We start from the raw sequence: 54442 nt of genomic DNA, 5'->3' as shown, positions 1-54442 counted from the left end.
GTAATGGTCCCAGCGCTGGGCAAAAGCAAGCCGTTCAAATGCTGGATCAAGGTAGACTTGCCAGAGCCTGTCTGCCCGATAATCCCGACAAACGAACCGGACGGAATCGTAAACGAGATGTCGTGCAAGGCTACCCGCTCAAACGGTGTTCCTTTTCCGTAGATATGGCTTACCTGGTCAAAAGTAATCTGCATACGTGCTCCACCAGCTCCTCTTGGTGCAGTACAAACGGTAGATCAATCCCTTTGGCAGCCAACATGTGTCGGAGGCGGACGGCAAAGGGAACATCCAGCCCTACCGTTTTCAAACGTTCTACCTGGTTGAACACGTCACCAGGCGGCCCCTCCATCAGAACTTCTCCGGCATTCATCACAACGACCTTGTCCGAATAGACCGCTTCTTCGGGAAAATGGGTAATGTTGATGATGGTAATTCCTTCGTCACGATTCAGCCGTCTGACCAGTTGCAGCACTTCCTGTCTGCCCTGGGGATCAAGCATCGCTGTCGCTTCATCCAGGATGATGACAGATGGCCGCATCGCCATAATGCCCGCGATTGCCACGCGTTGCTTTTGTCCCCCTGACAGCCGGTGCGGCTGCGCCAGCAAATACGACTCCATCCCGACCGAAGCCAGCGCCTCATCAATACGCTGGCGCATCTGTGCAGGATCGACGCCCATGTTCTCAAGCCCAAAGGCCACATCATCTTCCACCGTCGCCCCGACAATCTGATTGTCAGGGTTTTGAAAGACCATGCCCACATGGCGGCGTATTTCCCAAACCAGTTCCCCTTGGGACGTATCCATTCCAGCGACGAGCACCTTGCCGCCCTCTGGCAAAAGCAAGGCATTCATCAGCTTTGCCATCGTAGACTTGCCCGAACCGTTATGACCCAATACAGACACAAAGGAACCCTTTTGAATGGTCAGATCGACGTCCTTCAATACCGGGACACGACTGCCAAGCTCATCATCATAGGTATAGGATACATCTTGCAGTGCCAGCAGGTTCTCTTCATTCATGAGGCATTCACATCCTCTCCAGCCTTTGCAGACTAGCAGGATTTCTCCTTAGAGAAAGAAAAAAAGGGTTGAATCAGAGTCCAGCCTATGACCAGATCTGCCCCCACCCTTTTCACGGTCGATTACCGGTATCGAGGTTGTGTCTCGTTTCCCATGTAAAATGACCAGTTTCTATCCATTATTAAACGAATTCGATGTACGCCATCGGAGCAGCGTCGCCGCGGCGAGGGCCGGCTTTCAGGATACGAGTGTATCCACCGTTGCGCTCTTTGAAGCGAGGCGCGATTTCATCGAACAGTTTTTGTACAGCATCGCGACCTTCTGCATTCGCAACTTCTTTGCGAACGAAAGCAGCAACTTGACGACGAGCATGCAGATCGCCACGTTTCGCGAGCGTAACCATTTTCTCAGCGATTGGGCGCAGTTCTTTCGCCTTCATCTCTGTAGTTTCGATGCGCTCGTTGATGATTAGGTCCGTTACCAAGTCGCGGAACAACGCTTTACGAGCTGCACTACGACGACCCAATTTACGGTATGCCATGTCTTTACCTCCCTTTTCAAGCTGGCAACACTACGTAGAGACTTCTACTGTCGGGAAGCCAGATCTGTATTCCCCCAAACGAGGGCTGACTTGAGAGAACAAAAGTCTGCTGTCAGGGTTTGCTTCTCTAGTCGTCGCTACGCAGGGACAGGCCGAGTTCAGCCAGCTTTTCCTGCACTTCTTCCAGAGATTTGCGACCCAGGTTGCGGACTTTCATCATGTCCTCTTCGGTCTTCTGCGTCAGCTCTTGCACGGTGTTGATACCGGCACGCTTCAAGCAGTTGTAGGAACGAACAGAAAGATCTAGCTCTTCGATTGTCATCTCCAACACTTTTTCTTTCTTGTCTTCCTCTTTTTCAACCATGATCTCAGCATCTTTGGCCTCATCGGTCAGACCGACGAACAGGTTCAAGTGCTCCGTCATGATTTTTGCGCCGAGACTAACGGCTTCTTCCGGACTGATGCTGCCGTTTGTCCAAACCTCAAGTGTCAACTTATCGTAGTTGGTCATTTGCCCTACACGGGTATTTTCCACCTGATAGTTAACGCGCTTGATCGGCGTATAGATCGAATCAATCGGAATCACGCCAATTGGCAGATCCTCAGACTTGTTTCCATCTGATTGAACATAACCACGACCACGTCCAGCTGTCATGCGGATATGCAGACGACCGCCATTGGCCAACGTTGCAATATGAAGATCAGGGTTTAAGACCTCCACATCACTGTCAGCACGGATATCTCCCGCTTTGACAACGCCTTCGCCTTCTGCATCGATCTCGATTACTTTTTCTTCATCGGAATGGATCTTCAGCGCCAAGCCTTTGATGTTCAGGATGATCTCGGTTACATCTTCAACGACGCCTTCAACCGTAGAGAACTCGTGAAGAACCCCGTCGATTTGAACAGTACGAACTGCCGAACCTGGCAAGGACGAAAGAAGAATCCTTCTCAGCGAGTTGCCAAGGGTAGTCCCGTATCCGCGTTCCAGAGGTTCTACAACAAATTTTCCATACGAGTTGTCGTCGCTAACTTCCACAACCTCGATTTTTGGTTTTTCTATTTCTATCATTAAACAAACCCTCCTTCAAAACGTCGAAATCCTTGGGTGGGCCGCATACGTGCCCACTCAGGAATTTCCCCGGCGGTTTACCGTTTGCGTGCATGACAAGCTATAAATCAGAATTTACCATTCTAGTATGGACATGTTCTGAACAATATAAACCAGTTACACGCGGCGACGTTTTGGTGGACGGCAACCGTTGTGCGGAATTGGCGTCACGTCTTTAATCATGTTCACTTCGAGACCAGCTGCTTGCAGGGAACGGATCGCTGCTTCACGACCAGCACCTGGACCTTTTACCGATACTTCGAGGGAACGCATGCCATGTTCCATAGCAACACGTGCAGCCGCTTCAGCAGCCATTTGCGCAGCAAATGGAGTGCTTTTACGGGAGCCTTTGAAGCCGAGGGAACCAGCGCTGGACCAAGAGATCGCGTTACCGTGTGGATCTGTGATGGTTACAATCGTGTTGTTGAAAGTGGAGCGGATATGCGCTACGCCGACTTCAACATTCTTGCGATCACGACGACGGGTACGAGTTGTTGTAGCCTGTTTTCTTTTCGCCATGTCAGTTTACCCTCCTTTACTTCTTCTTGTTAGCTACTGTACGACGTGGGCCTTTACGTGTACGAGCATTTGTTTTAGTACGTTGACCGCGAACTGGCAGTCCACGACGGTGACGGATTCCACGGAAGCATCCGATTTCCATCAGACGTTTGATGTTCAAGGAAATCTCACGACGGAGATCGCCTTCCACCTTCACGTTCTTGTCGATGTAATCACGCAGTTTGCTTACTTCGTCTTCTGTCAGATCGCGAACACGAGTGTTCACATCTACGCCAGTAGCGGCCAGAATTTTTTGAGACGTGGGGCGGCCAATACCAAAAATGTAGGTAAGAGCAACTTCAACGCGTTTTTCGCGCGGCAAGTCTACGCCTGCAATACGTGCCATGTGTCAAAAGCACCTCCTTGTTTACCCTTGTTTTTGCTTATGCTTAGGATTTTCACAAATAACCATTACGTTACCTCTACGACGGATAACCTTGCATTTCTCGCAGATCGGTTTAACCGAAGGTCTCACTTTCATGGTTCTTGCCTCCCTTTTCTAGGGGTTTTGCTTGCTATTTGTAGCGATACGTAATACGTCCGCGGGTCAAGTCGTACGGTGACAGTTCAACAGTTACTTTATCCCCCGGCAGGATGCGGATAAAGTGCATGCGGATTTTTCCGGAGACGTGAGCGAGGACTTTGTGTCCATTCTCCAATTCTACTCGAAACATAGCGTTCGGCAAAGGCTCAATTACTGTACCTTCTACCTCAATGACATCATCTTTTGCCATGGTAAGCTCTCCTTTCTTCTGCTCTTCAGTCGGACCATGAGTTTTGCGAAATGATCACACAACGAACTTATCGTCGACACGTTGGACGACAATCCCGAAACACTCGGTACTCTCGCATTATGTTCGTGTTAAAATCTCATAGCCATCTTCCGTAATCGCGATGGTGTGTTCAAAATGAGCACATGTTTTCCGATCCAATGTTACTACCGTCCAATTGTCCTCCAATGTGCGGACATAACGTTCGCCGGCATTTACCATTGGCTCAATTGCCAACACCATGCCTGGTTTTAACCGTGGACCCCGATCAGGCGGGCCGTAGTTAGGAACCTGCGGATCTTCGTGCAAGTTTTGCCCAATCCCATGCCCCACATACTCGCGGACGAGTGTGAAGCCGGCAGCTTCTGCGTGAACCTGAATGGCATGAGAGATATCGGACAATCGTCCCCCAGGAACAGCTTTTTCAAGCCCCTTGAACAACGCCTCTTCCGTTACCCGCAACAGCTTTTCATTCTCCGCGGAAATTTTGCCGACCGGATACGTCCAAGCGGAGTCTCCATGGTACCCCTGGAACTGGGCACCGATGTCGATACTGATGATGTCTCCTTCTTGCAACGTCCGTTTTCCTGGGATCCCGTGTACGAGTTCTTCATTGACTGAAGCACAGATACTACCTGGAAAGCCACCGTAGCCTTTAAATGATGGAACTGCTCCCATGCTGCGAATAAATGTCTCGGCAATTTCGTCAAGCTGCTTTGTCGTGACACCAGGCTTGATCGCCTTGGCCAGCTCTTGATGGGTGAGTGCGACGATACGACCAGCTTCGCGCATAACCTCAAGTTCTGCTTTCGACTTCAGGATAATCATTCGGCAATTACCCTCTTAGCAACGACTTAATTTCCGCAAACACTACCTGGATATCTTGTTCCCCATCGATATCTCGCAGGAGCCCCTGTGCGGAGTAGTAGTCGATGAGTGGTTGAGTCTGGGCGATGTTGACATCAAGACGCTGTGTTACCACTTCGATCTTGTCGTCATCACGCTGATACAGCTTACCACCATCTTTGTCACACACGCCAGCCTCTTTTGGAGGATTGAACATCGTGTGATAGCTAGCTCCACATACAGGGCAGATCCAGCGACCGGTCAGACGTTCAATCAATTGCTCGCGACGAACGTTGATGTTAATCACATGATCGATTTCGCGTCCCAGCTCTTTCACAGTAGCTGTCAACGCTTCCGCCTGCGGGACTGTGCGCGGAAAACCATCCAACAGGAATCCTTTCGCGCAGTCGTCCATCGAGAGGCGCTCCCGCACAATTCCGATGACTACTTCATCGGGAACAAGCAAACCTTTATCCATAAAGGATTTGGCTTGCAGTCCGAGCGGCGTTTCGTTTTTAACCGCTGCTCGGAACATGTCGCCAGTCGAAATGTGCGGGATGTCAAACTCTTTTACGATACGTTCTGCCTGTGTTCCTTTACCGGCACCAGGCAGCCCCATCAGGATTATGTTCACGTCCATTCCCTCCGTCCCATAAAGAAAAGCTGCAGAAGCTTTTCTCTAAACATCTAAGTCATTACTTGATAAACCCTTGGTAATGGCGTTTAATCATCTGGCTTTCGATCTGCTTCATTGTGTCAAGAGCTACCCCGATCACAATCAAGAGCGAAGTGCCGCCGATGTAAATCTGCTGCGGCAGGTTAGCCAGCTTGCTGAAGAAGAATGGCAAAATGGCAATTGCCATCAGGAACAATGCGCCAGCCAAAGTTAGACGGTTTAGTGTACGAGTAATGTATACCTCAGTGTTTTTACCGGGTCGGATACCAGGAATGTAACCGCCATTTTTTCTCATGTTTTCTGCCATTTGTACAGGGTTAATCTGAACAAATGTGTAGAAATAGGTGAAACCGAGAATCAGGATAGCGTACAACGTCATTCCCAACGGTTCAGTCACTTGGAAGTTTTGATAAATCCAGTTGGCAAACCCTGTTCCGGATGAATCCACCCAGAACTGTGCGATTGTCGACGGGAACAGTACCAGCGAGACAGCAAAAATTACGGGAATAACACCGGCAGAGTTGATTTTCAACGGAATGTGGGTGGATTGACCACCGTACATTTTACGTCCAACCACTCGCTTCGCGTATTGCACCGGAATTTTGCGGATACCTTGCTGCATAAAGATAACCCCGACGATAATAGCGAGGATTACCAGCAGAATGATCGCAACTTTGACGATGCTGAAGAAAACATTCTGGGAAGGATCACCGAACTGTGTGGTGTAGATCGTCGTAACTCCGGTTGGAATGTTGGCGACGATCCCGGCAACGATCAGGATCGAAATCCCGTTGCCGATTCCCTTCTCCGTAATCTGTTCCCCCATCCACATCATGAACGCGGTCCCAGCTGTCAGTGTCAGCGCGATGAGTGCATAGCTGCCAATCGAAGTGTCGTTGAGCAAGCCAGGTGCCATATTATTAAAGCCGATTGTCATCCCAACTGACTGAATCAAGCCAAGGATGATTGTCGCGTAACGGGTAACGGTAGCGATCTTGCGACGGCCAACCTCCCCTTCGCGTGCCCATTGCGTCAGCTTAGGCACAACATCCATCGACATCAGCTGCATGATAATCGATGCCGTAATATATGGCATGATACCCATGGCAAAAATCGAGAAGTTTTGCAGTGCTCCACCAGAGAAGGTGTTCAACAAACCCAACAAGTGGTTTGTGTTCTGCTGAAACAGCTCGACGTTGACATTCGGAACCGGTACAAAGCTACCGATCCGGAAGACGACCAACATCATGAGAGTAAACAGGATCTTCCGACGCAAGTCGCCAATTTTAAAAATGTTAGTTAAGGACGCTAACATTAGATCACCTCGGTTGTTCCACCGACTTGAGCGATCTTCTCAGCTGCAGCTCCGGAGAACTTGTGAGCTTTTACAGTCAGCTTCACAGTCAGTTCGCCGTTAGCAAGAACCTTAACACCGTCGCGCAGTGCGCTGATAACACCAGTTTCTTTCAACAGTTCAGGTGTTACAACAGTACCCTCTTCGAAACGGTTCAGCGCATCCAGGCTAACAATCGCAAATTCCTTGCGGTTGATGTTAGTGAAACCGCGCTTAGGCAGACGACGGTACAATGGGTTTTGACCACCCTCAAAACCAGGGCGAACTCCGCCGCCGGAACGAGCGTTTTGACCTTTGTGACCTTTACCAGCAGTTTTGCCAGTACCGCTACCGATACCGCGACCAATGCGCTTACGAGTGTGACGGGATCCTTCTGCAGGTTTCAGTTCATGCAATTTCATACGTTGCACCTCCTAACTAATTGAGATGTTTGATTATGCTTCTACTTCTTTCACTTCAACCAAGTGCTTCACTTTGAAAATCATTCCACGGATCGCAGCGTTGTCTTCCTTCACTACAGTGGAGTTGATTTTGCGAAGACCCAGAGCTTTTACAGTATCTTTTTGGTCTACAGTGCGACCGATCAGGCTACGTTTGAGGGTGATTTGCAATTTTGCCATGTTCATTCCCTCCTTATTAACCCAACAACTCGTCAACAGTCTTACCGCGCAGTTTCGCGACTTCTTCCGCTGTTTTCAGACGGCCGAGGCCTTCCAGCGTAGCGTTGACCATGTTGATAGGATTGTTGGAACCAAGAGACTTACTCAAGACATCGCCTACACCAGCCAGTTCGAGTACGGCACGAACAGGACCGCCGGCGATAACACCAGTACCAGGTGCAGCAGGTTTGATGAGAACTTTACCCGCGCCGAATTGGCACATAACTTCGTGTGGAACAGTCGTTCCTCTCAACGGTACACGGATCAATTTTTTCTTAGCGTCGTCAATCGCTTTGCGAATGGCGTCTGGAACTTCTTGAGCTTTACCCATACCAGCACCTACGTGGCCGTTACGGTCACCCACAACAACCAGGGCGCTGAAGCTCATGCGACGTCCACCTTTAACCGTTTTCGCTACGCGGTTAACAGCGACTACTTTTTCTTCGAGCTCTAATTTGCTAGGGTCGATACGCATTCCTTACCCTCCTTGTTGTTAGAATTGCAGACCAGCTTCACGAGCTGCTTCTGCCAGTGCTTTAATACGTCCATGGTAGATGTAACCACCGCGGTCAAAAACCACTTCAGTCGTACCTTTTTCTTGTGCACGCTTAGCGATCAATGTACCTACAGCAGCAGCAGCTTCCACGTTAGCGCCATTTTTCAGGCCCAGCTCTTTATCCAGAGAAGATGCAGATGCCAGTGTTACACCATTTGCATCATCAATCAGTTGAGCGTAGATGTGCTTGGAAGAACGGAACACGTTCAGGCGCGGACGGATTGCAGAACCAATCACGCGTTTGCGAATACGCAGGTGACGTTTTTTCCGAGCTTTGTTTTTATCAGGTTTCGTAAACATTAAGCGGCCTCCTTTCTCATGAAGCTAGAAGCTTATTTACCTTTTTTACCTTCTTTACGACGAACCACTTCATCGCTGTACTTGATACCTTTACCTTTGTATGGCTCAGGTTTGCGCAGCGAACGAATTTCAGCAGCAACTTGACCTACGCGCTCTTTGTTGATGCCTTTTACCACCAGAGTGGTTTGGTTTGGTACATCGATTTCGATACCCGCTTCTGGAGTAACTTCCACTGGGTGGGAGAAACCGAGAGAAAGAGTAACGCCGTTCCCGTTTTTCGTAGCACGATAACCTACACCGACGAGCTCCAGAGTACGAGTGAAGCCTTCGGATACGCCTTTTACCATGTTGGCAATCAGCGCACGAGTTGTACCATGCAGAGAGCGATGCAGTTTGTTGTCGCTTGGACGCTCTACAACAACTTCGTTTTCAGAAATGTTGATTTTGATATCTTCATGGAAGTTACGAACGAGTTGACCCTTAGGGCCCTTTACCGTCAGCTCAGTTCCGTTCAGAGTGAGGGTAACGCCTGCAGGTACCACGATCGGTTTTCTACCGACACGAGACATGTGGTGCACCTCCTGTGCTTTTTTACAATCTGTTAATTACCAAACGTATGCAAGAACTTCTCCGCCAACATGAGCTTGACGAGCTTGCTTGTCAGTCATCACACCGTTGGATGTGGAGATGATCGCGCAACCGAGGCCACCCAGAACCTTAGGTACTTCATTGCTTTTCGCATAGACACGAAGTCCTGGTTTGGAGATACGTTTCAGACCTGTGATAACGCGCTCGTTGTTCGCACCGTATTTCAGGAATACGCGGATGATTCCTTGTTTGTTGTCTTCAACAAACTCAGCATCACGGATGAAGCCTTCTTCTTTCAGAATGCGCGCGATTTCCTTCTTGATGGTGGACGCTGGGATCTCCACTTTCTCGTGGCGAACCATGTTAGCGTTACGAATACGTGTCAACATATCTGCGATTGGATCAGTCATAACCATGAGAGAAAACCTCCTTCCCGTTTCAAATTACCAGCTTGCTTTTTTCACGCCTGGAATTTGACCTTTATAAGCAAGTTCACGGAAGCAAATACGGCAGAGTTTGAATTTGCGCAATACGGAGTGCGGACGTCCGCAACGCTCGCAACGAGTATACGCGCGCACTGCAAACTTCGGTTTGCGCTGTTGCTTGATAATCATTGATTTCTTTGCCACATTCTTCCCTCCTTACGAGTGGGTTTATTTACGGAATGGCATACCCATTTGAGTCAGCAGCTCACGAGCTTCCTCATCCGTTTTCGCGGAAGTAACGATTACAACGTCCATACCGCGAACTTTGTCAATTTTATCGTACTCGATCTCAGGGAAGATCAGTTGTTCCTTCAGACCAAGTGTGTAGTTGCCGCGACCGTCAAACGCTTTGGAAGAAACGCCACGGAAGTCACGGACACGTGGAAGAGATACGTTCATCAATTTGTCGAGGAAGTGGTACATACGCTCGCCGCGCAGGGTAACCTTCGCACCGATCGGCATACCTTCACGCAGTTTGAAACCAGCGATGGATTTCTTTGCGCGAGTTACTACAGGTTTTTGACCAGAGATGGTTTGCAGGTCTTCAACCGCAGCATCCAAGGTTTTAGCGTTGCCTACCGCTTCGCCAACACCCATATTGATGATGATCTTTTCAACTTTCGGCACTTGCATGATGGAAGTGTAGTTGAACTTGCTCATCAGGCTAGGCACGATTTCTTTTGTATACTTTTCTTTCAATCTTGTTGCCATCTAGGATATCCTCCTTTCCAACCAGACTACTTGTCGATTACTTCGCCAGACTTTTTCGCGTAACGAACTTTCTTACCGTTATCCAAAACTTTGTAACCGATGCGAGTAGGTTTTCCGGACTTCGGATCGATCAAAGATACGTTGGAAACGTGAATCGCTGCTTCTTGAGTCACAATGCCACCTTGCGGGTTAGCTTGGGACGGGCGGCTGTGCTTCTTCACGAGGTTGATACCTTCAACCAGAACGCGTTCTTTCTTTGGATAAGCAGCGAGAACGCGACCTTTTTTGCCTTTATCTTTGCCCGCAATTACGATAACAGTGTCGCCTTTTTTAACGTGCATCGCTTGGTGCACCTCCTATCGAACAAACTGCCTGAGTTTTTCCGTTCAATTAGATAACCTCTGGAGCCAGAGAGATGATCTTCATGAAATCTTTGTCGCGGAGCTCACGAGCTACTGGTCCAAAGATACGAGTACCACGAGGGGACTTGTCTTCCTTGATGACTACAGCTGCATTTTCATCAAAACGGATGTAGGAACCATCTTGACGACGAACGCCGCTAACAGAGCGAACTACAACTGCTTTAACTACTTGACCTTTCTTGACAACGCCGCCGGGTGTAGCGGATTTTACGGAGCACACGATAACGTCACCGATGTTCGCCGTTTTACGACCGGAACCACCCAGAACCTTGATGCACATGAGTTCTTTTGCACCGGAGTTGTCAGCAACAGCCAATCTCGTCTGAGTTTGGATCATTTACTGTTCCTCCTTTCGGATTTGATATCCGAAAATCTGACTTATACGATTACTGCCTCTTCGACGATACGTACCAAACGGAAACGTTTATCTTTGGACAATGGACGAGTTTCCATCAATTCTACGATGTCGCCCACTTTTGCCGTATTGTTCTCGTCGTGAGCCTTGAACTTTTTGGAGTATTTCACGCGTTTGCCGTACAGAGGATGTTTCTTGTAGGTTTCAACAAGTACAACAATGGTTTTATCCATTTTGTCGGAAACAACGCGACCTACAACGGATCGACGCATATTGCGTTCTGCGGTCATCGTTCAAACCTCCTTCCTTTAATTAGCCGATTCCCAATTCTCTCTGGCGCAGGATGGTTTTCGCACGAGCAATATCCTTACGCACTTGTTTGATGCGAGATGTGGTTTCGAGTTGACCTGTTGCCAACTGGAAACGAAGGTTGAACAGCTCTTCTTTCAAAGAAGCAACGTTTTGTTCGATCTCGGCAGTGGTCAAATTGCGGAACTCATTAGCCTTCATGTGCGTCACCACCCACTTCTTCACGCTTCACGAATTTGCACTTGATCGGCAGCTTGTGCATAGCAAGACGCATAGCTTCGCGAGCGACTTCTTCAGGTACGCCAGCAAGTTCAAACATGATCTTGCCTGGCTTTACAACCGCTACCCATTTCTCTGGAGAACCTTTACCGGAACCCATCCGTACTTCGAGCGGTTTTTGTGTAATTGGCTTGTCAGGGAAGATTTTGATCCATACTTTACCGCCACGTTTGATGTAACGAGTCATCGCAATACGAGCAGCCTCGATTTGACGGTTCGTTACCCAAGATGGCTCCAATGCTTGCAATCCGTATTCACCGAACGCAACAGTAGTACCGCCTTTTGCGTTACCAGTCATTTTCCCGCGGTGTTGTTTACGGTGTTTCACGCGTTTTGGCGTCAACATGATTACTTGCCTCCTTCCTCAGTAGCGACGTTCTTTCTCGCTGGAAGGACTTCTCCACGGTAGATCCACACTTTTACACCGATGCGACCATAAGTGGTATGAGCTTCAGCAGTACCGTAGTCGATGTCGGCACGCAGAGTGTGAAGCGGAACAGTACCTTCGCTGTAACCTTCAGAACGTGCGATGTCCGCGCCGCCAAGACGACCGCTTACCAAGGTTTTGATACCTTTGGCGCCAGCACGCAGCGTACGAGTGATCGATTGCTTTTGCGCACGACGGAAAGAAATGCGGTTTTCCAATTGACGAGCGATGTTTTCAGCTACCAGAGTAGCATCCAGATCCGGACGTTTAATTTCGTTGATATTGATATGAACGCGTTTGCCAGTCAGATCAGTCAAGGATTTGCGCAGAACTTCTACCTCTGCCCCACCTTTACCAATTACCATACCAGGCTTAGCGGTGTGAATCGTTACGTTCACGCGATTAGCTGCGCGTTCGATTTCGATAGTGGATACAGCAGCATCTTTCAGACGCCCTTTTACAAACTTGCGGATTTTCAAGTCTTCGTGCAACAGTGTTGCGAAGTCCTTGTCAGCGTACCATTTGGACTCCCAGTCACGAATGACACCGATCCGAAGACCTACCGGGCTTACCTTTTGACCCACACGTAACCCTCCTTATTTCTCGTTTAGTACCACTGTGATGTGGCTAGTGCGTTTATGGATGCGGCTTGCGCGACCCATAGCGCGCGGACGGAAACGCTTCAACGTAGGACCTTGGTCCACGAAGATTTTGCTAACTACCAGGTTGTTAGGATCCATTTCGTAGTTGTGCTCAGCGTTTGCAATAGCCGACTTCAGAAGTTTTTCAACAACTGGAGAAGCTGCTTTTGGCGTGTGCTTCAGGATCGCCAATGCTTCACCTACTTGCTTGCCTCTAATCAAGTCAACCACCAGGCGAACTTTACGAGACGCAATGCGAATATTGCGAGCAACTGCTCTTGCTTCCATCTTTGTACCTCCTCTCTGTCAAGAGAAAATTAGCGCTTCTTGGACTTCTTGTCGTTGTCGACGTGACCCTTGAAGGTACGAGTTGGTGCGAACTCACCCAGTTTGTGACCAACCATGTCTTCAGTTACGTATACTGGAACATGTTTGCGACCATCGTATACAGCAAACGTGTGTCCTACGAACTCAGGGAAGATGGTGGAACGACGAGACCAAGTTTTGATCACGCGTTTCTCATTCTTTTGATTTTGCTCGTCAACTTTTTTCATCAAGTGGTCATCCACGAAAGGACCCTTTTTCAAGCTACGTCCCATTAGTGAACCTCCCTTCGCCAAAGGCGTTCGGTTATAGTATCAGCCTACCTTACTTCTTGCGGCGGCGGATGATGTATTGGTCGGACTTGTTCTTCTTCTTGCGAGTCTTGAGACCCAGGGCTGGTTTACCCCAAGGAGTAACAGGTGCTTTACGACCGATTGGAGCGCGACCTTCACCACCACCGTGTGGGTGATCGTTCGGGTTCATTACGCTACCGCGAACAGTTGGACGAATACCCAACCAGCGGGAACGTCCTGCTTTACCGATGTTCAGCAGTTCGTGATCGAGATTACCTACTTGACCGATGGTAGCGCGGCATACGTTGTGAATGCGGCGAGTTTCACCGGAGGACAGGCGCACGATTACGAATTCACCATCGCGACCGAGCAGTTGAGCAGAAGCACCAGCTGCGCGAACCAGTTGGCCACCTTTACCAGGTTTCAGCTCAATGTTGTGGATGGTAGTACCTACAGGGATTTTTTCCAGTGGCAGTGCGTTACCGATTTTGATGTCGGCATCTGCTCCGGAAATGATCTCGTCTCCTACTTTCAGGTTGTGAGGAGCGAGGATGTAGCGTTTTTCACCATCAACATAGTTGATGAGTGCGATGTTAGCGGAACGGTTTGGATCGTATTCGATAGTAGCTACGCGACCTACGATGCCGTCTTTGTTACGCTTGAAGTCGATAATACGGTATTTACGTTTGTGACCGCCACCTTGATGACGTACGGTAATTCTACCTTGGTTGTTGCGACCAGCTTTTTTGTTAAGAGGCGCCAGCAAGGATTTTTCGGGAGTCGACGTAGTGATCTCCTCGAAAGTAGAAACCGTCATTTGGCGACGACCAGGAGAAGTCGGTTTAAACTTTTTGATACCCATGTTAATACCCTCCTTTTCGGTAGTCGTCGAGGTTATACGCCCTCGTAGAAGGCCAGTTCTTTGCTGTCATCAGTCAGCTTAACGATTGCTTTCTTCCACTCGGATGTGTAACCGGAATATTTTCCGTAGCGCTTTGGTTTAGCAGGGACACGGATTGTGTTAACTGCTGCTACTTTCACGCCGAACACTTTTTCAACAGCTTGCTTGATTTCGGTTTTGTTGGCTTTGAGCGGTACTTCGAAAACGTACTTTTTCTCAGCCATCATGTCAGTGGTGCGCTCGGTAATGACAGGGCGCTTGAGAATATCGTGAAGGCTCTTCATTATGCGAGCACCTCCTCTACTTTCGCAACCGCGTCTTTCGTCACGATTACTTTGTCATGCGCTACCAGATCCAGAACGTTAATGCCTGCAGCATCTACGAATTTGGCACCTGGGATGTTACGGGAAGAGAGAGCTACGTTTTGATCGAACTCGGAAGTTACGATCAGAACTTTGCGATCTACTTTCAGGTTGTTCAGAACCGCTGCCATTTCCTTTGTTTTAGGAGCTGCGAAGTTCAAAGCATCCAGAACCAGAAGTTCGTTGTTTTGTACTTTCGCGGACAGTGCGGATTTCAGAGCCAGACGGCGAACTTTACGGTTCAGTTTGTAACCGTATTTGCGCGGAGTTGGACCGAATACAACACCGCCACCTTTCCATTGCGGAGCGCGAATGGAACCTTGGCGAGCGCGACCAGTACCTTTTTGACGCCATGGCTTGCGGCCACCACCACGTACTTCAGAACGGTTCTTTACATCGTGTGTTCCTTGACGTTGGGATGCTTGTTGCATCACGATCGCATCGTACAGAACAGCGTTGTTAGGCTCAATCCCGAATACGCTATCTGCCAACTCGATTTCGCCAACTTGAGAACCAGCTTGGTTATAAAGAGCTACTTTCGGCATGTCAGTTCCTCCTTTCCTTAGTGTTTCTTGACTGCCGTCGAGATCAGCACGCAGCTGTTTTTCGGACCAGGCACGGAGCCTTTCACGAGAATCAGGTTGCGAGCTGCATCTACTTTAACTACTTCCAGGTTTTGAATGGTTACGTTGTCGCCACCCATTTGACCTGGCAATGTTTGACCTTTGAAAACGCGGTTTGGAGCGATAGCACCCAGGGAACCAGGACCGCGATGGTAACGCGAACCGTGAGCCATAGGACCGCGGGCTTGATTGTGACGTTTGATCGCACCTTGGAAACCTTTACCCTTGGTTACGCCAGACACGTCAACGATGTCTCCCTCGGCAAAAATGTCTACTTTCAACTCTTGACCAACCTCGTAGTCAGCGAGGTTTACTCCGCGAATTTCACGAATGAAGCGCTTAGGAGCAGTGTTAGCTTTTGCTGCATGTCCTTTTTCCGGTTTGTTAGCGCGCTGTTCTTTTTTGTCTTCGAAGCCGATTTGGATCGCTTCGTAGCCATCGTTCTCCACGTCTTTCTTTTGAAGAACCACGTTAGAACCTGCTTCGATAACTGTTACAGCGATTGCTGTTCCGTTCGGACCAAAAACTTGAGTCATGCCAAGTTTTTTCCCTAAGATTCCTTTGGTCATTTGTGCCACCTCCTGTGCTTATTTCAGTAAAACGTTTTATATGTTGTATCAAGTCCCCACCGATGCGCAGGGGTGCCATTTTAAGGGTTTGTTGCTTGGTATAACACGCTTATCAAGACAACGTCTGCGCGTGTATCGCTTTTTGGGACCTTACAGTTTAATCTCGATGTCTACACCGGATGGCAGATCCAGACGCATCAGAGCATCTACTGTTTGTGGTGTAGGGTTCAAGATGTCGATCAGACGTTTATGAGTACGCATCTCGAATTGCTCACGAGAATCTTTGTACTTGTGCACCGCACGCAGGATCGTATAAACTGCTTTCTCAGTAGGAAGCGGGATTGGACCGGATACATTTGCTCCGGAACGCTTCGCTGTGTCCACGATTTTTTCTGCGGATTGATCGAGGATTTTGTGATCATACGCCTTCAAACGAATACGAATCTTTTGCTTTGCCATTTTAGTCCCTCCTTTTTCGCCCATTTATTAAACGGACATTTCTCCGTGGAAATATCCTGCACCCCGGTCATGGCAAAGGGGCCGGGTGTGTCAGCAACCTCCCACATCATCGCAAGTCCATGACCAACATTCAATATTGTACTAAAAAAATCTGGGCAGCGCAAGTTAATTCTTGGCCTCCCACGCATTTTTTGTACACGCAAGCCTACTGAAAAGCTCACCTTGTCCATATTACTGATTTCCCGGCTGAAAGGCAAGCGGGAGTACCTGCCAACTTTCTTGCGTCCTATCTATAATGGAAAGAAGACGTTATACTTATGAGTGAGCTGTCTAAGCAAAGGAGGTTGTCCGTATGTCTGAAGCCATTCGCACTCCATATGAAATGATCGGCGGGGCAGATACACTGGCTCGTCTGGTAGATGCTTTTTATGATCTGGTTGCTCGGCACCCTGATCTTGCTCCCCTTTTTCCTGAAGACTTCACGGAAGTAAAAGAACGCCAATATCAGTTTCTTACCCAATTTCTCGGTGGCCCGGCCCTCTACACAGAGCGCCATGGACATCCGATGCTGCGTGCACGCCATATGCGCTTCCCGATCGGTCCTGTCCAAGCGGAAGCCTGGCTGGCTTGTATGAGAACGGCCATGGACAAAGTCGGGCTGGAAGGCGAACTTCGTGAACAGATTTTTGAGCGGCTGCGTTTGACTGCTTATCATATGGTGAACAAATGGGACGAAGAAAAAGCGTAGGATTTCCTACGCTTTTGTCGTCAGCTCCGGTGTTGCTTTTGCTTGCGGCGGACTTGGCTTTACCACATTGCGCGAACCAAGGTACACCCCACTCGCAATCATGAGAAGGGCAAGCAGGTGCACGAGTTTTAGCTGCTCACCAAGAAACAGCGCGGCAAACAACAAGCTCGCCATCGGCATACCGTTCAAAAATACGGCTGTTCGACTGGCCCCCAACTGGCGGATTCCGTAGTTCCAGCCCACCGAGCCAAGGGCCGTAGATAGCCCACCAGAGGCGAAGATTACCAGCCACTGAAACGGCGATACCTCCAAAGAAAAATAGTACGCAGCCGGCTGCTGTACGAGCGCTGCCGCCCACAAAAACACAATCCCGAACATTTGCGACATGGCCGTAATCAGCAGCACAGGCACTCCTCGCACGACCAGCTTGCGAATCAGCAAGCCCCCCGTCACATACATCAGCATGGAGAAAAACATGATGGCGTCACCCCAGCCGTTCATATGAAGTCCTCCGTGCTGGGAAATGACCACAATCAGCACTCCGGCAAAGCCTACGCCAATGCCAAGTCCTTTTTGCCACGACATGCCTTCGCCGAGAAAGATCATCGCCAGCAAGGCTGTCGCCAATGGATTCAATCCCAGAATCAGCGAAGCATTGCCTGCAGTTGTCGTCTGGACGCCGGCCGCCAGGGTGATCTGGTGCAGCGCGATCGAGCTGGCACCGACACCGGCAATCAACAGCCAATCACCTTTTTTCAAGTGCAGATTGGATTTGTATTTATAAATAATCGGGGCCAAGCATATTCCCGCAACTGTCATTCGAATCGCAGCAACGTAAAGCGGCGGAAACGTGGCAAGGTATTTTACCATCACTACGTTCAAGCCCCAAAGCGTGACGACGCCGATCAGCATGAAAAACAACAGCTTCTCCTTATTTTTCATTTCTCTATCCCCCATCCGCTGATCGTATTGTAGCACACCGCCAGTCGCCGGCTTATTGAATCATTTTGATGGGGGCCATGCAGAAAATTGATGAGACTTCGCAAGCAATTAGAAAAACCCGACAACAAATGCTGTCGGGTTTTTGTGTATCCGTAAATATTACGCTTCGATAGAAGCTACAACGCCAGCGCCTACTGTACGGCCACCTTCGCGGATTGCGAAGCGAGTACCTTGTTCCATCGCTACTGGAGCGATCAGTTCAACGGTGAACTCAGTGTTGTCGCCAGGCATAACCATTTCAACGCCTTCTGGCAGTTGGATGATACCTGTTACGTCAGTTGTACGGAAGTAGAATTGTGGACGGTAGTTAGCGAAGAATGGAGTGTGACGTCCACCTTCTTCTTTGGACAGAACGTAAACTTCTGCTTTGAACTTGGTGTAAGGTTTAACGGAACCTGGTTTTGCCAAGCATTGTCCGCGCTCGATGTCTTTACGCTCAACACCGCGCAGCAGGGCACCGATGTTGTCACCAGCTTCAGCTTGATCCAGCAATTTGCGGAACATCTCAACACCAGTTACAGTTGTAGAACGAGTTTCTTCGGACAGACCAACGATTTCTACTTGGTCACCAACTTTAACTACACCGCGCTCAACACGGCCAGTAGCAACTGTACCACGACCAGTGATTGTGAACACGTCCTCAACTGGCATCAGGAAAGGCTTGTCAGTTGCACGCTCAGGAGTTGGGATGTAGGAGTCTACAGCATCCATCAGTTCAACAATCTTTTTAGCCCAATCGCCGCTTGGATTGTCGAGAGCTTCTTTAGCGGAACCTTTGATTACTGGAATATCGTCGCCTGGGAACTCGTATTGGGAGAGCAGGTCACGGATTTCCATTTCAACCAGTTCGAGCAACTCTTCATCGTCTACCATGTCGCATTTGTTCATGAATACTACGATGTAAGGTACGCCTACTTGGCGGGACAGCAGGATGTGTTCGCGAGTTTGTGGCATTGGGCCGTCAGCTGCGGATACAACCAGGATAGCGCCGTCCATTTGAGCAGCACCGGTAATCATGTTTTTCACGTAGTCAGCGTGACCAGGGCAGTCAACGTGAGCATAGTGACGGTTTTCAGTTTCGTACTCAACGTGAGCGGTGTTGATGGTGATACCGCGCTCTTTTTCTTCTGGAGCAGCATCGATGCTGTCATAAGCCATAGCTTTTGCTTTACCTTGTTGCGCCAATACAGTAGTGATCGCAGCAGTCAGGGTAGTTTTACCGTGGTCAACGTGACCGATGGTACCGATATTAACGTGTGGTTTACTACGCTCAAATTTTTCTTTTGCCATGAGAGCTAAAGCCTCCTTAAATGATAAGGGTTTTATAGGTAAGAAAGGTTTACCCTATCGAGGGTTGCACCTTAAATATTGTAAACCTTTCCTGATTCAAGATAAAGCGGAACCGTAAATTATTCGCCTTTAGATTTCTTAATGATCTCTTCAGCGATGAATTTAGGCACTTCTTCGTAGTGGTCGATCACCATGGAGTATACGCCACGGCCTTGGGTACGGGAACGCAGAACTGTGGAGTAACCGAACATCTCGGACAGTGGTACCATCGCACGGATTACTTGTGCATTCGCACGAGCTTCCATACCTTCGATACGACCGCGGCGGGAGTTCAGGTCGCCCATTACGTCGCCCATGTACTCTTCCGGCATTGTAACTTCTACTTTCATGATTGGTTCGAGCAATACTGCATCACATTTTTTCGCAGCTTCTTTCAGAGCGAGAGAACCTGCTACTTTAAACGCCATCTCGGAGGAGTCGACATCATGGTAGCTACCGTCTACGATCGTAGCTTTGATGTCAACCAGTGGGAAGCCGGCGAGAACACCATTTTTCATCGCTTCTTCGATACCCGCTTGTACAGCAGGGATGTATTCGCGCGGTACCACACCACCGACGATTTTGTTTTCGAATTGGAAGCCTTGTCCTGGTTCGAGTGGTTCGAACTCCACCCAAACGTGACCGTATTGACCACGACCACCGGACTGACGAACGAATTTACCTTCCACTTTCGCAGCTTTACGGAATGTTTCACGGTAAGCTACTTGTGGAGCACCTACGTTCGACTCGACTTTAAACTCGCGTTTCAGACGGTCAACGATGATCTCCAGGTGAAGCTCACCCATACCGGAGATGATTGTTTGACCAGTCTCTTCGTCTGTGCGGGTTCTGAACGTTGGATCCTCTTCAGCCAGCTTGGACAGGCCGATACCCATCTTGTCTTGGTCTGCTTTGGATTTTGGTTCGATCGCAACAGAGATAACTGGCTCTGGGAATTCCATGGACTCAAGGATTACTGGAGCCTTTTCATCACACAGAGTATCACCAGTTGTTGTATCTTTCAGACCTACAGCAGCAGCGATGTCACCGGAGTAAACCACTTGGATCTCTTCGCGGTGGTTAGCGTGCATTTGCAGGATACGACCTACACGTTCACGTTTACCTTTTGTGGAGTTCAGAACGTAAGAACCGGAGTTCAGTACGCCGGAGTAAACGCGGAAGAAGGTCAGACGGCCTACATACGGGTCAGTCATGATCTTGAAAGCAAGAGCAGCGAACGGACCGTTGTCGTCTGCAGGACGTTCCACTTCTTCTTCAGAGTCTGGCAAAGTACCTTTGATCGCAGGGATGTCTACTGGAGATGGCAGATAGCTAACAACGTTGTCCAGCATAAGCTGAACACCTTTGTTACGGTAAGAAGATCCGCACATTACAGGAGTCAGTTTGCATTCAATGGTACCTTTGCGCAGAGCTGCACGGATTTCGTCGTTGGTCAGCTCTTCGCCTTCCAGGTACTTCATCATCAGCTCTTCGTCTTGTTCTGCAGCAGCTTCAACCAGTGCGAGACGCAGCTCTTCGCACTTGTCTTTCAGCTCAGCAGGGATTTCGGTAGCATCGGAAGTTTTGCCCAGGTCATCGGTATAGATGATTGCCTTCATTTCGATCAGGTCAACCATCCCTTTGAACTGGTCTTCTGCACCGATTGGATATTGAACCGCTACTGGGTTTGCACCCAGACGAGTTCTGATTTGCTCCAGGCACATATCAAAGTTAGCGCCCAGGATATCCATTTTGTTGATGTAGCACATACGCGGTACGCCGTAGCGGTCAGCTTGGCGCCATACGGTTTCGGTTTGCGGCTCAACGCCACCTTTTGCGTCAAAAACGGTTACAGCACCGTCAAGAACGCGCAGGGAGCGCTCAACTTCTACAGTGAAGTCTACGTGGCCTGGCGTGTCGATAATGTTGATACGATGGCCATTCCATTGAGCGGTAGTAGCAGCCGAAGTGATGGTGATACCGCGCTCTTGCTCTTGTTCCATCCAGTCCATGGTTGCTGCACCTTCGTGCGTCTCACCAATCTTGTGAACGCGACCGGTGTAGAACAGAATACGCTCAGTCGTTGTCGTTTTACCAGCATCGATGTGAGCCATGATACCGATATTACGCGTATTCGGCAAAGAGAACTCGCGAGCCATTCAGGTATGCTCCTTCCATACTCGAGTTTTTGAATAATCGGGTATCCAAAACGGACACCCGATTCAATTTCCTACCAGCGATAGTGAGCAAACGCTTTGTTCGCTTCAGCCATCTTGTGCGTGTCTTCACGCTTTTTAACTGCTGCACCGGTGTTGTTAGCAGCGTCCATGATCTCGTTAGCCAGACGTTGTTCCATGGTTTTCTCTCCACGGCTACGGGAGTAGTTAACCAGCCAACGCAAACCAAGAGTAGTACGGCGCTCCGGTTTTACTTCGATTGGTACTTGGTAGTTAGCACCACCTACACGGCGAGCCTTAACTTCCAGTACAGGCATTACGTTTTTCAGTGCTTCTTCAAACACTTCCATCGGGTTGCGACCGGTGCGCTCCTGAATGATGGTGAATGCGTTGTAGAGAATATTTTGCGCTACACCGCGTTTGCCATCCAACATCAGGCGGTTAATCAAGCGAGTAACCAGCTTGCTGTTGTAAATCGGATCAGGCAACACGTCACGACGGGTTACAGGACCTTTACGAGGCATCGTATTCCCTCCTTCTTTTCGTTATAAATTCACGCCGCTTCACAGGCGTTTTTCTTACTTCTTAGCTGCTGCTTGACCTGGTTTTGGACGTTTTGTACCGTATTTGGAACGACCTTGTTTACGGTTGTTAACGCCTGCAGTGTCAAGTGCACCACGAACGATATGGTAGCGTACCCCTGGCAAGTCTTTTACACGACCGCCGCGCACCAGCACGACGCTATGCTCTTGCAGGTTGTGGCCGATACCACCGATGTAAGCTGTTACCTCGATTCCGTTAGTCAAACGCACACGAGCGTATTTACGCAACGCAGAGTTTGGTTTTTTCGGAGTCATGGTACCTACACGAGTGCAAACACCACGTTTTTGAGGAGAGCTTTGGTTGGTTTGGCTTTTCTTGAAGCTGTTGTACCCTTTTTGCAGAGCTGGGGACTTCGACTTCACAACCTTGTCCGCACGACCTTTACGCACCAATTGGTTAATTGTAGGCATGATGTTACCTCCCTTCTTAATACCCAATCTTCAAGACCACAGATCCAGGTGAGTCATTTTTAGGCCAAATAGAAAGTTCTTGTCCATCTTTTGCGCGATGCGCAACAGACAAAAACATCGTTAACCACTTTTCTTGATCGCAGCGGTAGCCGCTCCCACTTCAATTCCGCACGCTTTGCCTAACCGGCGCATGGAATCTACATGGATGACTGGAACACCCTTCTCTTTGCAAAGGAGCTCGACTTTTTGGGTCAAACGTCTGTCGGCATCGTCCGCGATGTAAACTGCTTCAACCTGGAGGTTTTCCACGGCTTTCATCGTTTGCTTGATGCCAATCGTCAACTCCTTGGCCCGCTCTACTTTTTCATAAGACATGATTCTCATATCCTCCAAAGTACAGATGTCAGGCACACTTGAATATAATATCAGGTGGGCTAGTTGTTGTCAACGCCCAGCTCATATTTTTTATTCAGGAAGGCGCCCCCCAGATTTTGGCGGGCGCCACTCCTGCTATTACTCGACAGAAACGGCTTCCTGCGCTGCTTTCAGCGCTTCCTGTTCTGCTTCGTAATCAACCTGACTAGCTACTTTTACATTGCGATAACGGGACATACCGGTACCCGCCGGAACGAGTTTTCCGATAATCACGTTTTCTTTCAGGCCGAGCAGGCGATCCACTTTTCCTTTGATCGCTGCGTCGGTGAGAACGCGAGTCGTCTCCTGGAAGGAAGCTGCCGACAGGAAGGAGTCGGTTTCCAGGGATGCTTTTGTAATCCCCAAAAGAACCGGACGACCCACTGCTGGATTCTTGCCTTCGATGAGAACTTTTGCGTTTGCTTGCTCAAACTCTGGAACTTCCACATAGGAGCCTGGCAAGAGGTCTGTGTCTCCGCTGTCGATGACGCGCAGCTTGCGGAGCATCTGACGGATCATAACCTCAACGTGCTTGTCGTTAATTTCTACACCCTGCATACGGTAAACTTTTTGTACCTCTTGCAAAATGTAGTTGGAAACGCCGCGCATGCCGCGAACTTTGAGCATTTCTTTCGGGTCTACGGAACCTTCCGTGAGCTCGTCACCGGCGCTCAGCTTGGTACCGACAGATACCTTGATACGCGCACCGTATGGAGCAGAGTACACTTTGCTTTCCGCTTCCCCGCGAACTTCGATTTCACGACGGTCCTTGCCTTCACGAATATCGACAACTTCCCCGTCGATTTCGGAAATAACGGCCTGACCTTTTGGATTGCGCGCTTCAAACAGCTCTTGAATACGCGGCAAACCTTGGGTAATATCGTCTCCGGCAACCCCACCGGTATGGAAGGTACGCATGGTCAGCTGGGTACCAGGCTCACCAATGGACTGAGCGGCGATAATACCAACCGCTTCTCCCACTTCCACCTCGGCTCCGGTTGCCAGGTTGCGTCCGTAGCACAGTTTGCAGACACCATGGCTGGTGCGGCAAGCGAGTACGTTGCGGATGTAGACACTTGTGATGCCCACTTTTTCGATATACTCGGCAACTTCTTCAGTAATTTCCTCGTTGCGGCCGACGATGACTTCGTTTGTTTCCGGATGGCGCAATGTCTCAAAGCATGTACGTCCAACCAGACGGTCAGACAGCTTCTCGATTTCTTCCCGGCCATCCTTGATCGCTGTAACACGGATCCCTTTATCCGTACCGCAATCTTTTTCGCGGACGATCACGTCTTGAGCAACGTCTACGAGACGACGGGTCAAGTAACCCGAGTCCGCAGTACGCAGCGCCGTATCGGCGAGACCTTTCCGCGCACCGTGCGTGGAGATAAAGTACTCCAATACGGTCAGACCTTCACGGAAGTTGGATTTGATCGGCAACTCGATGATTCGGCCGGACGGGTTCGCCATCAGACCGCGCATACCAGCGAGCTGTGTGATCTGGGACACGTTACCGCGGGCACCGGAGTTCGCCATCATGAAGATCGCATTGAATTTGTCCATGGACTTCATGAGTACGTCGGTTACTTCGTCCTTGGCTTTGGACCAGATCGAGATGACGCGGTCGTAACGCTCGTCTTCGGTAATCAGACCGCGACGGAACTGCGTCATGACGGTTGCAACCTTTTTATCCGCTTCTTCCAGAATGTCTTTCTTCTTCTCTGGTACGGCAATGTCCGCTACCGCGATGGTAATACCGGCTTTTGTCGAGTACGTGAAGCCCAGTTCCTTGATCTTGTCGAGGATCATGGACGTTTTCATCGTACCGAAGCGGCGGAAGCATTCGGAAATGATTGTTCCCAGGAAGCCTTTTTTCACCGCGCCCGGATCAGGCAGCTTCTTGATGAACTCCGGAATATTTACGCCTTTATCGAAAATAAAGTATTCGTCAGGAACCATGTTTTGCAGGTTCGCTTTTGTTGGCACGTTAATGTATGGCAGCTCTGGCGGGAAGATTTCGTTGAAGATCACTTTCCCGACAGTCGTTACAATGAGCGCGTTCTGCTGGCGCTCGGTAAAGCTGGTTTTGTTCAGGCGTTTCGCAGGCAAGGCGATGCGCGTATGCAGGCTGATAAAGCCTTGCTGGTAAGCGGCAATCGCATCGTGAGGATCGCGGTAGACCGTACCCTCGCCTTTGTCGCCTTCGCGTTCGAGCGTCAGGTAGTAAGAACCAAGCACCATGTCCTGGGATGGCGTTACTACCGGTTTGCCGTCTTTCGGGTTCAGGATGTTTTGCGCTGCCAGCATGAGGATACGGGCTTCGGCCTGTGCCTCTGCGGACAACGGAACGTGAACCGCCATCTGGTCCCCGTCGAAGTCCGCGTTGTACGCTGTACAAACGAGCGGGTGCAGACGGATCGCACGGCCTTCGACCAGTACCGGTTCGAAAGCCTGGATACCCAGACGGTGCAAGGTGGGGGCACGGTTCAGAAGCACTGGATGCTCGCGAATCACGTCTTCGAGAACGTCCCATACTTCAGGCTGAACGCGCTCTACCTTGCGCTTGGCGCTCTTGATGTTGTGAGCGAGTCCTTTGGAAACCAGCTCTTTCATCACGAACGGTTTGAAGAGTTCCAGCGCCATTTCTTTTGGCAGACCGCACTGGTACATCTTCAGGTTAGGTCCTACAACGATAACGGAACGACCGGAGTAGTCAACACGCTTACCGAGCAGGTTTTGGCGGAAACGTCCTTGTTTCCCTTTCAGCATGTGGCTGAGAGATTTCAGCGGACGATTACCTGGGCCAGTCACCGGACGACCGCGACGGCCGTTGTCGATGAGCGCGTCTACTGCTTCCTGCAGCATCCGTTTTTCGTTTTGTACGATAATGTCAGGAGCACCCAGTTCGAGCAGGCGCTTCAGACGGTTATTCCGGTTGATTACGCGACGGTACAGATCGTTCAGGTCGGAAGTGGCAAAACGTCCACCGTCCAACTGAACCATCGGACGAAGCTCTGGCGGAATTACCGGCAAAACGTCCAAAACCATCCACTCCGGATGGTTGCCGGAGTTGCGGAACGCCTCCAGCACTTCCAGGCGCTTGATCGCACGGTTGCGACGTTGGCCTTGTGCTGTTTTCAGGTCTTCCTTCAGCATTTCCACGTCTTTGTCCAGGTCAATTTCCGCGAGCAGGCGCTTGATCGCCTCGGCACCCATCATGGCCTGGAAAGAGTGGCCGTATTTCTCCCGATAGTTGCGGTACTCTTTTTCCGAGAGCAACTGCTTTTTATCGAGCGGAGTATCACCTGGATCTGTTACTACATAAGAAGCGAAGTAGATAACTTCCTCCAGGGAACGCGGGGACATGTCAAGCACCAGACCCATGCGGCTTGGAATCCCTTTGAAATACCAGATGTGAGAAACCGGGGCAGCCAGCTCGATATGCCCCATGCGCTCACGCCGTACTTTGGCGCGGGTCACTTCCACGCCGCAACGGTCGCACACGACACCTTTATAACGTACACGCTTGTACTTACCGCAATGGCACTCCCAGTCCTTGGTCGGTCCAAAGATGCGTTCGCAGAACAAGCCGTCTTTTTCCGGTTTCAGTGTGCGGTAGTTGATCGTCTCTGGCTTTTTCACTTCCCCGAAAGACCACGAACGGATCTTATCGGGGGAAGCCAAGCCGATCTTCATATATTCGAAGTTGTTCACGTCTATCACAGGGCGTTACCTCCCTTTGTACCGGAATCTTACTCGTCGTTCAAGCTTCCACCTTCGAGAACGAGGTTCAGTTTTTCACCGTTACCTTCATCCTCGTCTTCCATTTCTCGCATTTCAATCTCCTGCTCGTCACCGGACAGGATCTTCACGTCCATACCCAAGCTTTGCAGTTCCTTGATAAGAACCTTGAACGATTCAGGAACACCTGGCTCTGGTACGTTTTCACCTTTGACAATCGCTTCGTACGTCTTCACACGGCCCACGACGTCATCCGACTTGACGGTGAGGATTTCCTGCAAGGTGTAGGCTGCACCGTAAGCTTCCAATGCCCAAACCTCCATCTCCCCGAAACGCTGTCCGCCGAACTGGGCTTTACCACCCAATGGCTGCTGGGTAACGAGAGAGTATGGACCAGTAGAACGAGCGTGGATTTTGTCATCCACCAAGTGAGCCAGTTTCAGCATGTATACGCATCCGACCGTTACACGACGATCGAACGGTTCACCTGTACGTCCATCGTACAGAATGGTTTTACCATCGCGGTCGAGGCCAGCCTCTTCCAACGTCTCAAATACTTCCGCCTGACGGGCACCGTCGAATACAGGTGTCGCCACGTGGATGCCGAGAAGCTTCGCCGCCATACCCAGGTGCGTCTCCAATACCTGACCGATGTTCATACGCGAAGGTACGCCCAGCGGGTTCAGGACGATTTCAACCGGAGAGCCGTCTGGAAGGAATGGCATATCCTCTTCTGGCATGATCCGCGCGATAACCCCTTTGTTACCATGTCGTCCGGCCATTTTGTCACCCACGGAAATTTTCCGTTTTTGGGCGATGTAGACACGTACCAGCTGGTTTACGCCTGGAGGCAGCTCATCGCCGTTCTCACGCGTAAATACTTTTACGTCTACGACAATACCGGAACCACCGTGCGGCACGCGCAGGGATGTGTCGCGAACTTCACGAGCTTTTTCCCCGAAGATCGCGTGCAGGAGGCGTTCTTCGGCAGTCAGCTCAGTAACCCCTTTAGGTGTTACTTTACCAACGAGGATATCGCCGTCCTGGATCTCTGCACCGACGCGGATAATACCGCGCTCATCGAGGTTTTTCAGAGCATCTTCCCCGACGTTTGGAATGTCGCGGGTGATTTCCTCTGGACCCAGTTTTGTGTCGCGAGCTTCGGACTCGTATTCTTCAATATGGATCGACGTGTAAACGTCATCCTTCACAAGCTTCTCGCTAAGGAGAATCGCATCCTCGTAGTTGTAACCTTCCCACGTCATAAACGCGACGATTACGTTACGTCCCAGTGCCAATTCACCTTTTTCGGTGGATGGACCGTCACCAATGATGTCGCCTTTTTCAATCCAGTCTCCGCGTCTTACAATCGGGCGCTGGTTGATGCAAGTACCCTGGTTGGAACGGATGAACTTGTGCAATTTGTATTTGTCGATGTCTCCGGCTACTTTCTTGCCGTCGATTTCTGTGTAGCGGCGAACCCAGATTTCGCGAGCGGTTACGCGCTCTACCTGGCCCGGATGCTTCGCAACGATCGCGACACCGGAGTCTTGCGCTGCTTTGTGTTCCATACCAGTACCGACGAACGGCGCTTGAGGAATCAAAAGCGGAACGGCCTGCCGCTGCATGTTGGAACCCATCAGTGCGCGGTTCGCGTCGTCGTTCTCCAGGAATGGAATGAGCGCGGTCGCCACAGATACAACCTGCTTCGGCGATACGTCCATGAAGTCTACCTTGTCGCGCGGCACGCTCAAAATCTCGCCTTTACGACGGCAGATAACCATGTCGTTGACAAAGCGGCCTTCCTCATCGAGTGGCTGGTTTGCCTGCGCCACGTTGTACACATCTTCTTCATCCGCAGTCAGATAGACGATGTCATCCAGAACAAAGCCTGTTTCCGGATCTACCTTGCGGCGCGGTGTCTCGATGAAGCCGTAGTCGTTGATGCGCGCAAAGGACGACAGCGAGTTAATCAAACCGATGTTCGGACCCTCCGGCGTCTCAATCGGACACATACGGCCATAGTGAGAGTGGTGAACGTCGCGCACTTCAAAGCCTGCGCGCTCCCGCGTCAAACCACCAGGTCCGAGCGCGGACAGACGGCGTTTGTGCGTCAGTTCAGCCAACGGGTTTGTTTGGTCCATGAACTGGGACAGCTGCGAGCTTCCGAAGAACTCCTTCAGCGATGCGATCACTGGACGGATGTTAATCAGAGCCTGCGGCGTAATCTGGTTCTGATCCTGGATGGACATGCGCTCGCGCACCACGCGCTCCATACGGGACAAACCGATACGGAACTGGTTTTGCAAAAGCTCACCCACGGAACGCAGACGACGGTTGCCCAAGTGGTCGATATCGTCTGTGGAACCAACGCCGTGCAGCAGGTTAATGAAGTAGTTGATCGCCGCTACGATGTCCGCCGGCGTAATATGCTTGACAGATTTATCTACATTTCCGTTTCCAATCACTTTGATGATCTTGCCATCTTCAAGCGGAGAGAAAATGTTGATAGATTGCAGATGAATCGTGTCTTCTTCCAAAACGCCGCCATGTGTGCGAACGTCAAGGTAGCCGACATTGCTTTCAAGTGCTGGCAAAATGCGATCCAGCAGACGGCGGTCAATCATTTGACCGGCTTCAGCTAAAATTTCACCTGTTGTCGTATCGACCAATGTCTCAGCAAGACGCTGGTTGTACAGACGGTTTTTCAGGTGAAGCTTTTTGTTCATTTTGTAACGACCTACAGATGCCAGGTCATAGCGCTTTGGATCGAAGAAGCGAGAGATCAGGAGGCTCTTCGCGTTTTCGACTGTTGGCGGCTCGCCCGGACGAAGACGCTCGTAAATTTCGATGAGCGCTTTTTCCGTAGAATCGGTGTTGTCTTTTTCCAGCGTATTCTTGATGTACTCATCTTCACCCAGCAAATTGAGGATCTCAATGTCGGAACCAAAGCCGAGTGCACGCAAAAGAACCGTTACCGGGATTTTTCGCGTACGGTCGATGCGGACATAAATGACGTCTTTCGCATCGGTCTCCAGCTCAAGCCAGGCACCCCGGTTCGGAATTACCGTAGCTGTAAACGTCTGCTTGCCGTTTTTGTCCACTTTGGTGTTGTAATATACACTGGGGGAACGAACAAGCTGGCTGACGATTACGCGCTCAGCACCATTAATAATGAAGGTTCCCGTTTCGGTCATGAGCGGGAAATCCCCCATGAAGACTTCTTGTTCCTTCACTTCTCCCGTCTCTTTGTTCAACAAACGTACCTTCACACGCAGAGGCGCCGCATAGGTGACGTCACGTTCTTTCGACTCGTCAACATCGTACTTGGGTTCTCCCAAGCTGTAGTCGATAAACTCCAGCACGAGATTGCCAGTGAAGTCCTGGATTGGCGAAATGTCCTGGAACATCTCACGGAGCCCTTCATCAAGGAACCATTGGTAGGACTTTTGCTGAATCTCGATGAGATTTGGAAGGCCCAGCACTTCGTTAATACGTGAATACGTACGACGCTGGCGGTGTCGGCCACTTTGAATCACTTTACCTGCCAACTTATTCACCCCTCAGGTTGTGTTTTCACACATAGAAACTTGGCATTCGGCAATCTTGCAATTGCAAGCGAACACCTTAAAATAAAAATGGGTTAAAGCAGCATTAACCATTTTTAACCCAGAGAAACTCTATTTTAAAAGAATTCCCATGTTTTTACACAAACATTCCTATCTTGTAAAAAAACTAGAAACGCTTGACAAACAGGGAATTACTGAAAAATAGACATTTATCCCATATTGACATTTTATAATGCTACCACAATCAAATATTCACGTCAAGAAAAGTTTTCTAATGATTGTCGCTTGACTATTTGATTGCCCGAAAAATGCAGTATCCTTTTTCCCGATCCACTTCTATTACTTCACGGTAAGTCTCTTGCAGCTTCTTCAAAGCAGATGGAGCGCCTTGCTTTTTCTGAATAACGACCCACAACTCTCCACCTTCAACAAGCAGCCCGTGTCCTTCTGTAAAAATGCGATGAACAATTTCCTTACCCGCCCGAATTGGCGGATTGGTCAAAATGACATCGTACTTCTCGCCTTGTACGGCACTGTACACATCACTGACCCGCACTTCCACATTTTTGATCCCGTTTCTTTCAGCATTCCGACGAGCCAGGTCAACCGCACGCTCATTCACGTCGATCATCGTCACCCGCCCCTGATCCGCAAGCATCGCAGCCGTCAAGCCGATCGGCCCGTAGCCGCAGCCGACATCGAGCACACGGGCGTGGCGATCCATCTCCATGTTTTCGATGAGCAATACACTTCCAAAGTCAATCCGGTCCCGGGAAAAAACGCCTGCATCCGTAATGAAGCGCAGCTCCTTCCCGCGCAGCACAAACGAAAACTGCTGCTCGTCATGCGCCGCCCCCGGCCGATTGGTGTAATAGTGATCTGCCACGTGTGATTCACCCTTCCTTCGATTGGAAAACACTCGCCGTCCCCCTACAGAAAAACCCCCTGCCGCAGGCAAGGGGAATTTCTAAAGAAAGCTAACTTACTTCACTTCTACTTGTGCGCCAGCTTCTTCGAGTTTTGCTTTGAGAGATTCTGCTTCCTCTTTGGAAACGCCCTCTTTGAGTGTTTTTGGAGCGTTGTCTACCAGGTCTTTTGCTTCTTTCAGACCCAGACCAGTCAGCTCGCGAACAACTTTGATAACGTTGATTTTGGAAGCGCCGCCGCTTACCAGAGTTACAGTGAATTCAGTTTGCTCAGCAGCAGCTTCAGCAGCGCCACCAGCAACTACAGCTACAGGAGCAGCAGCAGTTACGCCGAATTCTTCTTCGATTGCTTTTACCAGATCGTTCAGTTCGAGAACGGACATGCCTTTAATGGCTTCCAAGATTTGCTCTTTAGACATTATGAAATCCTCCATTCATATAAATAGTATTGTGTAAGGCTTAACCGATCAGACGATTACGCGCCTTGACCTTCTTTTTGCTCTGCCACTGCTTTGACTGCCAGTGCAACGTTGCGCATTGGAGCTTGCAGGACGGAGAGCAGCATGGACAAGAGACCTTCGCGGGAAGGAAGAGTTGCCAGTGCTTTGATTTGATCTGCACCAACTACTTTGCCTTCGATCACGCCACCCTTGATTTCCAGCTGTTCGTTTTTCTTCGCGAATTCAGCGATGATTTTTGCTGGAGCAACAGCATCGTCTTTGGAGAACGCCAGAGCGTTCGGGCCAGTCAGATATTGATCCAGTTCAGTCAAGCTTTCTTTCGCAGTAGCCAGACGAGTCAGGGAGTTTTTCAACACCTGGAACTCAACACCAGCTTCACGCAGCTGTTTGCGGAGCTCGGTAACTTGGGCTACAGTCAGACCGCGGTAGTCAGCCACCACTGTGGTTTGGCTCTCGCGGAGCTTGGTTGCGATTTCGTTGATTGCTTGTACCTTTTCTTCACGAATAACGGTTGGACGAATTTCTGCCATTGTTTACACCTCCCGTGCTCTAATCCTGGAAAATGAAGAATGCCCTCGCAGACATCACGAGGGCATAATGCTCTATCGTCAAAGGAAATGACCATTTCCTCTTTCGTACATTACACGCCTCGGAGGGATATTAAGCGTTACTCTTGCAAGTACCGCACCTTCTGTCTACGGCATATTCTTTTCATCAACAGGAACTATCTTAACAACTCCCCAAAGGGAAGTCAAGCGTCATTATTTTACAGCTACGCGTACACCAGGGCCCATTGTGGAGCTCAGGGTTACATTTTTCATGTAAACGCCTTTTGCCGCAGCTGGTTTCGCACGGTTCAGTGCTTCCGTCAGAGCAGCCAGGTTTTCAGCCAGCTTGTCAGCGTCGAAGGACACTTTACCGATTGGAGCGTGGATGTTACCTGCCTTGTCTACGCGATACTCGATTTTACCTGCTTTGATTTCGTTAACCGCTTTTGTTACGTCAAAAGTAACTGTACCGGTTTTCGGGTTTGGCATCAGGCCTTTTGGACCGAGTACACGACCCAATTTACCTACTTCACCCATCATGTCAGGAGTAGCTACTACGACGTCAAAGTCGAACCAGCCACCTTGAATTTTCGCGATCATGTCTGCATCGCCCACGAAGTCAGCGCCAGCAGCTTCTGCTTCTTTTGCTTTTTCGCCTTTAGCGAATACAAGAACGCGTTGTACTTTACCAGTACCGTGTGGCAGCACTACAGCGCCACGGATTTGTTGGTCAGCACGCTTAGGATCTACGCCCAGACGGAATGCTGCTTCAACGGTTTCGTCGAATTTGGCAGTAGCTGCTTTTTTCACCAGCTCAATGCCTTCAACTACTTCGTACACTTTGTTTTTATCAACGAGCTTTGCAGCCTCTTGATACTTCTTGCCTTTTTTAGCCATGAATAATAATCTCCCTTCAATGTGGTCGTAGCGGTTAATCCTCCCACAGACAGGGGGGCACAATGTCTGTGCCCCCTTGCACCCAAGACAATTAGTCTTCGATTACGATACCCATGGAACGAGCAGTACCTTCCACCATGCGCATAGCCGCTTCTACGGATGCAGCATTCAGGTCAGGACGCTTCAGTTCAGCGATTTCGCGAACTTTATCACGTTTCAGCGTAGCAACTTTTGTTTTGTTTGGTACGCCGGAACCGGACTCGATACCAGCAGCTTTCTTCAGCAGAACAGCAGCTGGAGGAGTTTTGGTGATAAAGGTGAAAGAGCGGTCTTCATATACGGTGATTTCCACCGGAATAATCATACCTGCTTCGCTCTCTGTACGAGCATTGAATTCTTTACAGAACCCCATGATGTTTACACCAGCTTGACCGAGAGCCGGACCTACTGGAGGTGCAGGATTCGCTTTACCTGCTGGGATTTGTAATTTAATTACGCGGATAACCTTCTTAGCCACGTAAGACACCTCCTTACTTCACATGTGGTTATTACGGGGGAATGCCCCCTCCCACCGTCTTATGAAAGTCTCGCAAAAGACTTTCGATCTATAGTGAGAGTGCAAGAAACCCCAGATATTGTTGTGGGATTGTTAAAACAAAATGAAATGTACCACATAGCGCGATACTTTTCAAGTTGAATCCTAATCCAATTTTTGAACTTGTGTAAAGTCTAGCTCTACCGGTGTTTCGCGACCGAAGATGTCCACCAATACGCGAACCTTCTGTCTGTCGGGGTGAATCTCGATAATCTCCCCGGTGCGATTCGAAAAGGGACCATCTGTGACGCGCACCATATCGCGGAGAGCAAAATCGACTCTGATCTTGGGAATTTCGATCCCCATCTGCTTGAGAATCGCATCGGCCTCTTCAGGACGCAGCGCTGTCGGCTTGGAGCCAGCGCCCGTGGATCCGACAAAGCCGGTAACCCCAGGAGTGTTACGCACGACATACCAAGAGTCGTCCGTCATCACCATTTCAACAAGGACGTATCCAGGGAACACTTTTTTCGTGACGGTGCGCTTTTTGCCATCCTTGGTCTCCACTTCTTCTTCAGTGGGAACGAGAACGCGAAAGATCTTGTCTTCCATGCCCATCGACTCGACGCGTTTCTCCAGATTCGTCTTGACCTTGTTTTCGTAACCTGAGTACGTATGAACGACATACCATGCTTTTTCCATATCCACCAGGACGTTAACCGTCCGTCCCTCCTAAGACTTGCAAAATTACGTTCCTAGAATCAAATCGATCAAGCGCGAGATTCCCAAATCAACGACGAAGAAGAATATCGCCAGAAGCACAACCGTAACGAGAACAACGATTGTATAGGTCGTCAACTCCTTACGATTCGGCCAACGGACTTTCTTTAGTTCGGACATTACGTCGCCAAAGAATTCACCGGTGCGGCGAAAACTGGCTCCGATTCGTGCTAAAAAACCCACTTTGCCACCCCCTGACTTCGTCGCATCAACCATTACTTCGTCTCGCGATGAAGGGTTTGCTTCTTGTCACGGGAGCAATACTTTTTCAGCTCAACACGTTCAGTAGTGGTGCGTTTGTTTTTTGTGGAGATATAGTTACGCTCGCCACACTCGGTGCATGCCAACGTGATGTTTACTCGCATTTATTGCCACCTCCATCTCATTTCAAACCTGCTATTCGTTAAAAGTACCAAATGATAAATAGTACGGGAAAACCGCTACTTTTTCCTGACCATTTCATTCATTAAAGTAACCAAAGAACAGAGAGATAAGAGTCTAAGGCTACCTAAATAAATTTATCACACCGAAATACCCATGTCAAACAAATCGACTTGACAAAAAGAAGGCCTTTTGCTTCCATATTCCGCTGCTTTTGTTATGTACAAAGCTTTCTGCTCCAAGGTGCCCAGAAACAAAAAGAGATTCCCCTGTTCTACAGATGAATCTCTCTTCCTTCCAGATAGCGCTCCAGCTTGCGTTTGACGCGCTGCAAGGCATTATCAATCGATTTGACGTGACGCTTGAGTTCGACGGCAATTTGCTGATAGGACCGTCCATCCAGGTAGAGCATCAGCACCTGCCGCTCCAGGTCACTCAAAATTTCACTCATTTTCCCTTCGATGTCATCAAACTCTTCGCGATTGATGAACAACTCTTCCGGATCAGTTACCTTGGTCCCGGAAATCACATCGAGCAGAGTCCGGTCAGAATCCTCGTCGTAAATCGGCTTGTCCAGCGAGACGTACGAGTTGAGCGGAATGTGCTTTTGCCTGGTCGCCGTCTTGATCGCCGTGATGATTTGGCGAGTAATACAGAGCTCGGCAAACGCCTTGAACGACGTGAGCTTGTCCCCTCGGAAGTCGCGAATGGACTTGTACAGACCGATCATGCCTTCCTGTACGATGTCTTCGCGGTCAGCCCCAATAAGAAAATAGGATCTCGCTTTGGCACGCACAAAGTTCTTGTACTTGTTAATCAAGAATTCCAGAGCTTCGGCATCATTATCGCGAACCAGGTCGACTACTTCTTCGTCGGTCATTAGTTCATATTGGGCATGTTTTAACTCCTTGAGGTCAACACTCACAAATGATCCCTCCGCCAACCGGTTTCTCCATAGCTAGCGCTATTATACATGATGCCGTAAAAAAGCGTCAACCGAATCCAAGTTATTCCCTTCTCCATTTTTCGAATATTTTCGCTATTTCGTCATCCAATACAATCCGTTTGGAGAATCGTTTTTCGTGTGTTTTTTCGACTTGTTGCTTGATTTCTTTGCCTGCATTTTCCATATCAAGCAGCAACTCCCGCGCTGATTTGCGCAAGGCTCCCTGTCCAAAAATGACGCGCTGGGACGTATAATCCGAGGTCGCTACATAAATTTGTCGATTTTTTTGGTGAAATTCGGAGACAAGCTGCTCAATTTTTTCGTCAGCCGTCTCCTTTTTCTTCGTGAAATAGATTTCCACCAGATAGTCTTCCATTTGCCGACCGATGCCCGGAACGTTATACGCGTCGAACACGATAATGACTTTTGTTCCGGTGTAGCTTTGATACTCCGCCATTTTGGAGATCAACAGATCGCGGGCCTCGTCCATCCGCTCCTGCTCCTTCAAAATGCGCAACTCAGGCCAGGCCCCGATGATATTGTAGCCGTCCACGATCAAGAGCTGCTTGGCTTTTCTTTTTGCCATCTCACTTCACCCGCGTCGAAAGAGGGCTCCTGGAGCGGTATACTTCATACATCAGCAAAGCAGCGGCCACCGACGCATTCAGGGAGGTTACGTTGCCGACCATGGGGAGGCTGTAGAGAAAATCACAGTTTTCCCGCACAAGACGGCTCATTCCTTTGCCTTCACTGCCGATGACGACGGCGAGCGGCATTGTGTAATCGCCCTCGCGGAAGTCCTGCTTGGCGCTGGCGTCCGTTCCCGCGATCCACACTCCGCGCTGCTTCAGCTCCTCCATCGTGCGCACCAGATTGGTGACACGCGCGACCGGCACATAGTTGATCGCTCCGGCAGACGCCTTCGCCACTGTCGCAGTCAGGCTGACAGAGCGGCGCTTCGGAATGACGATGCCATGTGCTCCCACTGCATCTGCGGTACGCATGATCGAGCCCAGATTATGCGGGTCTTCCAACTCGTCCAGCAGCAAAAGAAACGGCTGCTCGCCTTTTTCCTCGGCGCGCCGCAAAATGTCGTCCACTTCCACGTAATCGTAAGCCGCGACAGAAGCCACTACGCCCTGATGGTTGTCGGTCGACACCAGTTGGTCCAGCTTTTTGCGGTTGGCGGTAGTCACAATGACGCCCTGCTCTTTTGCCAAGGCAAAAACAGGTGCCATCAAGTTTTTGTTGGTCCCTTCCGCAATCCAGATCTTGTTGATCGTGCGCCCGGAACGCAGCGCCTCGATCACGGGGTTTTTCCCCAAAATCCACTCTTCACTCATGCTTTACTCTCCTTCCACAATCGCAAACGCCTGTTGCACAATTTCTGCGATCCGCTCTTCTTTTCCGCACAAATACAAGTATCCAATCAACGCTTCAAAAGCCGTAGCATGCCTGTAGTCGATAATATCAGCATTTTTGGCCGTGGAGCCGGACTTGGCATTCCGCCCCCGTTTTACCACATTCAGCTCTTCCTCCGGCAATGTCGGCATCAGCGCGAGCAGCACGTTGGCCTGTGCTTTGGCTGAAACGTAACGATTGGCCGCCTTGTGGAGCTGGTTAGGTTTAACCAGCCCCTTGGCGATCAGATGGTACCGCACGCAATGCGCATAGGTAGCATCGCCCAGAAAGGCGAGCACGAGTGGATTGGTCAGGTTCGGATCTCGGGTCAGTTCTTCTTTTTGCATCTAACTTCTTTAGCCCCTTATTTTCGGCGCCAGCGAACACCTTGTGGCGTGTCCTCCAGCACGATTCCTTTTGCCGCGAGCAGGTCGCGGATTTCGTCCGAGCGGGCAAAGTTCTTCGCTTTGCGCGCCTCTGTGCGCTCCTGGATCAGCGTTTCGATTTCACTGTCCACCAGCTCTTGTTCCTCGGCAATCTCAAGTCCGAGAACTTCTGTCAATTCCACGAGCAACTCCATGTAGGCGCGAACCTCTTTTGCCCCTACATTTTGGTGGCGCAAATACAGGTTCGCTTCCTTGACCACGTCGAAAATCACTGTGATGGCATTGGCTGTATTGATGTCGTCGTCCATTTCGGTGATGAACCGTTCTCGCAGTTCATTGATGATGCGCTGCTGTTCTTCCGCCTGGCCGTTCGGCTCTTCGTCTCTTGCCGTATCCAGACGATGGGAGAGGTTCGTGTAAGCCGTTTTGATGCGTTCCAGGCCGTTTGCCGCCTGCTCCAGCAGTTCTTCGCTGAAGTTGATCGGGTTGCGGTAGTGGCCTTGCAGCATGAAGAAACGGATCAACTGACCGCCAAATTTTTTACAGAGATCGCGAGCGAGCAAAAAGTTTCCGAGGGATTTCGACATTTTCTCGTTGTCGATATTGAGCATCCCGTTGTGCAGCCAGTAGCGGGCAAACACTTTTCCGGTAAAGCACTCGGACTGCGCGATCTCGTTTTCGTGGTGCGGGAACACCAGGTCAGATCCGCCCGCATGAATGTCGATTTCCTCGCCCAAAAATTTCAGGGCCATCGCCGAACATTCGATATGCCAGCCCGGTCTGCCCTCGCCCCACGGGCTGCTCCAGGTTACTTCGCCTTCCTTCGCAGCCTTCCAGAGCGCGAAGTCGAGCGGGTGTTCTTTTTTCTCGTTGATCTCGACGCGCGCGCCCGCCTGCAGATCGTCCAGCGGCTGGTGCGAGAGCTTGCCGTATTCCTGAAAACGTCCCGTGCGGAAATAGACGTCGCCCTCGCTTTCGTACGCGTAGCCTTTTTCAATCAGCCCTTCCACGAACGAGATGATCTCCGGAATCGTCTGCATGACGCGCGGCTGAATGTCAGGCGGCAGCACGTTCAGCGCACGCAGGTCCTCGTTGTACGCGTCAGTGTAGCGGTCTGCCACTTCCTTGACCGTCGTTTTTTCCTGATTCGCCACGCGAATCAGCTTGTCGTCCACATCCGTGATGTTTTGCACGAACGTCACTTCGTAGCCGCGGTATTTCAAGTAACGGCGAAGCGTGTCGAACACAATAGCCGGACGGGCGTTTCCAATGTGAATGTAGTTGTACACGGTCGGGCCACAGACGTACATCTTTACCTTGCCTGGCTCCAATGTGACGAACGGTTCCTTTCGCCGCGTCATCGTATTAGTCAGTTGAATGCCCATGGTTCTTTTTATCCTCCCTCAAAAGCTCCAATTCTTTACGCAATTGATCGATTTCCTTTTGCATCAGACGAATCGAATCTGCAACCGGGTCAGGCATGTTGACGTGGTCCAGATCGTGTTTGATGCGTTTGCCATCCTGGATGACAATGCGCGCTTTAATCCCTACTACGGTCGAATTGGGTGGCACTTCCTGCAACACAACTGCGCCGGCCCCTATCTTTGAATTATCGCCAATTTTGAAAGAACCCAACACTTTTGCACCCGTCGCGATAATGACATCGTTGCCGATGGTGGGATGGCGCTTGCCTTTTTCCTTCCCGGTTCCCCCGAGCGTGACGCCCTGATAGATCGTCACGTTGTCGCCGATTTCACATGTCTCCCCGATGACGACCCCCATGCCGTGGTCGATAAACAAGCCTCTGCCAATGCGCGCCCCTGGATGAATTTCAATCCCGGTGAAAAAGCGTGTAACCTGCGACACAACCCGCGCAAGGGTATACCACTTGGCCTTCCAGAGCTTGTGGGCAATCCGGTGCCCCCATATGGCGTGCAAGCCTGAATAGGTCATGACAACTTCCAATACACTGCGTGCTGCCGGGTCTCTTTCAAATACAGCCTGAATGTCATCTTTCATCTGTGCGAACATAGTTGGGTGGCACCTCCTGCCTGGATTTCCTGCTAATTTTTTGGGTGAAAAAGAAAAACGTCTCCACCCCTTCCATGACGAAGGGACAGAGACGGGGTTTACCGCGGTTCCACTCTGCTTAGATCGTTTTTCATCCGGCTAAAAAAACGGCCAAACGCACGATCTCGCTCTACATCCCGATAACGGTGGGAACCGATGGCACCTACTGATGTCGTTCAAAATCGTCTGACACGTTCAGCTCACTGCTCACAGGCGCATTTCCGAACAGGGCACGCTGGATGGCTCTCACCTTTCCACCCTCTCTGTAAACGTGTATCCTGCCGTACTTCTCCTGATCGTCGCATTCGTTATCTATCACTTGCCCTTTTTACAGGCTATTTTTCATTTGCAAGCACACGCTGGGCGCGCGCCAATACTTTGTCGCGACCAAGCAAATACAACGTCTCCGCCAAGTCGCGGCCGTGCGCTTGACCCGTTGTGCCGACACGCACCGGCATGAACAATGCTTTGCCTTTGTGACCCGTTTCCTTTTGCACGTCCTTCAGCACCGCTTTGATGACATCCACATTATATGCATCCTGGGCTGACAGGTGTTTCACAAAAGAAGCGAGGACTTCGGCAAACTGCGGTTCTTTCAGTACCATTGTCGCTTCTTCATCGTACACCACTTCGTCCAGGAAGAAAAGAGCCGCCAATGGCACGATTTGCGCGCAGTAGGACATTTGCTCCTGATACAGCGCGACAATGCTTCTCACCCAATCCCGCTTCTCGTCAGACAGTGTCTCTTCGATAAAGCCTGCTTTTTGCAGGTGCGGAATACACATGTCGGTAATCAGATCGAGCGGCTGGCGCTTCAGGTAGTAGTTGTTCATCCAGTTCATTTTGGTCGCATCAAATACGGCCGGCGACTTGCTCACGCGCTCCATGGAGAACAGCTTGACCAAATCGTCCATGAGGAAAATTTCTTCCTCGCCGCCTGGCGACCAGCCCAACAGAACGAGGAAGTTCACGATCGCTTCTGGCAGGAAGCCAAGCTCGCGGTATTGCTCGATGAATTGCAAAATGCTTTCATCGCGCTTGGACATTTTTTTGCCGTCCTGGTTGAGAATCAGCGCCAGGTGGGCAAATTGAGGCGGTTCCCAGCCAAAAGCTTCGTAGATCATCAATTGACGCGGTGTGTTGGACAGATGTTCTTCACCGCGAATGACGTGGCTGATTTTCATCAGGTAGTCGTCGATCACAACGGCAAAGTTGTAAGTCGGGATTCCGTCCGGACGGCAGATGACGAAGTCGCCCATTTCGTTGGAGTTGAATGTCACCTGTCCGCGGATCAGGTCGTTGACGACGTATTCGCGGTTATCCGGCACAAGGAAATGAATGGATGGCACGCGGCCTTCCGCTTCGTACTGCGCGCGCTGCTCTTCGGTCACATGGCGATGCTTCTCCAGAATACGCGGAGTCTCTCCACGCGCCAGCTGTTCTTCGCGCTCGGCATCCAGCTCTTCCTTGGTCGCGTAACAGTAGTACGCCTTGCCTTCTGCCAGCAGTTGATCGATATATTTACGGTAAATGTCCAATCTCTCGGTTTGGCGGTATGGGCCGTAGGAGCCGCCCACATCGGTGCCTTCTTCCCATTGGACCCCGAGCCATCTCAGGTTTTTCATTTGCTCTTCATCGGCATTTTCCTTGTTGCGCGTTTGGTCGGTATCCTCGATCCGAACGATGAATGTACCGCCGTGATGTTTGGCAAACAGATAGTTAAAAAGCGCTGTTCGCGCACCGCCGATGTGCAAGTGCCCCGTAGGACTCGGCGCATAACGCGTGCGGATTTCTTTCGCCATTTTTAGCACCATCCTTGTGAATGTAAAAGGCTATGATCCTTCATGAATACGTTTCTAAGGCTCTATGTTACACCTTGCCCCTTTACTTGACAAGCAAGCAGACAGCCTGGGCCGCGATTCCTTCTCCCCTGCCCGTAAAACCGAGTTTTTCCGAAGTCGTCGCCTTCACGTTTACCTGTGAGGCGTCTTCTGCTTCCAGCACACGGGCAATGACTTCGCACATTTGCGGTATGTAAGGAGCCATTTTCGGCGCTTGCGCAATGATCGTCGCATCTACATTGCCCAAGCGATAGCCGCGCTCTTTTGCCAACTTCCACACATGCTCAAGCAGCACCACGCTGTCAGCCCCCTTGAAGGATGGGTCTGTATCCGGGAAATGGCGGCCAATATCGCCTTCGCCAATCGCTCCGAGAATCGCGTCGCTGATGGCATGCAGCAGCACATCGGCGTCAGAATGGCCCAAGAGGCCTTTTTCATACGGAATGGTGACTCCCCCGATAATGCACGGACGGCCTTCCACCAGTTGATGCACATCAAATCCTTGTCCAATACGCATGGATTACTCTCCCCTTCGCTTGCGCATAATTTCTTCTCCGAGCCACAGATCATCCGGCGTCGTAATCTTGATATTCTCATAGCTTCCCTGCATGACGGACACAGGATGCCCCAGCCATTCGACCAGCATCGCATCATCCGTACCGAGCTTGCCCGCTTTTTGTGCTGCCTCATGCGCCTCTTGCAGCAATGACATACGAAAAGCTTGTGGGGTTTGCACCGCCCACAAGCTTTCCCGTGCCGGGGTAGCCTCCACAAGCCCTGTGGCCCCCACCACTTTTATTGTATCCTTGACAGGTACGGCCATGATTGTAGCCTCATCGCGACGCACCTGCCGGATCATGTCGCTGATTTGCTGCTGTGTGACGAAAGGTCGGGCAGCATCGTGAACAAGCACGTAGGTACAGGATGAAGGAAGGGACGCCAGACCGTTTCTGACGCTGTCCTGCCGCTCGGCACCGCCCAAGGTGACGGTTACTTGCAGCTTTTCCGCATCCATCAGGGCAAGCACGTCGGCGTAGTCCGCTTCACTCACGACCAGGACGATCTGGTCGATCTCCTGATGCGTAGCAAAAAGGCGAACGGTGTGAACCAAGATCGGCTCTCCTGCCAGCGGCAACCACAATTTGTTTCGTTGTCCGCCCATTCTTTTGCCGGAACCGGCAGCAACGATCACGACCCCTGTACTCACGTTTTCTTTCCTCTCCCGTCTTGTGCTACTCGCCTTACAGCGCTCTTTCCAGCAGCTTTGGCTTGGCGAAGATCATCCGTCCCGCCGAAGTTTGCAGCACGCTGGTGACCAATACGTCCACGTCGTTGCCGATGAATTCGCGTCCGCCTTCCACGACGATCATCGTGCCGTCGTCGAGATAGGCAACGCCCTGACCGTGCTCCTTGCCGTCTTTGATGACCTGCACGTTCATTTCTTCCCCTGGCAGCACGACCGGTTTCACGGCGTTAGCCAGATCGTTGATATTCAAAACTGCCACGCCTTGCAGCTCACATACTTTGTTCAGGTTGAAGTCGTTGGTGACGACTTTTCCGTTCATGACCTTCGCCAGCTTAATCAGCTTGCTGTCCACTTCGGATACTTCTTCAAAGTCGCCTTCCCAAATTTGTACCTTGACCTTCATTTCCTTCTGAATCTTGTTGAGGATGTCCAGACCACGGCGGCCGCGGTTGCGCTTCAGCACATCCGAAGAATCCGCGATGTGTTGCAACTCCTCCAGGACAAAGCCCGGAATGACCAGCACGCCCTCCAAAAAGCCCGTGCGGCAAATATCTGCAATGCGTCCGTCAATGATGACGCTCGTATCCAAAATCTTGTGCTCGACATTGGTCGCTGCAGCAGCCTGTTCCTTTTTCTTATCCTTGCGTCCAATAGAGAAAACCGACATAATCTCGTCCCGCTTGCGAAACCCTACCTGAAAGCCCAGATAGCCTAGCAACCCGGAAACAACCAGCGGCAACAGATCACCTATAAGCGGAACCGGAATCTTGCTGATGGGCAGGAATAATAAAAAGGCAACAATAAGACCACTAATCAACCCCATCGCTCCGAACATCACGTCAACAATCGGCATTTTGACGAGCGTCTCTTCTCCCCAGCGAACCACCTTCAACACATAGTCCAAAAGCCAATTGGCCAAAAAGAAGAACAGAATGGCACCAAGTACCGCCCCAATATATTGCGCTCCAGCAACTACGCCAAAATTCAACAGCGGGTTGAGCAGCGAAAACAGCTCTGTACCGTATTGGTACCCCAAGCCACCGCCAACCAAGACAAAAAAGATTTTTCCTATGCGGAGTACCATGCCTTCACCTCCTTTTATTAATATAGACAGAAGCCTATGAGTAAAACCCTGTTTCTTTCCAAATAGCGAAATTGCTTCATTCTCGCTTTCCCTCACTATAGCAAAAATGATTTTACCATGTCAAATAGCCAAAAATTTTAACATAGTTGTCATTTCCCCGTCAACATCAAACACCTGTTTCCTTCCCGGGCAAATTGACAGCGGCCAGACTCCCTTCTTATAATGGCAGTAACACATGAGCGAAAATTGTGACGATATGAACAGCTTAAAGCAGAGGTGAACCGATATGGACAACCGAAATGTAGACGACTTTCAAGCGCAAGTATCCGAGCTTTTGATTCGACATCGAAGCGTACTGGACGTCATGTCCAAAGTTCAGGAAACGGCGTCTCGCATCAATCGCTCCCTGACAAAAGCCATCACCGAATGCGGCTGTGTAGAAGTGGTAGCCAAAAAACAAAGCTACGACGCAAGCAAAAGCCTGGAGGAAAACAAGGCTCATCTGGACACTCACTTTAAAGGCCCACTATGCGAACATTGTCGCGACGTAGTCACAGCAGAGCTTGGCAAGAACCTTTTTTACCTGACCGCCTTGTGCAACATTACGGACATCAAGCTGGCGGACGTCTTGGAAAAAGAATCGGCCCGGCTGAATACGCTCGGTGTGTTCAACCTCTCTTAACCCCTCACTCGTATTACGAATGAACCCTCCAAAAAGTTGCATACAAAAGCAAAAAACCCGCAAATCGAAACGCGGGTTTTTTCGTTGCCTGGCTTATTCAAATGGCACAGATTCTTCTTCCTTGTTTTTTCGCTTGCGTAATTTTTTGACGAGAAAGTCAACGTTTTTTTTTATTCCATACAAGGCATAGAAGGCAAGCGGCAGGAAAACAATTTTGGGAAACTGCTGCGGATACTTGATCGCCACCACCACAACAATCGCGATAATGATCGGCGTGATCCAGTAGGCCGATTTGGGAATCCCGACCTTTTTGAAGTTCGGATACTTGACCTTCGACACCATGAGGAAAGCGAGAAGCAGCATGCTGACCGCAAGCAGTACCGGATTGAAAACCTGATGATACAGGGCCAGCGTCGCCAGCACACCACCGGCGGCTGTAATCGGCAGCCCGATGAAATACCCCGGAACTCCGGCCTGGACGTTGAATCGGGCCAGACGGAGCGCGCCGCAGATCGGGAAAATGGCGGTAACGAGAATTCCCAGCAAATCAAAGTGCTGCAGGACAACAACATACATAATGAAAGCCGGAGCTATCCCAAACGTAATGACGTCAGAAAGCGAGTCAAGTTCCTTACCAAATTCGCTTTGCGCATTCAGCATCCGAGCGACGCGTCCGTCCAGCCCGTCTGCCAGCATGCCGATGATGACCGTAATCGCCGCGTAATCAACGTAATGATCGCCTCGAAACGCAAGGATGATTGCCAAGACTCCCAGAAACAAGTTGCTTACGGTTAGCATGTTCGGCAACGATTTCACGAACATAGACTACCTCCTGATTTCTTTTGCAGAGGAGACAGTGTATCCTGTCAAGCTTGCTGTTGCTTTCAAGTCCCCTGGGCAAATGTTGAATAACAAATAATGCCTTTATCCTATTCTACCTCAAATGTGCCTGTCAATGAACACTTGTTCCTGAATCCGTTTCAGGCCCTCCTTGATCGCCCGTGCCCGCACCTCGCCAATCCCTTCCACCTCGTCTAGTTCCTGAATGGTCGCCATCATAATTCTCGGCAAATAATGAAAATGCGCAACCAGATTGGTGATGATGGAAAGCGGCAAGCGGGGAATTTTGTACAAAATCCGGTACCCCCGCGGCGACACCGCCTCTTCCAGCATGCCCACACTTGCGGAAAACCCGAGAACACGCAGGAAAGACCCGAGCTCCAGCACTTCCTCCGAGCTTAGCTTTTTCATATCGCGCAGTACCACCTCTGGAGAATGCGCCGCGTCTTTCGCGTAGTCGCGAATGAGCATGTGTGCTTCTTCCTCAATATTCGAGACAAGCTCCTCCAACTGCATGCTGACGAGCCTGCCTTCTATCCCCAGTTCACATATGTACTTGGAAATCTCCGTCTTGATCCGCAGTACCATCTCAATCCGCTGCAAGACAGATGCGACTTCATGCAAAGTGACCAGCTCTTCGAATTCAAGTGCGCCGAGATTGGTCAAGGTCTGGTCCAGCACCGCCTTGTATTTTTCCAGGGTGGAGACAGCCTGGTTGGCCTTGGCGAGAATGACGCTAATATCGTTCAGCACATAGCGAAAATTTCCTTGGTACAAGGTAATGACATTGCGCCGCTGGGATATGGCGATGACCAAGTAGTTCGTATGGATCGCCGTCCGTTGTGCAGTCCGGTGACGAGTACCTGTTTCGCTGGTGTGAATGGAAGCGGGAGGAAACAGTTGGGTATTGGCGTAAAGGATTCGTTTGGCATCCTCACTTACTATAATCGCCCCATCCATCTTCGCCAATTCATACAAATGTGCAGGAGAAAAATCGCAATTGATCGAAAAGCCGCCATCGACGATTTGCTTCATTTCCGATCCGTAGCCGACAACGATCAGTCCGCCTGTTTTTGCACGCAGAACATTTTCGAGTCCTTCGCGAAGCTGCGTCCCCGGCGCGACCAAACGAAGTACATCACCGAACTGCGGAGTTCTTTTTGGGTTCTCCTGCATATCCCGCCCCTACCTCCTTATCACCTCGTTCAATGCATCCGCGATATTGCTGACGCCGATCACTTGCATATCACCAGGCACATCCAGGCCGCGTATGTTTTTCTCCGGTATAATCACGCGTTTAAAGCCAAGCTTGTGCGCTTCCCGCACGCGCTGTTCAATCCGCGATACGCCTCGCACCTCTCCGGTCAGACCGATCTCCCCGATCACGACGTCATGCGGATTGGTGGGATGGTCGCGGAAGCTGCTGGCGATGCTGACGGCTATCGCCAAATCGACAGCAGGCTCATCCAGGCGGACGCCCCCGGCCACGTTGACATACGCATCCTGGTTTTGCAGCATCATCCCCATGCGCTTTTCCAAAACGGCCATAATCATCGCCACACGCTGGTGATCGACGCCTGTCGCCATTCTCCGCGGCGTGACGAAGCTGGTCGGTGCCACGAGTGCCTGAAGCTCAACCAGGACGGGACGGGTGCCTTCCATGCTGGCTACGACGGTGGAGCCTGCCACACCGAAGGGACGCTCAGCCAAAAAAATTTCAGAGGGGTTGGCAACCTCTTCCAGACCGCGGTCTTTCATCTCGAAAATACCGATTTCGTTTGTCGAGCCGAAACGATTTTTGACAGCGCGCAAAATGCGGAACGTGTTGTGACGCTCCCCTTCAAAATAGAGAACGGCGTCCACCATATGTTCAAGCATACGGGGACCCGCGATCGAGCCTTCTTTGGTCACGTGGCCGACAATAAACGTAGCGATTCCTTTCCCCTTGGCAATCCGCATCAACTGGGCAGTCGCCTCGCGAACCTGCGCGACACTTCCGGCCGCGGACTGCACAGCGGGATGGAAAACGGTTTGGATCGAGTCGATAATCAAAACATGAGGGTCTACTTGATTAATATGCTGCTCAATCAATTCCAAATCATTTTCTGCCAACACAAACATCGGAGGCGTCTGCATGTGCAGCCGATCTGCGCGCAGCTTGATCTGCTTTGCGGACTCCTCCCCGGATACGTACAGCACTTTGGCCCCTTGATGAGCCAGTGCAAAAGAAGTCTGCAGCAGCAGCGTAGACTTGCCGATGCCCGGATCGCCGCCGACCAGGATGAGCGAACCGGGAACAAGCCCTCCCCCGAGCACACGGTTCAATTCACCGATGGTGGTGTCCATGCGCGGCTCTTCTTCGCTGGCTACCTGCGTCAAAGGGATAGCCGACTGGCGCGTACCGCCGCCAAGCCCTTCGTGACGGTGTGCCGCCTTGATTGCCACTTCTTCCACCAATGTATTCCAGCTGTTGCAGCCTGGGCATTTTCCCATCCATTTTGGCGATTCATAGCCACATTCTTGACACGCGTATTTCGTTTTATACTTTGCCATCATCGCACCCTCGCTTGGATTTTCTTCTCTACTTTTATCATAGTTGTACGGCCAAAAAAAGGGGCTGTCCAAAAAGTGTTTTTTCAGCCCGATGACTGAAAAAAGCAAAACCCAAGAATGCTGATTTTACGGCATCCTTGGGTTTTTCGTTTCGGCTTTTTTTACCCAGAAATGGACTTTCTGGACAGCCCCTTCACGCTGCTGTCGCCCAGCTTACGATGTTGTTTTTTCCAGTCGTTTGACGACCAGCTTGCCATCTTCGGCCTCGATGTTGACCGTATCGCCTTTGCTGATGGTGCCTTTGAGCAGTTCTTCCGACAATTTGTCTTCGATGTGGCGCTGAATGGCACGACGCAGTGGACGCGCCCCGTACGCTGGATCGAATCCTTCTTTTGCCAGCAGCTTTTTGGCATCTTCCGTCAAGTAGAAGTCAATGCTTTGTTCTCTCAAACGCTTGCGCAGCTCGTCGGTCATCAGCGATACGATTTGCTCGATGTGCTCCTGCTCCAGGGAGTGGAACACGATGACTTCGTCGATGCGATTCAGGAATTCCGGACGGAAGCTTCTTTTCAGCTCATCCATGACTTTGTCCTTCATATCCTGATATTTTTTCTCGGTATCGTTGGTGGTGAAACCGAGTGTCGTGTTTTTCTTAATCATGCTGGCCCCGACGTTGGAGGTCATGATGACGACGGTGTTGCGGAAGTCTACCGTCCGGCCCTTGGAGTCGGTCAAACGGCCGTCATCGAGAACCTGCAGCAAAATGTTGAACACATCCGGGTGCGCCTTCTCGATCTCATCCAGCAGGATAACGGAGTACGGCTTGCGGCGCACTTTTTCCGTCAACTGGCCGCCTTCGTCAAAGCCGACATACCCTGGAGGAGCGCCTACCAGACGGGCTGTCGAGTGTTTCTCCATGTACTCGGACATGTCGACGCGGATCATGGCGTCCTCGTCTCCAAACAGCGTCTCTGCCACGGCACGAGCCAGTTCGGTTTTCCCTACACCTGTCGGGCCGAGGAAAATAAACGAGCCGATTGGGCGTTTCGGGTCTTTCAGACCGGCACGGGCACGGCGGATTGCACGGGCAATCGATTTGACCGCTTCGTCCTGGCCGATGACGCGATCGTGCAAAATCTCTTCCATTTTCAAAAGGCGCTCTGTTTCCTCTTCCTTCAGCTTCAGGACCGGGATTCCCGTCCAGCTGGCGACGACCGTAGCGATGTCCTCTGGCGTCACTTCCATGTTCAGCTTGCCTTGGCGCTCTTTCCAGTCTTTCTTCGTTTTGTCCAGTTCTTCGCGAAGCTTCTGCTCCTGATCGCGCAGTGCTGCTGCCTCTTCAAACTCCTGCGATTGCACGGCAGCGTCTTTTTCCTTGCGCACCTCTTCCAGACGTCCTTCCAGCTCCTTGAGGTTAGGCGGAACGGTGAAGGACTGCAAACGCACCTTGGACGCCGCCTCGTCCACGAGGTCGATCGCCTTGTCCGGCAGGAAACGATCGGTAATGTAACGGTCAGACAGCTTCACTGCCTGCTCGATGGCTGCATCGGTAATTTTTACGCGGTGATGCGCTTCGTAACGGTCACGCAAGCCATGCAGGATGCGGATCGCGTCCTCTGCCGTCGGCTCATCCACCTGAATCGGTTGGAAACGGCGCTCCAGGGCAGCGTCCTTTTCGATGTATTTGCGGTACTCATCAAGGGTGGTTGCCCCTACGCACTGCAGTTCGCCACGAGCGAGAGCCGGCTTGAGGATGTTGGAGGCGTCAATCGCGCCTTCCGCACCGCCTGCACCGATCAAGGTATGCAACTCGTCGATGAACAGGATGATGTTGCCTGCCTGACGGATTTCATCCATGATTTTTTTCAGGCGGTCTTCGAACTCACCGCGATATTTGGTGCCCGCCACGACGGTTCCCATGTCGAGTGTCATGACGCGCTTGTCACGCAGCGTCTCCGGAATTTCGTTGTTCACGATTTTTTGCGCAAGTCCCTCTGCGATGGCCGTTTTCCCTACACCAGGCTCCCCGATCAATACCGGGTTGTTTTTGGTGCGGCGGCTCAGCACTTGAATCACGCGCTCGATTTCTTTTTGACGGCCGATCACAGGGTCCAGTCCGCCATCGCGTGCGATTGCCGTCAGATCGCGAGCCAAACCGTCCAGAGTCGGCGTATTCGCCGCCGGATTGCCGCCGGAAGGCTGATGCGACGCCATCATTTCCGAGCTGCCCAACAGCTGCAGCACTTGCTGGCGCGCCTTGTTCAGGCTGACGCCGAGATTGTTCATGATTCTCGCGGCGATGCCTTCGCCTTCGCGGATCAAACCGAGCAGAATGTGCTCTGTGCCCACATAGGTATGACCCAGTTTGCGTGCTTCGTCCATGGACAGTTCGATCACTTTTTTGGCGCGAGGTGTATAGTTTGGTGTGTAATTACTGCCGGACTGCTCTGTTCCGCGTCCGATCAACGACTCCACTTCGCTCTGAATTTTGTCGAGGCCAAGTCCGAGCGATTGCAAAGCCTTGGCAGCAATCCCGTCACCTTCCCGAATCAATCCCAGCAGCACATGCTCCGTCCCGATATCTTTATGACCGAGACGCACCGCCTCTTCCAAGGCAAGCGCCAGTACCTTTTGTGCTCGTTCTGTAAAACGTCCAAACATCATATCGCACACCTCCGTATAACCCGTAATTTTCTCTATATGTTCACTTCAGTTGATACCTTATGTTCTGGTCAATCAGACCCGGCCTGTCGCACTTAGTCTCTCCCGAATCAACCGCGCCCTTCTTTCGTCACGCTGGTCTGGCGTCAGCTTTTGTCCTGCATGATGCTGCAAGAACCCCGGCTGCGTCGTCACCAGCAGCTCGTTCATCACCAGAGGCGTTACGCCCGAGATGATGCCCAGGTCAATGCCCAGTCGCACGTCAGAGAGGCGTTGGGCCGCTTCCTTGGACTCCATGGTGCGCGCATACAGCAAAGTTCCGTAAGAACGGAAAATGCGGTCTTCCAACGAGATGCGCGTATGCTCCAGCAAATAAGTACGTGCCACGCGTTCCTGCTCAATGATCTGTCTGGCAACGCCGTAGAGGTTGGAGAGAATATCGGTTTCCGACATTCCGAGCGTAACCTGGTTGGAAAGTTGGAACAGGTTTCCTAGAGCTTCGCTACCTTCCCCGTAAATTCCTCTAACGACCAGACCAACTTGATTAATCGCCTGCAAAATTCTGCTGATCTGCTGCGTCATCACCAATGCAGGCAAATGCAGCATGACAGAGGCGCGAATCCCCGTACCGACGTTGGTCGGACAACTCGTGAGATAACCTCTCGTCTCATCGAATGCGAAGTTCAGGTGTTTCTCAAAAATATCATCAATTTTGGTTCCTATTTCCCATGCCTCATTCAAACGAAACCCTGGCAACAGCACCTGAATCCGAATGTGGTCCTCTTCGTTTACCATAATGCTGACAGACTCGTCGGGACTCAGCAGCACAGCGCCTTTTCGCGATTCCTCCGCCAAATGCGGGCTGATGAGATGCTTCTCCACCAGTACCCGTTTCTCCAGCGGATTGATTTGGTCCATATGGAGAACCTGCAGCGGATGGCGCTTGCGCATGGCTTCAGATTCGCTCACTTCCGTTACCTTTCTGACCACTTCCTCGCCCTGCGAGTCGGTTGCCAATAACGGAAAAGGGTGCTGGCGCAAGTTTCGGGCGATGCGCAGCCGTGTGCTGATGACAATATCGGAATCAGGACCTTCTCCTTTCATCCAATTGCTCCACGGATTTTGCATAAACTGCTTTTGTGACATGACCAGCTTACCTCCCCTTTGTTACGACTTGGCGATTTTTTGTTCCAGCGCGCGGATGCGGTCGCGCATCTCAGCCGCTTTTTCAAATTCCTCGCTGGCGACGTGGTGTTGCAACGCACGTTTTAACTGCTCCAGTTCTTTGCGGATTTTCAACTGCCCTCCAGTGCGTTCCGGAACTTTGCCGATATGTTGGGTATTGCCGTGGATGCGTCGGAACAGCGGATCGAGTCGATCCCCCAGGAAGGTGTAGCAATCGCTGCAGCCAAATCGGCCGCTTTTGCTGAACTGGGCATACGTGAGTCCGCACGTCTCGCAACGGAGCGGTTTGCTGGTCGCAGGCTCGCGTCCGTTTTTTTGCATAGGATCAAATTTTAACAGTCCTGACAGGAGATTGTTGATGCTGAAGTTGTGAAATCCGGTAAAGACGTCCCCTTTTTCGGAAGCACAATGCTCACAAATATGGTATTCGGTTTTTTCACCATTGACGATTTTCGTCAAATGAAGTGTCGCCGGTCGTTTTCCGCATTCTTCACAGTTCATAACATCCTACCCCCTAACACTTGCTTCCGGTTACTTTAACAAGATAGTCGCAATCATCTGCTTTAAAATATTTGCCCGCAAACGATCCCGCAATTCAGACTCCAAAGTCAAAACATTCCGCGAGGTTGCGATTTTCATCAAGGCTGCTTCTCTGGCGTTGACCAGGCCTTCTTCCTGCAGCCTTTCTATAATTGCGTTCCCGACACTCTGCGAGATGCTTTCGCCAATCAGCTCTTCGGTCAGTAATTCCTGCAATCGCGCCTTGCTCACAATCTGTACCTTGCGAATGCGGATATAGCCCCCGCCTCCACGCTTGCTCTCTACAATGTACCCTTTTTGTACCGTAAATCGCGTATTGATGACGTAGTTGATTTGAGACGGCACACATTGAAATAAGTCGGCAAGCTCACTACGCTGGATCTCGATTGAGCCATTGGGGCTTTGTGTCAAAATGCCTTTTAGGTGTTGTTCAATGATGTCCGAGATGTTACGCAAGTCATCGCCTCCTATTCCATATGTGTATGTGCTTGCTACTGACTTTGACTATCTTTGACTTTAATTATAATGGGTTTGCAACGCGCTTGCAAGTGATCGCTACACTTAATATTGTGGGCAAAAGACGGGCGCTTGAACCATCGAAAACGGTTAAAGCGCGACCGTTTTGTCGACGGCATGCGGCACGTTTCGGCTCATGAACTGTCGAGGCGTTTTTTCGTTTGTTTATATTCGTTTATAACAGAAAAAACCACTCCTCGAAAGGAATGGTTTATGTCAGTCTTTGCGATTGGGTGGCGATTGCCGGCAAATGATCCAGTAATTGCGCGAACTGCGTAATGACGACATCTGCCCCATCCAGTTCTCCTGGCTTGGCGAAGCCAAAGTCACATCCGATGGTAAACAGGCCGTTTTTTACGCCGGCCTCTACATCGGAATGGCGGTCGCCTACCATGACCGCCTGTTCCACCTGGTAATCGGCTATGAGCTTGGCTACCAGATCCACTTTGGAACGCGTGCGGAACCGTCCCGCCGAGTACAAGTCCGTCAGCAACGGCTTGAGTGCATACTCCTGGCAAATGGCTTCTATGTATTCCTCCTGTCCGTTGCTTGCGACAAACAGCGAAATCCCCCTGGCATGAAGCTGCTCCAGCGTCTCCCTCACGCCAGGGTACAAATCGGTCACTTTTTCTTTGAGCAAGGCAATTTCGTTTTCCAGCAAAAAAGCATCCGCCGCGCGGACAGCTTCTTCATTTGCGCCTGGCAAAAGCTTTTTCCAGACCTGTTCGACAGTCATTCCAAGCACGTTGACCAATTCTTCCTCGCTTGGCGTCTCGCCTGTCCACAGGCCTTTTTCTCTCAATCGCTCAAATGTCCGCAAAAAAGCGGGCGTCGACAGCTTCTCCGTCTGCAGCAACGTGCCATCCATATCAAAGAAAATGGCAAACGGCGTACTCATGCGCTTCCTCCTGTTAGCCCGTTCTACGAACTTTTGTTAGTGGTTGCTTGCAACATACTCATATCATCCAAAATAAATTCTGCGATGCGCTGGGCGGCATCCGGCTTTGCTATTTTTTGCCCCATCCGTCGCATGTAGTCAACTTTTGACGGGCTGTGCAACAATTCATCGATAAAGTAAATGAGCTGCTCGGACAAATTGGCGTGTACGGCACAGCCGTTGTTTAGCAGGAAGTGGCTGTTTCTCTCTTCCTGTCCCGGCAGCGGGTTGTAAATAATCATGGGCACCCTCTTGCTCATCACTTCAGCAGATGTCAGTCCGCCGGATTTGGTGACGATCAAATCGGCAACCTCCAAATACTCATGGAAGTTGTTAATGAATTTGAGGGGAACTACCTCATGACGATACGTTTTGTTCGTCACTTTTTTGTACAGCTTTTCATTGGTTCCTGTCATTACGAACGTTTTCAGCGGAAGGTTGATGGCTTCCAGTCCATCAAGAACCTTTTCCATCGAACCGAGGCCAAGGCCTCCCCCGGAGAGAATGATGCATTTTTGCTCTGGCGCGAGTTCAAGCCTTTGCCTGATCTCATCGGCATCAAGCGGCATGCGGAACTTGCGCATGATCGGAATCCCCATCGGAATGAACTTCTGGTGATCTTGTCGGTAAATGTCAACCAGGTAGTACAGTTGTTCATGTCCAATGAAGTAATAATTGATATGATGATTAATCCATGAGGGATGGATCGTATAGTCGGTAATGATCGTGTAGATCGGTTCCGTCCAGTCATTTCTGCCCTTCAGCACAGACAGCATACAACTGGCAAAAGGATGCGTAGCAATAAAGGCATCAGGTTGAACGCTGTTAATCAGCTTTTTCAGCTTGTTGGCCAACAGCTTGTTCATCAGGACGTTCATATCAAAAAAGCG

The 54442-nt window shown here is 50.6% G+C and carries 70 protein-coding genes and 2 other annotated features (2 of these 72 only partly in view); of the genes, 2 read left to right on the top strand and 68 right to left on the bottom strand.

From position 1 onward, the window contains the following. From AAFJ72_RS01475 to AAFJ72_RS01315, 33 genes are all read right to left on the bottom strand, one after another. Positions 1 to 194, bottom strand: partial view of an energy-coupling factor transporter ATPase gene (locus AAFJ72_RS01475; protein ID WP_432775796.1) — the 5' end (the start) only. The gene continues 679 nt to the left of window position 1, outside the view; only the first 194 of its 873 coding nucleotides appear in the window; its start codon is at positions 192 to 194; the stop codon falls past the left edge of the window. Beyond that, positions 170 to 1021 carry an energy-coupling factor transporter ATPase gene (locus AAFJ72_RS01470; RefSeq protein WP_432775795.1) on the bottom strand — a complete coding sequence of 284 codons (852 nt, stop codon included), beginning with the start codon at positions 1019 to 1021 and terminating at the stop codon, positions 170 to 172. Before AAFJ72_RS01470 ends, AAFJ72_RS01475 begins: the two co-directional genes overlap by 25 nt. A 181-nt stretch (positions 1022 to 1202) precedes the next feature. Beyond that, positions 1203 to 1562, bottom strand: coding sequence for a 50S ribosomal protein L17 (gene rplQ / locus AAFJ72_RS01465; protein WP_005828799.1), 360 nt, complete (start codon positions 1560 to 1562; stop codon positions 1203 to 1205). Positions 1563 to 1689: 127 nt separating this feature from the next. Beyond that, positions 1690 to 2634, bottom strand: a complete 945-nt coding sequence (locus tag AAFJ72_RS01460; RefSeq protein WP_122906751.1) for a DNA-directed RNA polymerase subunit alpha — start codon at positions 2632 to 2634, stop codon at positions 1690 to 1692. A 156-nt stretch (positions 2635 to 2790) separates the two neighbouring features. Beyond that, positions 2791 to 3192: a 30S ribosomal protein S11 gene (rpsK, locus tag AAFJ72_RS01455; RefSeq protein ID WP_122906752.1), complete on the bottom strand. Its 402-nt coding sequence runs from the start codon at positions 3190 to 3192 to the stop codon at positions 2791 to 2793. 16 nt (positions 3193 to 3208) lie between these two features. Next, entirely contained in the window at positions 3209 to 3577 is a 369-nt protein-coding gene (rpsM, locus tag AAFJ72_RS01450; RefSeq protein WP_122906753.1) for a 30S ribosomal protein S13, read from the bottom strand. A gap of 21 nt (positions 3578 to 3598) precedes the next feature. Continuing rightward, on the bottom strand, positions 3599 to 3712 hold the full coding sequence (gene rpmJ / locus AAFJ72_RS01445; protein ID WP_122906754.1) for a 50S ribosomal protein L36: 114 nt from the start codon (positions 3710 to 3712) through the stop codon (positions 3599 to 3601). Positions 3713 to 3746: 34 nt separating this feature from the next. Then, on the bottom strand, positions 3747 to 3965 hold the full coding sequence (gene infA / locus AAFJ72_RS01440) for a translation initiation factor IF-1 (protein ID WP_003333772.1): 219 nt from the start codon (positions 3963 to 3965) through the stop codon (positions 3747 to 3749). A 117-nt stretch (positions 3966 to 4082) separates the two neighbouring features. Then, positions 4083 to 4829 (bottom strand): type I methionyl aminopeptidase, encoded by a 747-nt coding sequence (gene map / locus AAFJ72_RS01435; RefSeq protein WP_122906755.1) that lies wholly within the window; start codon positions 4827 to 4829, stop codon positions 4083 to 4085. Positions 4830 to 4836: 7 nt separating this feature from the next. Next, positions 4837 to 5481: an adenylate kinase gene (locus AAFJ72_RS01430; protein WP_122906756.1), complete on the bottom strand. Its 645-nt coding sequence runs from the start codon at positions 5479 to 5481 to the stop codon at positions 4837 to 4839. Between the two features lie 61 nt (positions 5482 to 5542). Beyond that, positions 5543 to 6838: a preprotein translocase subunit SecY gene (gene secY / locus AAFJ72_RS01425; protein WP_432775794.1), complete on the bottom strand. Its 1296-nt coding sequence runs from the start codon at positions 6836 to 6838 to the stop codon at positions 5543 to 5545. Next, positions 6838 to 7278, bottom strand: a complete 441-nt coding sequence (gene rplO, locus AAFJ72_RS01420; RefSeq protein WP_122906758.1) for a 50S ribosomal protein L15 — start codon at positions 7276 to 7278, stop codon at positions 6838 to 6840. Before rplO ends, secY begins: the two co-directional genes overlap by 1 nt. A 33-nt stretch (positions 7279 to 7311) precedes the next feature. Further along, complete coding sequence (gene rpmD, locus AAFJ72_RS01415) at positions 7312 to 7497, bottom strand: 50S ribosomal protein L30 (protein WP_122906759.1); 186 nt, start codon at positions 7495 to 7497, stop codon at positions 7312 to 7314. 16 nt (positions 7498 to 7513) lie between these two features. Further along, the gene (gene rpsE / locus AAFJ72_RS01410) at positions 7514 to 8011 is read right to left on the bottom strand and encodes a 30S ribosomal protein S5 (protein ID WP_432775793.1); all 498 of its coding nucleotides are present in this window, start codon (positions 8009 to 8011) and stop codon (positions 7514 to 7516) included. An 18-nt stretch (positions 8012 to 8029) separates the two neighbouring features. Then, positions 8030 to 8392: a 50S ribosomal protein L18 gene (gene rplR / locus AAFJ72_RS01405; RefSeq protein WP_432775792.1), complete on the bottom strand. Its 363-nt coding sequence runs from the start codon at positions 8390 to 8392 to the stop codon at positions 8030 to 8032. A gap of 32 nt (positions 8393 to 8424) precedes the next feature. After that, entirely contained in the window at positions 8425 to 8961 is a 537-nt protein-coding gene (gene rplF / locus AAFJ72_RS01400) for a 50S ribosomal protein L6 (protein ID WP_122906762.1), read from the bottom strand. 36 nt (positions 8962 to 8997) lie between these two features. After that, the gene (gene rpsH / locus AAFJ72_RS01395) at positions 8998 to 9396 is read right to left on the bottom strand and encodes a 30S ribosomal protein S8 (protein WP_122906763.1); all 399 of its coding nucleotides are present in this window, start codon (positions 9394 to 9396) and stop codon (positions 8998 to 9000) included. Between the two features lie 27 nt (positions 9397 to 9423). Then, the gene (locus AAFJ72_RS01390) at positions 9424 to 9609 is read right to left on the bottom strand and encodes a type Z 30S ribosomal protein S14 (protein ID WP_122906764.1); all 186 of its coding nucleotides are present in this window, start codon (positions 9607 to 9609) and stop codon (positions 9424 to 9426) included. A gap of 24 nt (positions 9610 to 9633) precedes the next feature. Continuing rightward, on the bottom strand, positions 9634 to 10176 hold the full coding sequence (gene rplE, locus AAFJ72_RS01385) for a 50S ribosomal protein L5 (RefSeq protein WP_122906765.1): 543 nt from the start codon (positions 10174 to 10176) through the stop codon (positions 9634 to 9636). 26 nt (positions 10177 to 10202) lie between these two features. Beyond that, entirely contained in the window at positions 10203 to 10517 is a 315-nt protein-coding gene (gene rplX / locus AAFJ72_RS01380; protein WP_122906766.1) for a 50S ribosomal protein L24, read from the bottom strand. A 49-nt stretch (positions 10518 to 10566) separates the two neighbouring features. Further along, positions 10567 to 10935: a 50S ribosomal protein L14 gene (gene rplN, locus AAFJ72_RS01375; protein ID WP_122906767.1), complete on the bottom strand. Its 369-nt coding sequence runs from the start codon at positions 10933 to 10935 to the stop codon at positions 10567 to 10569. Between the two features lie 41 nt (positions 10936 to 10976). Beyond that, positions 10977 to 11243: a 30S ribosomal protein S17 gene (gene rpsQ / locus AAFJ72_RS01370; RefSeq protein WP_122906768.1), complete on the bottom strand. Its 267-nt coding sequence runs from the start codon at positions 11241 to 11243 to the stop codon at positions 10977 to 10979. Positions 11244 to 11265: 22 nt separating this feature from the next. Next, a complete protein-coding gene (gene rpmC, locus AAFJ72_RS01365; RefSeq protein ID WP_005828838.1) occupies positions 11266 to 11463 on the bottom strand; it encodes a 50S ribosomal protein L29 in 198 nt (65 codons plus the stop codon). Then, positions 11453 to 11887, bottom strand: coding sequence for a 50S ribosomal protein L16 (rplP, locus tag AAFJ72_RS01360; RefSeq protein ID WP_122906769.1), 435 nt, complete (start codon positions 11885 to 11887; stop codon positions 11453 to 11455). Before rplP ends, rpmC begins: the two co-directional genes overlap by 11 nt. Positions 11888 to 11889: 2 nt before the next feature. Further along, complete coding sequence (gene rpsC / locus AAFJ72_RS01355; protein ID WP_122906770.1) at positions 11890 to 12552, bottom strand: 30S ribosomal protein S3; 663 nt, start codon at positions 12550 to 12552, stop codon at positions 11890 to 11892. 12 nt (positions 12553 to 12564) lie between these two features. Next, positions 12565 to 12897, bottom strand: a complete 333-nt coding sequence (gene rplV / locus AAFJ72_RS01350) for a 50S ribosomal protein L22 (RefSeq protein ID WP_122906771.1) — start codon at positions 12895 to 12897, stop codon at positions 12565 to 12567. A 29-nt stretch (positions 12898 to 12926) separates the two neighbouring features. After that, positions 12927 to 13208, bottom strand: a complete 282-nt coding sequence (gene rpsS / locus AAFJ72_RS01345) for a 30S ribosomal protein S19 (protein WP_122906772.1) — start codon at positions 13206 to 13208, stop codon at positions 12927 to 12929. A gap of 49 nt (positions 13209 to 13257) precedes the next feature. After that, entirely contained in the window at positions 13258 to 14088 is an 831-nt protein-coding gene (gene rplB / locus AAFJ72_RS01340; RefSeq protein ID WP_122906773.1) for a 50S ribosomal protein L2, read from the bottom strand. A 32-nt stretch (positions 14089 to 14120) separates the two neighbouring features. Then, positions 14121 to 14411: a 50S ribosomal protein L23 gene (rplW, locus tag AAFJ72_RS01335; RefSeq protein WP_122906774.1), complete on the bottom strand. Its 291-nt coding sequence runs from the start codon at positions 14409 to 14411 to the stop codon at positions 14121 to 14123. Next, positions 14411 to 15034, bottom strand: coding sequence for a 50S ribosomal protein L4 (gene rplD, locus AAFJ72_RS01330; RefSeq protein ID WP_122906775.1), 624 nt, complete (start codon positions 15032 to 15034; stop codon positions 14411 to 14413). The genes rplW and rplD overlap by 1 nt, the downstream gene beginning before the upstream one ends. Before the next feature lie 17 nt (positions 15035 to 15051). Next, a complete protein-coding gene (rplC, locus tag AAFJ72_RS01325; RefSeq protein ID WP_122906776.1) occupies positions 15052 to 15681 on the bottom strand; it encodes a 50S ribosomal protein L3 in 630 nt (209 codons plus the stop codon). A 150-nt stretch (positions 15682 to 15831) separates the two neighbouring features. Continuing rightward, positions 15832 to 16140 (bottom strand): 30S ribosomal protein S10, encoded by a 309-nt coding sequence (gene rpsJ / locus AAFJ72_RS01320; protein ID WP_005828858.1) that lies wholly within the window; start codon positions 16138 to 16140, stop codon positions 15832 to 15834. Further along, a complete protein-coding gene (locus tag AAFJ72_RS01315) occupies positions 16110 to 16370 on the bottom strand; it encodes a hypothetical protein (protein ID WP_122906777.1) in 261 nt (86 codons plus the stop codon). The genes rpsJ and AAFJ72_RS01315 overlap by 31 nt, the downstream gene beginning before the upstream one ends. Before the next feature lie 122 nt (positions 16371 to 16492). On the opposite strand from AAFJ72_RS01315, the gene AAFJ72_RS01310 reads away from it, so the two are divergent. Next, positions 16493 to 16888 carry a globin gene (locus AAFJ72_RS01310; RefSeq protein ID WP_432775791.1) on the top strand — a complete coding sequence of 132 codons (396 nt, stop codon included), beginning with the start codon at positions 16493 to 16495 and terminating at the stop codon, positions 16886 to 16888. Positions 16889 to 16894: 6 nt separating this feature from the next. Here AAFJ72_RS01310 and AAFJ72_RS01305 read toward each other — a convergent pair whose 3' ends face one another. The 26 genes from AAFJ72_RS01305 to AAFJ72_RS01180 all read right to left on the bottom strand — a co-directional run bounded on the left by AAFJ72_RS01305 (position 16895) and on the right by AAFJ72_RS01180 (position 43638). Further along, entirely contained in the window at positions 16895 to 17830 is a 936-nt protein-coding gene (locus AAFJ72_RS01305; RefSeq protein WP_432775790.1) for a DMT family transporter, read from the bottom strand. Between the two features lie 159 nt (positions 17831 to 17989). Beyond that, positions 17990 to 19180 (bottom strand): elongation factor Tu, encoded by a 1191-nt coding sequence (gene tuf / locus AAFJ72_RS01300; RefSeq protein ID WP_432775789.1) that lies wholly within the window; start codon positions 19178 to 19180, stop codon positions 17990 to 17992. Between the two features lie 119 nt (positions 19181 to 19299). Continuing rightward, the gene (fusA, locus tag AAFJ72_RS01295; protein ID WP_432775788.1) at positions 19300 to 21378 is read right to left on the bottom strand and encodes an elongation factor G; all 2079 of its coding nucleotides are present in this window, start codon (positions 21376 to 21378) and stop codon (positions 19300 to 19302) included. A 71-nt stretch (positions 21379 to 21449) separates the two neighbouring features. Further along, positions 21450 to 21920, bottom strand: coding sequence for a 30S ribosomal protein S7 (gene rpsG / locus AAFJ72_RS01290; protein ID WP_005828872.1), 471 nt, complete (start codon positions 21918 to 21920; stop codon positions 21450 to 21452). Positions 21921 to 21974: 54 nt separating this feature from the next. Next, positions 21975 to 22409, bottom strand: a complete 435-nt coding sequence (gene rpsL / locus AAFJ72_RS01285) for a 30S ribosomal protein S12 (protein ID WP_122906782.1) — start codon at positions 22407 to 22409, stop codon at positions 21975 to 21977. Positions 22410 to 22529: 120 nt separating this feature from the next. Further along, a complete protein-coding gene (locus AAFJ72_RS01280) occupies positions 22530 to 22784 on the bottom strand; it encodes a 50S ribosomal protein L7ae-like protein (protein ID WP_432775787.1) in 255 nt (84 codons plus the stop codon). 138 nt (positions 22785 to 22922) lie between these two features. Further along, the gene (gene rpoC / locus AAFJ72_RS01275) at positions 22923 to 26549 is read right to left on the bottom strand and encodes a DNA-directed RNA polymerase subunit beta' (protein WP_432775786.1); all 3627 of its coding nucleotides are present in this window, start codon (positions 26547 to 26549) and stop codon (positions 22923 to 22925) included. A 29-nt stretch (positions 26550 to 26578) separates the two neighbouring features. Next, entirely contained in the window at positions 26579 to 30118 is a 3540-nt protein-coding gene (gene rpoB / locus AAFJ72_RS01270; RefSeq protein WP_122906785.1) for a DNA-directed RNA polymerase subunit beta, read from the bottom strand. A gap of 307 nt (positions 30119 to 30425) precedes the next feature. Next, positions 30426 to 31022 carry a class I SAM-dependent methyltransferase gene (locus AAFJ72_RS01265; protein ID WP_122906786.1) on the bottom strand — a complete coding sequence of 199 codons (597 nt, stop codon included), beginning with the start codon at positions 31020 to 31022 and terminating at the stop codon, positions 30426 to 30428. 96 nt (positions 31023 to 31118) lie between these two features. Further along, positions 31119 to 31481: a 50S ribosomal protein L7/L12 gene (rplL, locus tag AAFJ72_RS01260; protein WP_005828881.1), complete on the bottom strand. Its 363-nt coding sequence runs from the start codon at positions 31479 to 31481 to the stop codon at positions 31119 to 31121. Positions 31482 to 31537: 56 nt separating this feature from the next. Continuing rightward, positions 31538 to 32053 (bottom strand): 50S ribosomal protein L10, encoded by a 516-nt coding sequence (gene rplJ / locus AAFJ72_RS01255; protein WP_122906787.1) that lies wholly within the window; start codon positions 32051 to 32053, stop codon positions 31538 to 31540. A 24-nt stretch (positions 32054 to 32077) separates the two neighbouring features. Continuing rightward, positions 32078 to 32242 (bottom strand) — a sequence feature (ribosomal protein L10 leader region). 42 nt (positions 32243 to 32284) lie between these two features. Continuing rightward, positions 32285 to 32968 (bottom strand): 50S ribosomal protein L1, encoded by a 684-nt coding sequence (rplA, locus tag AAFJ72_RS01250; RefSeq protein ID WP_122906788.1) that lies wholly within the window; start codon positions 32966 to 32968, stop codon positions 32285 to 32287. Positions 32969 to 33059: 91 nt separating this feature from the next. Beyond that, positions 33060 to 33485: a 50S ribosomal protein L11 gene (rplK, locus tag AAFJ72_RS01245; RefSeq protein ID WP_019123553.1), complete on the bottom strand. Its 426-nt coding sequence runs from the start codon at positions 33483 to 33485 to the stop codon at positions 33060 to 33062. A gap of 183 nt (positions 33486 to 33668) precedes the next feature. Continuing rightward, complete coding sequence (gene nusG / locus AAFJ72_RS01240; protein WP_122906789.1) at positions 33669 to 34205, bottom strand: transcription termination/antitermination protein NusG; 537 nt, start codon at positions 34203 to 34205, stop codon at positions 33669 to 33671. A gap of 45 nt (positions 34206 to 34250) precedes the next feature. Then, positions 34251 to 34499 (bottom strand): preprotein translocase subunit SecE, encoded by a 249-nt coding sequence (gene secE, locus AAFJ72_RS01235; RefSeq protein ID WP_122906790.1) that lies wholly within the window; start codon positions 34497 to 34499, stop codon positions 34251 to 34253. Further along, positions 34499 to 34648, bottom strand: coding sequence for a 50S ribosomal protein L33 (gene rpmG, locus AAFJ72_RS01230; protein ID WP_003392018.1), 150 nt, complete (start codon positions 34646 to 34648; stop codon positions 34499 to 34501). Before rpmG ends, secE begins: the two co-directional genes overlap by 1 nt. A gap of 290 nt (positions 34649 to 34938) precedes the next feature. Then, entirely contained in the window at positions 34939 to 35589 is a 651-nt protein-coding gene (sigH, locus tag AAFJ72_RS01225; RefSeq protein WP_122906791.1) for an RNA polymerase sporulation sigma factor SigH, read from the bottom strand. A gap of 82 nt (positions 35590 to 35671) precedes the next feature. Next, positions 35672 to 36196: an NYN domain-containing protein gene (locus tag AAFJ72_RS01220; RefSeq protein ID WP_122906792.1), complete on the bottom strand. Its 525-nt coding sequence runs from the start codon at positions 36194 to 36196 to the stop codon at positions 35672 to 35674. Position 36197: 1 nt separating this feature from the next. After that, positions 36198 to 36953 (bottom strand): 23S rRNA (guanosine(2251)-2'-O)-methyltransferase RlmB, encoded by a 756-nt coding sequence (gene rlmB / locus AAFJ72_RS01215; RefSeq protein ID WP_122906793.1) that lies wholly within the window; start codon positions 36951 to 36953, stop codon positions 36198 to 36200. Between the two features lie 3 nt (positions 36954 to 36956). Continuing rightward, the gene (locus AAFJ72_RS01210) at positions 36957 to 37358 is read right to left on the bottom strand and encodes a Mini-ribonuclease 3 (RefSeq protein ID WP_005828899.1); all 402 of its coding nucleotides are present in this window, start codon (positions 37356 to 37358) and stop codon (positions 36957 to 36959) included. A gap of 17 nt (positions 37359 to 37375) precedes the next feature. Continuing rightward, positions 37376 to 38782 carry a cysteine--tRNA ligase gene (cysS, locus tag AAFJ72_RS01205; protein ID WP_432775785.1) on the bottom strand — a complete coding sequence of 469 codons (1407 nt, stop codon included), beginning with the start codon at positions 38780 to 38782 and terminating at the stop codon, positions 37376 to 37378. Continuing rightward, complete coding sequence (gene cysE, locus AAFJ72_RS01200) at positions 38763 to 39428, bottom strand: serine O-acetyltransferase (protein WP_432775784.1); 666 nt, start codon at positions 39426 to 39428, stop codon at positions 38763 to 38765. Before cysE ends, cysS begins: the two co-directional genes overlap by 20 nt. Positions 39429 to 39512: 84 nt before the next feature. Further along, positions 39513 to 39776: a binding site (T-box leader), on the bottom strand. A gap of 26 nt (positions 39777 to 39802) precedes the next feature. Next, complete coding sequence (gene gltX, locus AAFJ72_RS01195) at positions 39803 to 41269, bottom strand: glutamate--tRNA ligase (RefSeq protein WP_122906796.1); 1467 nt, start codon at positions 41267 to 41269, stop codon at positions 39803 to 39805. 82 nt (positions 41270 to 41351) lie between these two features. Then, positions 41352 to 41825, bottom strand: a complete 474-nt coding sequence (gene ispF, locus AAFJ72_RS01190) for a 2-C-methyl-D-erythritol 2,4-cyclodiphosphate synthase (protein WP_432775783.1) — start codon at positions 41823 to 41825, stop codon at positions 41352 to 41354. 3 nt (positions 41826 to 41828) lie between these two features. Next, the gene (gene ispD / locus AAFJ72_RS01185) at positions 41829 to 42515 is read right to left on the bottom strand and encodes a 2-C-methyl-D-erythritol 4-phosphate cytidylyltransferase (protein WP_432775782.1); all 687 of its coding nucleotides are present in this window, start codon (positions 42513 to 42515) and stop codon (positions 41829 to 41831) included. A gap of 34 nt (positions 42516 to 42549) precedes the next feature. Beyond that, entirely contained in the window at positions 42550 to 43638 is a 1089-nt protein-coding gene (locus tag AAFJ72_RS01180; RefSeq protein WP_432775781.1) for a PIN/TRAM domain-containing protein, read from the bottom strand. Positions 43639 to 43924: 286 nt separating this feature from the next. On the opposite strand from AAFJ72_RS01180, the gene AAFJ72_RS01175 reads away from it, so the two are divergent. Next, a complete protein-coding gene (locus AAFJ72_RS01175; RefSeq protein WP_122906799.1) occupies positions 43925 to 44320 on the top strand; it encodes a DUF1573 domain-containing protein in 396 nt (131 codons plus the stop codon). A 93-nt stretch (positions 44321 to 44413) separates the two neighbouring features. Here AAFJ72_RS01175 and pssA read toward each other — a convergent pair whose 3' ends face one another. The 9 genes from pssA to AAFJ72_RS01130 form a co-directional block, all read right to left on the bottom strand. Continuing rightward, positions 44414 to 45142, bottom strand: coding sequence for a CDP-diacylglycerol--serine O-phosphatidyltransferase (gene pssA, locus AAFJ72_RS01170; protein WP_122906800.1), 729 nt, complete (start codon positions 45140 to 45142; stop codon positions 44414 to 44416). Between the two features lie 117 nt (positions 45143 to 45259). Beyond that, a complete protein-coding gene (gene disA / locus AAFJ72_RS01165) occupies positions 45260 to 46336 on the bottom strand; it encodes a DNA integrity scanning diadenylate cyclase DisA (RefSeq protein ID WP_432775780.1) in 1077 nt (358 codons plus the stop codon). Between the two features lie 9 nt (positions 46337 to 46345). Then, on the bottom strand, positions 46346 to 47713 hold the full coding sequence (gene radA, locus AAFJ72_RS01160) for a DNA repair protein RadA (protein ID WP_432777131.1): 1368 nt from the start codon (positions 47711 to 47713) through the stop codon (positions 46346 to 46348). Positions 47714 to 47926: 213 nt separating this feature from the next. Further along, on the bottom strand, positions 47927 to 50377 hold the full coding sequence (locus AAFJ72_RS01155) for an ATP-dependent Clp protease ATP-binding subunit (protein WP_432775779.1): 2451 nt from the start codon (positions 50375 to 50377) through the stop codon (positions 47927 to 47929). Between the two features lie 72 nt (positions 50378 to 50449). Continuing rightward, the gene (locus AAFJ72_RS01150) at positions 50450 to 51520 is read right to left on the bottom strand and encodes a protein arginine kinase (protein WP_122906804.1); all 1071 of its coding nucleotides are present in this window, start codon (positions 51518 to 51520) and stop codon (positions 50450 to 50452) included. 21 nt (positions 51521 to 51541) lie between these two features. Continuing rightward, positions 51542 to 52060, bottom strand: coding sequence for a UvrB/UvrC motif-containing protein (locus AAFJ72_RS01145; RefSeq protein ID WP_122906805.1), 519 nt, complete (start codon positions 52058 to 52060; stop codon positions 51542 to 51544). A gap of 30 nt (positions 52061 to 52090) precedes the next feature. Further along, a complete protein-coding gene (locus AAFJ72_RS01140; RefSeq protein WP_122906806.1) occupies positions 52091 to 52555 on the bottom strand; it encodes a CtsR family transcriptional regulator in 465 nt (154 codons plus the stop codon). 271 nt (positions 52556 to 52826) lie between these two features. Then, complete coding sequence (locus tag AAFJ72_RS01135; protein ID WP_432775778.1) at positions 52827 to 53513, bottom strand: HAD family hydrolase; 687 nt, start codon at positions 53511 to 53513, stop codon at positions 52827 to 52829. A 23-nt stretch (positions 53514 to 53536) separates the two neighbouring features. Then, positions 53537 to 54442: the 3' portion of an MGDG synthase family glycosyltransferase gene (locus AAFJ72_RS01130; protein WP_432775777.1), read on the bottom strand. The gene runs 225 nt beyond the window's last position; the window shows 906 of its 1131 coding nt (coding positions 226-1131); the start codon falls outside the window, past its right edge; it ends in the stop codon at positions 53537 to 53539.

It is taken from the genome of Brevibacillus gelatini (assembly GCF_050920745.1).
In the GTDB taxonomy this organism is placed as follows: Bacteria; Bacillota; Bacilli; order Brevibacillales; family Brevibacillaceae; genus Brevibacillus; species Brevibacillus gelatini.
The sequence above is the reverse complement of the archived record's forward strand: the minus strand, read 5'-3'. Positions and strand labels throughout refer to the sequence as shown.

Excerpts from the sequence above, each read along its gene's own strand:
- rplN (WP_122906767.1), bottom strand. The coding sequence starts at position 10,935 with ATGATCCAAACTCAGACGAGATTGGCTGTTGCTGACAACTCCGGTGCA.
- AAFJ72_RS01145 (WP_122906805.1), bottom strand. The coding sequence starts at position 52,060 with ATGAACTGTGAAGAATGCGGAAAACGACCGGCGACACTTCATTTGACG.
- nusG (WP_122906789.1), bottom strand. The coding sequence starts at position 34,205 with ATGGAAAAAGCATGGTATGTCGTTCATACGTACTCAGGTTACGAAAAC.
- rpsE (WP_432775793.1), bottom strand. The coding sequence starts at position 8,011 with ATGCGTATCGACCCTAGCAAATTAGAGCTCGAAGAAAAAGTAGTCGCT.
- fusA (WP_432775788.1), bottom strand. The coding sequence starts at position 21,378 with ATGGCTCGCGAGTTCTCTTTGCCGAATACGCGTAATATCGGTATCATG.
- secY (WP_432775794.1), bottom strand. The coding sequence starts at position 6,838 with ATGTTAGCGTCCTTAACTAACATTTTTAAAATTGGCGACTTGCGTCGG.
- rplO (WP_122906758.1), bottom strand. The coding sequence starts at position 7,278 with ATGAAATTGCATGAACTGAAACCTGCAGAAGGATCCCGTCACACTCGT.
- rplC (WP_122906776.1), bottom strand. The coding sequence starts at position 15,681 with ATGACCAAAGGAATCTTAGGGAAAAAACTTGGCATGACTCAAGTTTTT.
- gltX (WP_122906796.1), bottom strand. The coding sequence starts at position 41,269 with ATGGCGAAAGAAATCCGCACGCGTTATGCGCCGAGTCCTACGGGGCAC.
- AAFJ72_RS01470 (WP_432775795.1), bottom strand. The coding sequence starts at position 1,021 with ATGAATGAAGAGAACCTGCTGGCACTGCAAGATGTATCCTATACCTAT.
- rpsM (WP_122906753.1), bottom strand. The coding sequence starts at position 3,577 with ATGGCACGTATTGCAGGCGTAGACTTGCCGCGCGAAAAACGCGTTGAA.
- AAFJ72_RS01315 (WP_122906777.1), bottom strand. The coding sequence starts at position 16,370 with ATGGACAAGGTGAGCTTTTCAGTAGGCTTGCGTGTACAAAAAATGCGT.
- rplB (WP_122906773.1), bottom strand. The coding sequence starts at position 14,088 with ATGGGTATCAAAAAGTTTAAACCGACTTCTCCTGGTCGTCGCCAAATG.
- AAFJ72_RS01155 (WP_432775779.1), bottom strand. The coding sequence starts at position 50,377 with ATGATGTTTGGACGTTTTACAGAACGAGCACAAAAGGTACTGGCGCTT.
- AAFJ72_RS01280 (WP_432775787.1), bottom strand. The coding sequence starts at position 22,784 with ATGTCTTATGAAAAAGTAGAGCGGGCCAAGGAGTTGACGATTGGCATC.
- disA (WP_432775780.1), bottom strand. The coding sequence starts at position 46,336 with ATGCAGGAGAACCCAAAAAGAACTCCGCAGTTCGGTGATGTACTTCGT.
- rpsQ (WP_122906768.1), bottom strand. The coding sequence starts at position 11,243 with ATGACCGCAGAACGCAATATGCGTCGATCCGTTGTAGGTCGCGTTGTT.
- infA (WP_003333772.1), bottom strand. The coding sequence starts at position 3,965 with ATGGCAAAAGATGATGTCATTGAGGTAGAAGGTACAGTAATTGAGCCT.
- AAFJ72_RS01310 (WP_432775791.1), top strand. The coding sequence starts at position 16,493 with ATGTCTGAAGCCATTCGCACTCCATATGAAATGATCGGCGGGGCAGAT.
- rlmB (WP_122906793.1), bottom strand. The coding sequence starts at position 36,953 with ATGAGTGAAGAGTGGATTTTGGGGAAAAACCCCGTGATCGAGGCGCTG.
- rpsS (WP_122906772.1), bottom strand. The coding sequence starts at position 13,208 with ATGGGACGTAGCTTGAAAAAGGGTCCTTTCGTGGATGACCACTTGATG.
- rplQ (WP_005828799.1), bottom strand. The coding sequence starts at position 1,562 with ATGGCATACCGTAAATTGGGTCGTCGTAGTGCAGCTCGTAAAGCGTTG.
- rplW (WP_122906774.1), bottom strand. The coding sequence starts at position 14,411 with ATGAAGAGCCTTCACGATATTCTCAAGCGCCCTGTCATTACCGAGCGC.
- AAFJ72_RS01150 (WP_122906804.1), bottom strand. The coding sequence starts at position 51,520 with ATGTCACAAAAGCAGTTTATGCAAAATCCGTGGAGCAATTGGATGAAA.
- radA (WP_432777131.1), bottom strand. The coding sequence starts at position 47,713 with ATGGCAAAGTATAAAACGAAATACGCGTGTCAAGAATGTGGCTATGAA.
- rpsH (WP_122906763.1), bottom strand. The coding sequence starts at position 9,396 with ATGGTTATGACTGATCCAATCGCAGATATGTTGACACGTATTCGTAAC.
- AAFJ72_RS01220 (WP_122906792.1), bottom strand. The coding sequence starts at position 36,196 with ATGGCAAAAAGAAAAGCCAAGCAGCTCTTGATCGTGGACGGCTACAAT.
- rplE (WP_122906765.1), bottom strand. The coding sequence starts at position 10,176 with ATGGCAACAAGATTGAAAGAAAAGTATACAAAAGAAATCGTGCCTAGC.
- cysS (WP_432775785.1), bottom strand. The coding sequence starts at position 38,782 with ATGGGCATTCAACTGACTAATACGATGACGCGGCGAAAGGAACCGTTC.
- ispF (WP_432775783.1), bottom strand. The coding sequence starts at position 41,825 with ATGCGTATTGGACAAGGATTTGATGTGCATCAACTGGTGGAAGGCCGT.
- secE (WP_122906790.1), bottom strand. The coding sequence starts at position 34,499 with ATGGTTGATGCGACGAAGTCAGGGGGTGGCAAAGTGGGTTTTTTAGCA.
- rpsL (WP_122906782.1), bottom strand. The coding sequence starts at position 22,409 with ATGCCTACAATTAACCAATTGGTGCGTAAAGGTCGTGCGGACAAGGTT.
- rpsG (WP_005828872.1), bottom strand. The coding sequence starts at position 21,920 with ATGCCTCGTAAAGGTCCTGTAACCCGTCGTGACGTGTTGCCTGATCCG.
- rplF (WP_122906762.1), bottom strand. The coding sequence starts at position 8,961 with ATGTCTCGTGTCGGTAGAAAACCGATCGTGGTACCTGCAGGCGTTACC.
- pssA (WP_122906800.1), bottom strand. The coding sequence starts at position 45,142 with ATGTTCGTGAAATCGTTGCCGAACATGCTAACCGTAAGCAACTTGTTT.
- map (WP_122906755.1), bottom strand. The coding sequence starts at position 4,829 with ATGATTATCCTGAAGTCGAAAGCAGAACTTGAGGTTATGCGCGAAGCT.
- AAFJ72_RS01180 (WP_432775781.1), bottom strand. The coding sequence starts at position 43,638 with ATGGTACTCCGCATAGGAAAAATCTTTTTTGTCTTGGTTGGCGGTGGC.
- rplR (WP_432775792.1), bottom strand. The coding sequence starts at position 8,392 with ATGTTTACGAAACCTGATAAAAACAAAGCTCGGAAAAAACGTCACCTG.
- rpmJ (WP_122906754.1), bottom strand. The coding sequence starts at position 3,712 with ATGAAAGTGAGACCTTCGGTTAAACCGATCTGCGAGAAATGCAAGGTT.
- AAFJ72_RS01460 (WP_122906751.1), bottom strand. The coding sequence starts at position 2,634 with ATGATAGAAATAGAAAAACCAAAAATCGAGGTTGTGGAAGTTAGCGAC.
- rplL (WP_005828881.1), bottom strand. The coding sequence starts at position 31,481 with ATGTCTAAAGAGCAAATCTTGGAAGCCATTAAAGGCATGTCCGTTCTC.
- rpmC (WP_005828838.1), bottom strand. The coding sequence starts at position 11,463 with ATGAAGGCTAATGAGTTCCGCAATTTGACCACTGCCGAGATCGAACAA.
- rpsK (WP_122906752.1), bottom strand. The coding sequence starts at position 3,192 with ATGGCGAAAAGAAAACAGGCTACAACAACTCGTACCCGTCGTCGTGAT.
- AAFJ72_RS01305 (WP_432775790.1), bottom strand. The coding sequence starts at position 17,830 with ATGAAAAATAAGGAGAAGCTGTTGTTTTTCATGCTGATCGGCGTCGTC.
- rplJ (WP_122906787.1), bottom strand. The coding sequence starts at position 32,053 with ATGGCAGAAATTCGTCCAACCGTTATTCGTGAAGAAAAGGTACAAGCA.
- rplA (WP_122906788.1), bottom strand. The coding sequence starts at position 32,968 with ATGGCTAAAAAAGGCAAGAAGTATCAAGAGGCTGCAAAGCTCGTTGAT.
- AAFJ72_RS01210 (WP_005828899.1), bottom strand. The coding sequence starts at position 37,358 with ATGCAAAAAGAAGAACTGACCCGAGATCCGAACCTGACCAATCCACTC.
- cysE (WP_432775784.1), bottom strand. The coding sequence starts at position 39,428 with ATGTTCGCACAGATGAAAGATGACATTCAGGCTGTATTTGAAAGAGAC.
- rplV (WP_122906771.1), bottom strand. The coding sequence starts at position 12,897 with ATGGAAGCAAGAGCAGTTGCTCGCAATATTCGCATTGCGTCTCGTAAA.
- rplP (WP_122906769.1), bottom strand. The coding sequence starts at position 11,887 with ATGTTGACGCCAAAACGCGTGAAACACCGTAAACAACACCGCGGGAAA.
- AAFJ72_RS01135 (WP_432775778.1), bottom strand. The coding sequence starts at position 53,513 with ATGAGTACGCCGTTTGCCATTTTCTTTGATATGGATGGCACGTTGCTG.
- AAFJ72_RS01175 (WP_122906799.1), top strand. The coding sequence starts at position 43,925 with ATGGACAACCGAAATGTAGACGACTTTCAAGCGCAAGTATCCGAGCTT.
- rpmD (WP_122906759.1), bottom strand. The coding sequence starts at position 7,497 with ATGGCAAAATTGCAAATCACCCTCAAACGTAGCCTGATCGGTCGCACT.
- rpsJ (WP_005828858.1), bottom strand. The coding sequence starts at position 16,140 with ATGGCAAAGCAAAAGATTCGTATTCGTTTGAAGGCGTATGATCACAAA.
- rplX (WP_122906766.1), bottom strand. The coding sequence starts at position 10,517 with ATGCACGTTAAAAAAGGCGACACTGTTATCGTAATTGCGGGCAAAGAT.
- tuf (WP_432775789.1), bottom strand. The coding sequence starts at position 19,180 with ATGGCAAAAGAAAAATTTGAGCGTAGTAAACCACACGTTAATATCGGT.
- rplD (WP_122906775.1), bottom strand. The coding sequence starts at position 15,034 with ATGCCGAAAGTAGCTCTTTATAACCAAGCTGGTTCTCAAGTTGGCGAA.
- rpmG (WP_003392018.1), bottom strand. The coding sequence starts at position 34,648 with ATGCGAGTAAACATCACGTTGGCATGCACCGAGTGTGGCGAGCGTAAC.